At 73.0% G+C, this 53,277-nt stretch carries 42 protein-coding genes, 1 tRNA gene and 2 riboswitches (1 of these 45 cut by a window edge); of the genes, 18 read left to right on the top strand and 25 right to left on the bottom strand.

Annotated elements, in window-relative coordinates:
• Positions 1 to 183 precede the first annotated feature (183 nt).
• The 15 genes from ACFVX9_RS10820 to ACFVX9_RS10750 form a co-directional block, all read right to left on the bottom strand.
• Complete coding sequence (locus tag ACFVX9_RS10820) at positions 184 to 1,590, bottom strand: aspartate aminotransferase family protein (protein WP_380373800.1); 1,407 nt, start codon at positions 1,588 to 1,590, stop codon at positions 184 to 186.
• Positions 1,580 to 3,490 (bottom strand): 1-deoxy-D-xylulose-5-phosphate synthase, encoded by a 1,911-nt coding sequence (dxs, locus tag ACFVX9_RS10815; RefSeq protein ID WP_380485275.1) that lies wholly within the window; start codon positions 3,488 to 3,490, stop codon positions 1,580 to 1,582. The genes ACFVX9_RS10820 and dxs overlap by 11 nt, the downstream gene beginning before the upstream one ends.
• Before the next feature lie 126 nt (positions 3,491 to 3,616).
• Positions 3,617 to 4,645, bottom strand: coding sequence for an adenosyl-hopene transferase HpnH (hpnH, locus tag ACFVX9_RS10810; protein ID WP_063350100.1), 1,029 nt, complete (start codon positions 4,643 to 4,645; stop codon positions 3,617 to 3,619).
• Positions 4,646 to 4,647: 2 nt separating this feature from the next.
• A complete protein-coding gene (locus ACFVX9_RS10805) occupies positions 4,648 to 5,328 on the bottom strand; it encodes a hypothetical protein (protein WP_063350099.1) in 681 nt (226 codons plus the stop codon).
• Positions 5,325 to 7,352, bottom strand: coding sequence for a squalene--hopene cyclase (shc, locus tag ACFVX9_RS10800; protein WP_387981378.1), 2,028 nt, complete (start codon positions 7,350 to 7,352; stop codon positions 5,325 to 5,327). The genes ACFVX9_RS10805 and shc overlap by 4 nt, the downstream gene beginning before the upstream one ends.
• Positions 7,353 to 7,416: 64 nt before the next feature.
• Complete coding sequence (locus ACFVX9_RS10795; protein ID WP_079136360.1) at positions 7,417 to 8,505, bottom strand: polyprenyl synthetase family protein; 1,089 nt, start codon at positions 8,503 to 8,505, stop codon at positions 7,417 to 7,419.
• A 224-nt stretch (positions 8,506 to 8,729) separates the two neighbouring features.
• Positions 8,730 to 10,166, bottom strand: a complete 1,437-nt coding sequence (gene hpnE / locus ACFVX9_RS10790) for a hydroxysqualene dehydroxylase HpnE (protein WP_380373808.1) — start codon at positions 10,164 to 10,166, stop codon at positions 8,730 to 8,732.
• Between the two features lie 142 nt (positions 10,167 to 10,308).
• A complete protein-coding gene (gene hpnD, locus ACFVX9_RS10785; RefSeq protein WP_063350097.1) occupies positions 10,309 to 11,166 on the bottom strand; it encodes a presqualene diphosphate synthase HpnD in 858 nt (285 codons plus the stop codon).
• A gap of 41 nt (positions 11,167 to 11,207) precedes the next feature.
• Positions 11,208 to 12,188: a squalene synthase HpnC gene (gene hpnC / locus ACFVX9_RS10780; protein ID WP_387981376.1), complete on the bottom strand. Its 981-nt coding sequence runs from the start codon at positions 12,186 to 12,188 to the stop codon at positions 11,208 to 11,210.
• Between the two features lie 259 nt (positions 12,189 to 12,447).
• The gene (locus ACFVX9_RS10775) at positions 12,448 to 13,257 is read right to left on the bottom strand and encodes an ABC transporter ATP-binding protein (RefSeq protein ID WP_063350095.1); all 810 of its coding nucleotides are present in this window, start codon (positions 13,255 to 13,257) and stop codon (positions 12,448 to 12,450) included.
• Entirely contained in the window at positions 13,250 to 14,191 is a 942-nt protein-coding gene (locus ACFVX9_RS10770; RefSeq protein ID WP_380373811.1) for an ABC transporter permease, read from the bottom strand. Before ACFVX9_RS10770 ends, ACFVX9_RS10775 begins: the two co-directional genes overlap by 8 nt.
• Before the next feature lie 136 nt (positions 14,192 to 14,327).
• Positions 14,328 to 15,227 (bottom strand): glycosyltransferase family 2 protein, encoded by a 900-nt coding sequence (locus tag ACFVX9_RS10765; protein WP_063350093.1) that lies wholly within the window; start codon positions 15,225 to 15,227, stop codon positions 14,328 to 14,330.
• Positions 15,224 to 15,961: a CDP-alcohol phosphatidyltransferase family protein gene (locus ACFVX9_RS10760; RefSeq protein ID WP_387981375.1), complete on the bottom strand. Its 738-nt coding sequence runs from the start codon at positions 15,959 to 15,961 to the stop codon at positions 15,224 to 15,226. The genes ACFVX9_RS10765 and ACFVX9_RS10760 overlap by 4 nt, the downstream gene beginning before the upstream one ends.
• 91 nt (positions 15,962 to 16,052) lie before the next feature.
• Positions 16,053 to 17,114 carry an iron-containing alcohol dehydrogenase family protein gene (locus ACFVX9_RS10755; RefSeq protein WP_063350092.1) on the bottom strand — a complete coding sequence of 354 codons (1,062 nt, stop codon included), beginning with the start codon at positions 17,112 to 17,114 and terminating at the stop codon, positions 16,053 to 16,055.
• Complete coding sequence (locus ACFVX9_RS10750; RefSeq protein WP_380485270.1) at positions 17,102 to 17,857, bottom strand: sugar phosphate nucleotidyltransferase; 756 nt, start codon at positions 17,855 to 17,857, stop codon at positions 17,102 to 17,104. The genes ACFVX9_RS10755 and ACFVX9_RS10750 overlap by 13 nt, the downstream gene beginning before the upstream one ends.
• A gap of 516 nt (positions 17,858 to 18,373) precedes the next feature.
• Between ACFVX9_RS10750 and idi the strand changes: the two genes are divergently transcribed.
• Positions 18,374 to 19,030, top strand: coding sequence for an isopentenyl-diphosphate Delta-isomerase (gene idi, locus ACFVX9_RS10745; RefSeq protein WP_079136034.1), 657 nt, complete (start codon positions 18,374 to 18,376; stop codon positions 19,028 to 19,030).
• 32 nt (positions 19,031 to 19,062) lie between these two features.
• Here the strand turns inward: idi and ACFVX9_RS10740 are convergent, their stop codons facing one another.
• Positions 19,063 to 19,605, bottom strand: coding sequence for an ATP-binding protein (locus ACFVX9_RS10740; protein ID WP_380485295.1), 543 nt, complete (start codon positions 19,603 to 19,605; stop codon positions 19,063 to 19,065).
• Between the two features lie 384 nt (positions 19,606 to 19,989).
• Here ACFVX9_RS10740 and ACFVX9_RS10735 point away from each other — a divergent pair.
• Both ACFVX9_RS10735 and ACFVX9_RS10730 read left to right on the top strand, forming a co-directional pair.
• Positions 19,990 to 20,074, top strand: a tRNA-Leu gene (locus ACFVX9_RS10735).
• Positions 20,075 to 20,432: 358 nt separating this feature from the next.
• Positions 20,433 to 22,106 carry an APC family permease gene (locus ACFVX9_RS10730; RefSeq protein ID WP_387981343.1) on the top strand — a complete coding sequence of 558 codons (1,674 nt, stop codon included), beginning with the start codon at positions 20,433 to 20,435 and terminating at the stop codon, positions 22,104 to 22,106.
• A 125-nt stretch (positions 22,107 to 22,231) separates the two neighbouring features.
• Here the strand turns inward: ACFVX9_RS10730 and ACFVX9_RS10725 are convergent, their stop codons facing one another.
• Entirely contained in the window at positions 22,232 to 23,212 is a 981-nt protein-coding gene (locus ACFVX9_RS10725; protein ID WP_380373820.1) for a class I SAM-dependent methyltransferase, read from the bottom strand.
• Between the two features lie 613 nt (positions 23,213 to 23,825).
• Between ACFVX9_RS10725 and ACFVX9_RS10720 the strand changes: the two genes are divergently transcribed.
• Positions 23,826 to 25,256: an aldehyde dehydrogenase family protein gene (locus ACFVX9_RS10720; RefSeq protein ID WP_380485268.1), complete on the top strand. Its 1,431-nt coding sequence runs from the start codon at positions 23,826 to 23,828 to the stop codon at positions 25,254 to 25,256.
• Positions 25,257 to 25,418: 162 nt separating this feature from the next.
• Here the strand turns inward: ACFVX9_RS10720 and ACFVX9_RS10715 are convergent, their stop codons facing one another.
• Entirely contained in the window at positions 25,419 to 26,909 is a 1,491-nt protein-coding gene (locus ACFVX9_RS10715) for a glycine hydroxymethyltransferase (protein WP_380342309.1), read from the bottom strand.
• 29 nt (positions 26,910 to 26,938) lie between these two features.
• Positions 26,939 to 27,034, bottom strand: a riboswitch (ZMP/ZTP riboswitch).
• 305 nt (positions 27,035 to 27,339) lie between these two features.
• Here ACFVX9_RS10715 and ACFVX9_RS10710 point away from each other — a divergent pair.
• From ACFVX9_RS10710 to ACFVX9_RS10695, 4 genes are all read left to right on the top strand, one after another.
• On the top strand, positions 27,340 to 28,305 hold the full coding sequence (locus ACFVX9_RS10710; protein WP_363367281.1) for an ABC transporter permease: 966 nt from the start codon (positions 27,340 to 27,342) through the stop codon (positions 28,303 to 28,305).
• A gap of 76 nt (positions 28,306 to 28,381) precedes the next feature.
• Positions 28,382 to 30,133 carry an ABC transporter substrate-binding protein gene (locus ACFVX9_RS10705; protein ID WP_387981341.1) on the top strand — a complete coding sequence of 584 codons (1,752 nt, stop codon included), beginning with the start codon at positions 28,382 to 28,384 and terminating at the stop codon, positions 30,131 to 30,133.
• A gap of 119 nt (positions 30,134 to 30,252) precedes the next feature.
• Positions 30,253 to 31,245, top strand: coding sequence for an ABC transporter permease (locus ACFVX9_RS10700; protein ID WP_063350084.1), 993 nt, complete (start codon positions 30,253 to 30,255; stop codon positions 31,243 to 31,245).
• A 118-nt stretch (positions 31,246 to 31,363) separates the two neighbouring features.
• A complete protein-coding gene (locus ACFVX9_RS10695) occupies positions 31,364 to 33,004 on the top strand; it encodes a dipeptide ABC transporter ATP-binding protein (protein WP_387981340.1) in 1,641 nt (546 codons plus the stop codon).
• On the opposite strand, the gene ACFVX9_RS10690 is transcribed toward ACFVX9_RS10695, so the two are convergent.
• On the bottom strand, positions 33,001 to 33,654 hold the full coding sequence (locus tag ACFVX9_RS10690; RefSeq protein ID WP_380373834.1) for a GNAT family N-acetyltransferase: 654 nt from the start codon (positions 33,652 to 33,654) through the stop codon (positions 33,001 to 33,003). The two genes, ACFVX9_RS10695 and ACFVX9_RS10690, sit on opposite strands and share 4 nt — an antisense overlap.
• Before the next feature lie 41 nt (positions 33,655 to 33,695).
• Between ACFVX9_RS10690 and ACFVX9_RS10685 the strand changes: the two genes are divergently transcribed.
• Both ACFVX9_RS10685 and ACFVX9_RS10680 read left to right on the top strand, forming a co-directional pair.
• Positions 33,696 to 34,127 (top strand): cytidine deaminase family protein, encoded by a 432-nt coding sequence (locus ACFVX9_RS10685; RefSeq protein WP_380373837.1) that lies wholly within the window; start codon positions 33,696 to 33,698, stop codon positions 34,125 to 34,127.
• Positions 34,128 to 34,247: 120 nt separating this feature from the next.
• On the top strand, positions 34,248 to 34,811 hold the full coding sequence (locus tag ACFVX9_RS10680; RefSeq protein WP_063350081.1) for an EF-hand domain-containing protein: 564 nt from the start codon (positions 34,248 to 34,250) through the stop codon (positions 34,809 to 34,811).
• Positions 34,812 to 34,865: 54 nt separating this feature from the next.
• On the opposite strand, the gene ACFVX9_RS10675 is transcribed toward ACFVX9_RS10680, so the two are convergent.
• Positions 34,866 to 35,441 carry a TetR family transcriptional regulator gene (locus ACFVX9_RS10675; protein ID WP_363367271.1) on the bottom strand — a complete coding sequence of 192 codons (576 nt, stop codon included), beginning with the start codon at positions 35,439 to 35,441 and terminating at the stop codon, positions 34,866 to 34,868.
• A 149-nt stretch (positions 35,442 to 35,590) separates the two neighbouring features.
• Here ACFVX9_RS10675 and ACFVX9_RS10670 point away from each other — a divergent pair, with 149 nt between their 5' ends.
• The 5 genes from ACFVX9_RS10670 (at position 35,591) to ACFVX9_RS10650 (ending at position 39,613) form a co-directional block, all read left to right on the top strand.
• On the top strand, positions 35,591 to 36,184 hold the full coding sequence (locus ACFVX9_RS10670; protein ID WP_380373841.1) for a dihydrofolate reductase family protein: 594 nt from the start codon (positions 35,591 to 35,593) through the stop codon (positions 36,182 to 36,184).
• A 161-nt stretch (positions 36,185 to 36,345) separates the two neighbouring features.
• On the top strand, positions 36,346 to 36,765 hold the full coding sequence (locus ACFVX9_RS10665) for a gamma-glutamylcyclotransferase family protein (RefSeq protein ID WP_380373844.1): 420 nt from the start codon (positions 36,346 to 36,348) through the stop codon (positions 36,763 to 36,765).
• Positions 36,766 to 36,867: 102 nt separating this feature from the next.
• Positions 36,868 to 38,106: a precorrin-6y C5,15-methyltransferase (decarboxylating) subunit CbiE gene (cbiE, locus tag ACFVX9_RS10660; protein ID WP_380373847.1), complete on the top strand. Its 1,239-nt coding sequence runs from the start codon at positions 36,868 to 36,870 to the stop codon at positions 38,104 to 38,106.
• A complete protein-coding gene (gene cobM, locus ACFVX9_RS10655) occupies positions 38,103 to 38,864 on the top strand; it encodes a precorrin-4 C(11)-methyltransferase (protein ID WP_380373850.1) in 762 nt (253 codons plus the stop codon). The genes cbiE and cobM overlap by 4 nt, the downstream gene beginning before the upstream one ends.
• Positions 38,865 to 38,869: 5 nt before the next feature.
• A complete protein-coding gene (locus ACFVX9_RS10650; protein WP_380373852.1) occupies positions 38,870 to 39,613 on the top strand; it encodes a cobalt-precorrin-6A reductase in 744 nt (247 codons plus the stop codon).
• 407 nt (positions 39,614 to 40,020) lie between these two features.
• Here ACFVX9_RS10650 and ACFVX9_RS10645 read toward each other — a convergent pair whose 3' ends face one another.
• Together ACFVX9_RS10645 and ACFVX9_RS10640 are read right to left on the bottom strand one after the other, a co-directional pair.
• Positions 40,021 to 41,550, bottom strand: coding sequence for a UDP-N-acetylglucosamine 1-carboxyvinyltransferase (locus ACFVX9_RS10645; RefSeq protein ID WP_350875492.1), 1,530 nt, complete (start codon positions 41,548 to 41,550; stop codon positions 40,021 to 40,023).
• Between the two features lie 137 nt (positions 41,551 to 41,687).
• Complete coding sequence (locus ACFVX9_RS10640; protein WP_387981373.1) at positions 41,688 to 42,872, bottom strand: cobalt-precorrin-5B (C(1))-methyltransferase; 1,185 nt, start codon at positions 42,870 to 42,872, stop codon at positions 41,688 to 41,690.
• Between the two features lie 400 nt (positions 42,873 to 43,272).
• On the opposite strand from ACFVX9_RS10640, the gene ACFVX9_RS10635 reads away from it, so the two are divergent.
• Entirely contained in the window at positions 43,273 to 45,012 is a 1,740-nt protein-coding gene (locus ACFVX9_RS10635) for a TIGR03767 family metallophosphoesterase (protein WP_387981338.1), read from the top strand.
• Positions 45,013 to 45,119: 107 nt separating this feature from the next.
• On the opposite strand, the gene ACFVX9_RS10630 is transcribed toward ACFVX9_RS10635, so the two are convergent.
• The 3 genes from ACFVX9_RS10630 to ACFVX9_RS10620 are packed head-to-tail and all read right to left on the bottom strand — an operon-like array spanning position 45,120 to position 48,600.
• The gene (locus ACFVX9_RS10630; protein ID WP_380487611.1) at positions 45,120 to 46,640 is read right to left on the bottom strand and encodes a precorrin-2 C(20)-methyltransferase; all 1,521 of its coding nucleotides are present in this window, start codon (positions 46,638 to 46,640) and stop codon (positions 45,120 to 45,122) included.
• Complete coding sequence (locus ACFVX9_RS10625; RefSeq protein WP_063350072.1) at positions 46,637 to 47,263, bottom strand: precorrin-8X methylmutase; 627 nt, start codon at positions 47,261 to 47,263, stop codon at positions 46,637 to 46,639. Before ACFVX9_RS10625 ends, ACFVX9_RS10630 begins: the two co-directional genes overlap by 4 nt.
• Positions 47,260 to 48,600, bottom strand: a complete 1,341-nt coding sequence (locus ACFVX9_RS10620) for a hypothetical protein (protein WP_387981336.1) — start codon at positions 48,598 to 48,600, stop codon at positions 47,260 to 47,262. The genes ACFVX9_RS10625 and ACFVX9_RS10620 overlap by 4 nt, the downstream gene beginning before the upstream one ends.
• 167 nt (positions 48,601 to 48,767) lie before the next feature.
• A riboswitch (cobalamin riboswitch) is annotated at positions 48,768 to 48,853 on the top strand.
• Between the two features lie 301 nt (positions 48,854 to 49,154).
• On the opposite strand from ACFVX9_RS10620, the gene cobN reads away from it, so the two are divergent.
• Both cobN and lnt read left to right on the top strand, forming a co-directional pair.
• Entirely contained in the window at positions 49,155 to 52,841 is a 3,687-nt protein-coding gene (gene cobN / locus ACFVX9_RS10615; protein WP_387981334.1) for a cobaltochelatase subunit CobN, read from the top strand.
• 89 nt (positions 52,842 to 52,930) lie between these two features.
• Positions 52,931 to 53,277, top strand: the 5' end (the start) of a protein-coding gene (lnt, locus tag ACFVX9_RS10610) for an apolipoprotein N-acyltransferase (RefSeq protein ID WP_387981333.1). The gene runs 1,351 nt beyond the window's last position; 347 of the gene's 1,698 nt are visible here — the first part of the coding sequence; its start codon is at positions 52,931 to 52,933; its stop codon lies beyond the right edge, outside the window.

Genomic DNA, 53,277 nt, shown 5'->3' with positions numbered 1-53,277 from the left:
ACTTGGTGTGGATTGCTCCCATTGGGAGGAAAAAAGGGGGGAAAGAGAAACGCTTACCCAGGATCCTCCCCCCCCCGCGGGAGGGGCTTCTGCGGGGGGGGAGGGCGCCCCGCCCCCCTCCCCACTCCCGCAACACTCCCGCAACACTCCCGCACCGCCGCCGAGCACCCGCCCAGAACCAGCTCAGCGACTGCCGACCGCCTGCTTCACCAGCGTCCGCCCGAAGTCCCACATCAGCCCGCTCCCCCGGTGCGCGTCATCCATGATGTCGGTGAAGGCGTCCACGAACCGGTCGACGTCGCGCTCCGTGATGATCAGCGGCGGGATCAGCTTGATCACCTCCAGGTGGTCACCGGACACCTGGGTCAGGATCCGGTGCCGCTGGAGCAGCGGGACGACCACCATCTGGGCGAACAGCCCCTTGCGCGCCGCTTGCAGGGCCGTCCAGCCGGTGCGCAGCTTGAGCGACTTGGGCCGGCCGAACTCGATGCCGATCATCAGACCCCGGCCGCGCACCTCGGCGAGCAGCTCGTACCGGTCGACCAGTGCGGCCAGCCGCTCGCGCAACTGATCGCCGACCTGACGCGCGTTCTCCACCACCTTCTCCTCGCGCATCACCTCCAGGGTCGCCAGTCCGGCCGCCATCGCCTGGGCGTTGGCACCGAAGCTGGCCGAGTGCACCAGCACCCGGTCCATCGAGGAGTACACCTTCTCGAAGATCCAGCTCTTGCCGAGCGTCGCCCCGACCGGCACGTAGCCGCCGGAGAGCGCCTTGGCCGCGCAGACCAGGTCGGGCAGCACGCCCTCCTCGTGCTGGTAGGCGAAGAACTCGCCGGTACGGCCGATCCCGGTCTGCACCTCGTCGCAGATCAGCAGCGCCCTGTGCTCGTGCAGCAGGGCCTGCGCGGCACGCAGCCAGCCGGGCGGCGGCGCCAGGACGCCCTTGCCCTGGATCGGCTCGACGATCAGGGCGGCGACGTCGCCGCGCTTCAGCTCCCTGGCCAGCGCGCCGAGGTCGCCGAGCGGGATGGCGGTGTCCGGCAGCAGCGGATCGAAGCCCTTGCGGAAACCGCTCTCCCCGTTGACGGAGAGCGAGCCGGTGGTCAGCCCGTGGAAGGCGTGGTCGGCGTACAGGACGCGCCTGCGGCCGGTGGCGTACCGGGCGAACTTGAGCGCGGTCTCCACCGCCTCGGTGCCGCTGTTGCCGAAGAACACCCGGTCCAGCCCGGGCGCGTACGAGAGCAGTCGCTCGGCGAGCAGCCCGGGCAGCGGCGAGCAGTCGAAGCGGACCAGGTCCGGCAGGTCGAGGTCCATCACCTGCTGGATCGCCGATCGCACGACCGGGTGGTGGCGGCCCAGCGCGAAGATGCCGAAGCCGGCCAGCATGTCGAGGTACTCGTTGCCCTCGGCGTCGTAGAAGTACGGGCCCTTGGCGCGCTCGTAGTACTTGTCGAAGCCGATGGTGTGCAGCATGCGCGGCAGCTGCGGGTTGAGGTGGCGGCCGTGCAGCTCGTACCGCTCGGCGCCGCGTTCGGCGATCAGCGCGGCGAGGTCGAAGCTGGCGGCGGTGCGGTCGGGGTCAGCCGGCATGGCGCTGGTTCGCTCCTCGGTTCGGTAGCAGATTCTTGGCGAAGACGGCGGTCTGGGCGGCGACTCCGGTGCCGGTCAGGCCGGTCTCCTCCAGGATCTCCCCGCGCGCGGCGTGGCCGAGGAACTCCTGCGGCAGGCCGAGCACCCGCACCGGCACGTCCACGTCGGCGTCGCGCAGCGTCTGGGCGACGGCGGCGCCGACGCCACCGGTGCGGCCGTTGTCCTCGACGGTGACGACCAGCCGGTGGGCGGCGGCCAGTTCCGGCAGGGCCGGGTCGACCGGTTTGACCCAGCGGGGGTCGACGACGGTCGCGGTGAAGCCCTCGGCGAGCAGCAGCCGGGCGGCGTCCAGGCAGGCGGCGGCGGTGGTGCCGACCGCGACCAGGAGGATCTCCGACGGCCGGCCGGTGCGCAGCAGGACGTCCATCCCGCCGATCCGCTCGACGGCCGGCACGGCGGGCCCGATGGTGGCCTTGGGGAAGCGGACCACGGTGGGGGCGTCCTCGACGTCGACGGCCTCGCGCAGCTGGGCCCGCAGCTGGTCGGCGTCGCGCGGGGCGGCGAGCCTGAGGCCCGGGACGACCTGGAGGATCGACATGTCCCACATGCCGTTGTGCGAGGCGCCGTCGCTGCCGGTGACCCCGGAGCGGTCGAGGACGAAGGTGACGCCGAGCCGGTGCAGGGCGACGTCCATCAGGACCTGGTCGAAGGCCCGGTTCAGGAAGGTCGCGTAGACGGCGACGACCGGGTGCAGGCCGCCGGTGGCGAGGCCGGCGGCGGAGGTGACGGCGTGCTGCTCGGCGATGCCGACGTCGAAGGTGCGCTCCGGGAAGGCCTTGGCGAAGCGGGCCAGGCCGACCGGTTGGAGCATCGCCGCGGTGATCGCCACCAGGTCGGGCCGCTCGGCGCCGAGCGCGACCAGTTCGTCGCCGAACACCGAGGTCCAGGAGACTCCGCCGCTGGGCGAGATCGGCAGGCAGGTGTACGGGTCGATCGGGTTGACGGCGTGGAAGCGGTCGGCCTCGTCCTGTTCGGCGGGCCGGTAGCCGCGCCCCTTGACGGTGAGGCAGTGCACGATGACGGGGCCGCCGAAGTTGCGCGCCTGGCGCAGCGCCTGTTCGACGGCGCCGAGGTCGTGGCCGTCGATCGGCCCGAGGTACTTCAGCCCGAGGTCCTCGAACATGCCCTGGGGCGCGAAGGCGTCCTTGAAGCCCTTCTTGGCCCCGTGCAGCGCGTCGAAGATCGGCTGGCCGACGAGCGGGGTGCGCTGCAGCGCGCCCTTGCCGAGGGCGAGGAAGCGTTCGTACCCCTGGGTGGTGCGCAGGGTGGCCAGGTGGTTGGCGAGGCCGCCGATGGTCTTGGCGTAGGAGCGCTCGTTGTCGTTGACGACGATGACCAGCGGCCGGTCGCGGGCCTCGGCGATGTTGTTGAGCGCCTCCCAGGCGAGCCCGCCGGTGAGCGCGCCGTCGCCGATCACCGCGACGGTGTGCCGGTCGTGCTGGCCGAGCAGTCGGGCGGCCTTGGCGAGGCCGTCGGCGTAGGACAGGGCGGTGGAGGCGTGCGAGTTCTCGACCAGGTCGTGTTCGGACTCGCCGCGCGAGGGGTAGCCGGAGAGCCCGCCCTTCATCCGCAGCCGGGAGAAGTCCTGGCGGCCGGTGAGCAGTTTGTGGACGTAGCTCTGGTGGCCGGTGTCGAAGACGATCCGGTCGTACGGGGAGTCGAAGACCCGGTGCAGGGCGATGGTCAGCTCGACCACGCCGAGGTTGGGCCCGAGGTGGCCGCCGGCGCGGGTGACGGCGTCGATCAGGAACGCGCGGATCTCGTCGGCGAGCAGCGGGAGTTCGGCCGCCGGAAGCTTTCGCAGTTCGGCCGGTGACGTGACGCTGGAGAGCAGTGACATGGGTACACCTCACGACTCGGAGTGGCGCGGCGGTACCGCCGCCCGGCGGGGGCGGGGCCGGCCCGGGCGCGGGGCCCGGGCCGGACGGGGTGTCCTCGGGAGCGGTGGCGCGGTCGAACGACCGGCTCAGTGGCCGCGGTTGGCGCCGATGGTCTCGGTGATGGCGCGCAGCGACTCCTTGAGCGAGCCCATGGTGGCGAGTACGGCGGTCGGCTCGTAGCCGCAGTGCGCCATGCAGTTGGCGCAGCGCGGGTCCTTGCCGCGGCCGTACTTGCTCCAGTCGGTCTTCTCGACGAGTTCGCGGTAGGTGGGCACGTAGCCGTCGGCCATCAGGTAGCAGGGCCGCTGCCAGCCGAACAGCGAGTAGTTGGGGATGCCCCAGGGGGTGCACTCGAAGTCGGCCTTGCCCTCCAGGAAGTCCAGGAAGAGCGGGCTGTGGTTGAGCCGCCAGCGGCTCCGGTTGCCGCCGGCGAAGGCCTTGCGGAAGAGCTCCCGGGTCTGGTCGACGCCGAGGAAGTGCTCCTGGTCGGGGGCCTTCTCGTAGGCGTAGGCCGGGGAGATCATCATCTCGTCGACCTTGAGCTCGTCGTTGAGGAAGTCCAGCACCTCGATGATGGTCTGCGGGGTGTCGGTGTTGAAGAAGGTGCTGTTGGTGGTGACCCGGAAGCCGCGCCGCTTGGCCTCCTTGATCGCCGCCACCGCCTCGTCGAAGGTGCCCTCCTTGGCCACCGACTCGTCGTGCCGCTCGCGCATGCCGTCGATGTGCACGGCGAAGGTGAAGTACGGCGAGGGCTTGAACTTGTCCATCTTCTTGCGCATCAGCAGCGCGTTGGTGCAGAGGAAGACGTACTTGCGGCGCTCGACGAGCTGGCGGACGATCTCGTCGATCTGCGGGTGCATCAGCGGCTCGCCGCCGGCGATCGAGACCATCGGGGCACCCGACTCCAGGACCGCGCCGACCGCCTGGGCCACCGGCATGCGCTGCTTCAGCACACCCGCCGGGTGCTGGATCTTGCCACAGCCCTCACAGGCGAGGTTGCAGGCGAACAGCGGCTCCAGTTCGACGATCAGTGGGAACTTGTCCCGGCGTTTGAGCAGCTTCTGCTGCATGAGGTAGGTGCCGACCCGCACGGTCTGGCGCAACGGCATGGCCATGGCTAGCTCGCCTCCTGGGGGAGCGTCGAGGATGTGGGGTGGTTCAGGTCCGCGGGGCCGGGCCGGGACTCCTGCCGGTACCAGTCGACCAGGGCGGGTACCGCCGCCCGCAGGGTCCGCCAGGCACGCACCCCGGCCGGGAGGGTGCCGGGCCGCAGCAGTTCGCGCTCGGGGGTGTCCACGACCACCCGCAGGACGGCGGCGGGCAGCGTCGGCCGCCGTTCCCGCAGCGCGGCCAGCACGGCGGCGGCCTCCATGTCGACGGCGAGCGCGCCCTGGAGGTGCAGGGCGCGCCGTTCGAGGCCGCGGACGACGTGGTCGGCGGTGTGGTGCACCCCGGCGTGCGCGGTCAGGCCGAGTTCCTTGAGGGCCCTGGCGAGCTCCGGCCCGGAGTCGACGGGGTACAGGTGCCCCTCCGCGTCGCGCACGCCGTCGGCGACCACGATGTCGCCCGGCAGCACGCCCGGGCCGACCGCGGCGCCGAAGCCGGCCACCACGACCGCGCCGTAGCCGCCGGGGGCGGAGCCGAGCAACCGACGGACGGTCAGCGCGGCCCGCCGCCGGCCCATGCCGGTGCGCACCAGCACCGGCGGCCCGCCGGCCGCGCCGCGCCAGTCGCCACCGCGCAGCGCCCAGACCTCGGGGCCCAGCGCGCAGAGCACCAGCAGCGGGGCGGTGGTCACCGCGCCGCCCCGATCGCCGGGGTGTCGCCGTTGCGGCGGCCGAGGGCGGGGCTGCCGTGCAGGTAGCGGCCGAGCGCGGTGACCGGGAAGACCAGCCGGTACAGGTGGTAGTTGATGGAGAAGTCCCACGGGAAGCCGGTGCCGGTGAACTGCGGCTCGTCCCAGGTGCCCTCGGGCAGCTGGGTGCGCACCAGCCAGTCCACGCCGCGTTCCACCGCCGGGTTGGCCCGGCCGTCCGGGCCCTCGCCGGCCGCGAGCAGCGCCATCAGCGCCCACGCGGTCTGCGAGGCGGTGGAGTCGCCGCGCCCGGCCCAACGGGCCGGGTCCTCGTAGGAGCGCATGTCCTCGCCCCAGCCGCCGTCGGTGTTCTGCCGGTCCTCCAGCCAGCGGACGGCGCGCCGGATCGCCGGGTGCTCGTCCGGGACGCCGGCCGCGACCAGGGCGGGCAGCACCGAGCCGGTGCCGTAGATGTAGTTGGTGCCCCAGCGGCCGAACCAGGAGCCGTCCGCCTCCTGGTTGTGCAGCAGCCACTCGACGCCGCGCCGGGTGCGCCGGTCGCGGGCCCGGCCGGTCTCGGCGAGCATCTCCACCACGTGGGCGGTGACGTCGGCGGACGGCGGGTCGACCACCTCGCCGAAGTCGCAGAACGGCAGCTTGTTGGGCAGCGTGCTGGTGTTGTCGACGTCGAAGGCGCCCCAGGCGCCGTTCTTGGACTGCATGCCGAGGTTCCAGAGCACGCCGCGGTCCATCGCCGCATCGACCTTGGCCGGGTCGGGGTGGTCGACCCGGCCCAGCGCGAGCACCACCTCGGCGGTGTCGTCGATGTCGGGGTAGGTGTCGTTCTCGAACTCGAAGGCCCAGCCGCCGGGGGCCAGCGTGGGCCGCTGGACGGACCAGTCGCCGTCCTTGCGGATCTCCTCGCCGAGCATCCAGTCGACGGCCGAGACCAGCGCCGGGTGGTCGGCCGGCAGCCCGGCGTCGACCAGCGCGATGGTGGCCAGGCAGGTGTCCCAGACCGGGGACTGGCAGGCCTCCAGCCAGCGCCGGCCGTCCTCGGTGTGCACGGTGAAGCGGTCGAAGGAGGAGAGTCCGGCCTGCATCACCGGGTGCTCCAGCTCGTAGCCCTCCAGGTGCAGGGCGATCAGCGAGTACACGGCGGGCGGCTGGATGCCACCCCAGCAGCCGTCGGCCTCCTGCCGTTCGACGATCCAGCGGCAGGCCTGCGAGACGGCGAGCCGGCGCAGCGGGCGCAGGGCTCGGTGGTGGTAGGCGTGCAGGACCTTGTCGAGGCGCTCGAAGAGGCCGTCCCAGCTGGTGGCGGGGGCGAGCGGCCGGTCGGGGTAGGGGTGGTCCGGGTCGGTGTGCAGCTCGGTGAGCGGGAAGGGCGCCGGACGGACGGGGCGGTGGGCCGAGACGACGGTCAGCGGGACGATGGTCTGGCGGGCCCAGCAGCCGAAGGCGTAGATGTTCAGCGGCAGCCACTTGGGCAGGAAGATGATCTCGGGCGGCATCTCGGGGAGCCGTTCCCAGGGCCACCAGCCGAAGAGCGCGAGCCAGATCCGGGTGAAGACCCGGGCGGCCGCGATGCCCCCGGCGGAGCGGACGTACCGCGCGGCGGCCACCATGTGCGGGGCCTCGGGGTCGTCGCCGGCGAGTTTGAGGGCGACGTACGCCTCGACGGTGGTGGACAGTTCGGCCGGCCCGCCGTGGAAGGTGGCCCAGGTGCCGTCCTCCCGCTGCTGGGACCGGATCCATTCGGCGGTGGCCTTGGTCTGGTCCTCGGTCCGGATCCCGAGGAACTGCCGCAGCAGTAAGTCCTCGGCGTCCATGGTGACGTTGGTCTCCAGGTCGCCCTTCCACCAGCCCTCGGAGCTCTGCAGCGAGAGCAGGTGGGTGGTGGCGCGGGCCAGTGCCTCCCGCGCGTCGGCCGCTCCGAGGTCCGCCTCACCGGCCGGCCGGAGCTGGTCGGTGTCTTCGGGCTGCCACCGCCCGGCGCCCAGGAGGGTCGGGGGGCGGTCGCCCACCGCGACCGGCTCGGAATCGTACTCAGGGTCGAGCCGGCCGTCCGCGGTTGCTGTCAACGTAACGTCACCTCTCTCGTACCACCACGAATTCGGCGAGTGCGACGAAGTGCTCGCGCACCTCGTCGGACATGGGCACCTCGTCCAGGGCGGCGAGGGCAGTCGTGTGCTGGCGGCGGGCTTCCTCCTGGGTCCAGGCGCGGCCGCCGGCCTCCTCGATCAGCGCGGCCCGGGCGGCGAGCTCGGGCTCGCCCTCCTCGCCGCGGCCCTTCGGGTCGGCCAGCTGCTCGGCGAGCCGGCGCGAGGCCGCGCCGCCCTCGGCCAGCGCGGCGGCGACCGGCAGGGACTTCTTGCGCTGGCGCAGATCGCCCCAGTGCGGCTTGCCGGTGACCTCGGTGGCGCCCCAGATGCCGAGCAGGTCGTCCACCGCCTGGAAGGCCAGGCCCAGGTGGTGGCCGTAACGCTGGAGCGGTTCGGAGACCTTGTCGTCGGCCCCGGCCAGGACGGCGCCGATCGCCGAGGCGGCCGCCAGCAGCGCCGCGGTCTTGCCGCCCTCCATCTCCAGGCACTCGGCGACGGTGACGCTGTCGCGCTGTTCGAAGGCGACGTCCATGGCCTGGCCGTCGATCAGTCGGCGGGTCGCCGTGGTGAGCAGCCGGACGGCACGCGCGGCGTCGGTGGGGCTCGTACCGCCGGTCACCGCGGCGTCGAGCAGCACCTCCGTGCCGAGCGTCGCCAGGGCGTCGCCGGCCAGGATCGCCTGGGCCGGACCGAAGACCGTCCAGGCGGTGGCCCGGTGCCGCCGGGTCTCGTCACCGTCCATCAGATCATCATGGAGCAGGGAGAAGTTGTGCACCAGTTCAACCGCGACCCCGCCCGGCACGCCGACCTCGGCGGCGGCGCCGGTGGCCCGGGCGGAGAGCAGGGCCAGGGCGGGGCGCACGGCCTTGCCGCCGTCGCCCTTGGCCGGGGTGCCGTCCCGGTCGATCCAGCCGAAGTGGTACGCGGCGACGGTGTCCATCGGTGCGGCCAAACGGGCGACGGCGGACCGTAGCGGCGGGGTGCAGAGCGTGCGGCTGCGGGCCAGCAGCTCCGGCACCGAGACCGGTTCGGCGTGCGCCGTGCCTCCGACGGCGATGCCGGTGCGTGACTCCACGTGCGTTCCCTCTCCCTCGTGGTGCCGGACCGCCCGGGGCGGCCGGGTGCTTGCGCTGTCGGTGCGGCTGGTGTCGATGTGGCCGGTGTCGATGCGGCTCGGGTCGGTGCGGCTGGTGCCGGTGTCACCGCTGTCAGTGCCGCCGGTGCGGCCGGTGTCGTTCCCGCCGGTGCGGTCGACGGGAGGCCCGCCGGCTCTGGCGGGGTCCCCGGCGGCGCCCGCCGTCACCGGGGCCACCTCCCGTCGCCCCGGTCCACCGGGAGCCGGCTGCCGGCCGCGGCGAGCGCCGCGTCGGCCGCGGCGTGGCCGCTGCGCACGGCCCCCTCCATGGTCGCGGGCCAGCCGGTGGCCGTCCACGCGCCGGCCAGCAGCAGGCCGGGGACGTCCGTGCGGGCCGACGGGCGCAGCAGCGCGCTGCCGGGCGCCGGGTCGAAGGTGGCGGTGCGCTCGCGGGTGACGAAGAAGTCCAGCACCTCGGCCCCGGCGGCGGCCGGGAGCAGCCGGGCCAGCTCCGGCAGGTACCGGCGGCGCAGCTCGGCGACCGGCAGGTCGATCTCGTCCTGGACGGCGGACTGCGAGAGCGCCAGGTACTGGGCGCCGGGGTGGGCCCGGCCGAGCCCGGTGCCGGCCAGGCCGGAGTGCGCGGTGCGGTCGAAGACCCACTGCACCGGGGAGCCGAGGGCGGCGAAGAACGGCCGGCGCAGCACCTTGCGGTCGTAGACCACGTGCACGTTGAGGATCGGCGCGGTGCCGAAGTCGGCCAGCCGGTCCTGGCCGGGGAGGGCGTTCGGGGGCAGCAGGGCGGCCGCGCTGTCCTGGGCGCCGGCCAGCACGACGGTCTCGGCGGAGAGCGGCTCCGCGCCGCCTTCCAGATGGACGGCGTGCTGGGGCACCGCCGGCTTGAGCTCCGTCACGCGGGCGCGCAGCAGCACCTTCACGCCGGCGCGTTCCAGCTCGGCGAGCGCCCGGTCGTGGTGGATCACGCCGAGCGGGACGGCGGCCATGCCGATGTCGGAGGCGCCCGGGTCGGAGAGCAGGCCGGTCTTGAAGACCATCGCCGCCAACGCCAGCGACACCTGGTCGGCCCGGGCGTTCAGGGTGGCGACGCCGACCAGGTCCCAGAGGGCGGCGAGGGTGTTCGCGTTCTGCCCGTTGCGGCGCAGCCACTCGCCGAAGGAGATCTCGTCCAGTGCCGGGTCGGCGAGGTCCAGGCCCTGGAGCGCCAGCGCGCCACGGACCACCCGGGCGCGGTCGGCCGGCCCGAGGTGCGGGTAGCGGGCGAGGCTGCCGGCCAGGTGCAGCGGGACGGGCAGGCCGGCCCGGCGCAGCCGCCCGAGGGTGCGCACCGGGGCCGCGTCCGGCCCGGCGACGGAGAGCACCGGGACGTCCAGCCGGTCCTGTACGTGGACCAGCCGGGCGGCGCCGAGCCGCTCCAGCAGGCCGCGGTAGGCGGTGCAGCAGCGCAGGTAGACGTGCTGGCCGTTGTCGACGGTCAGCTCGCCGCGCTGGAAGGAGAACGCCAGCCCGCCGAGCCTGGGCCGCCCCTCGACCAGCGTGACCCGGTGGTCGGCCTCGGCCAGCCGCAGCGCGGCGGTGATCCCGGCCAGGCCGCCGCCGACCACCACGGCGGCCGGGCGCGCGGCATCGGCTCGCCCGGTCATCGGCCCTCCCCCTCGCGATTGCTGGACCGCCCTGCGGCGGTCGCTCCGGCCGGCACGCTCGTGACCGGCCCGGTCCTGGTCAACACTGCTCTGCCCGCTTGTGATTCCCCGCTGACACAGCGTGACAGAACTGCGGTGAGAATCAAGAACGCCCCCCGGCGAGCCCGGAAAGCGCGACGTACGCCTTCTCCCAGCCCGGCAGCGAGACCCGGCCGCGCAGGACGGACTCGGGGTCGGCGGCGATCCGGCCGAGCAGCCGGTGGTAGATCCCCGCCATCGCGGCGGTGCAGGCCCGGCTGCGGCGGTCGAGCATCGGCAGCAGCCGCAGGCCCTCCTCGAAGGCGGCCTGGGCGCGGGCGGCCTCGAAGGCCACCAGGCCGGTGAAGTCGGCGCCGACCGGCGGCCTGGGCAGCGCGAAGCCCTGCTCGCAGCCGAACCGGGCCAGGTCCTCGGCGGGCAGGTAGGTGCGGCCGTTCAGGGCGTCCTCGCGCAGGTCGCGCAGGATGTTGGTGAGCTGCAGGGCCAGGCCCAGGGTGTCCGCGTAGCCGGCGCCGCGCTCGGGGTCGTCGCAGCCGTACACGCCGAGCGAGAGCCGGCCGACCGAGCCGGCCACGCAGCGGCAGTAGACCTTCAGTTCCTCGTAGGTCTGGTACTCGGCGCCCTTGAGGTCCATCTCGACGCCGTCGATCAGTTCGTCGAAGCCGCCGAGCGGGATCGGGAAGCGCCGGGCCGCGTCGGCCAGGGCGACCTTGATCGGGTCGGTGTCGTCCTCGGCGACCACCCCGGCGCGGACCTCGTCCACCAGTTCCCGGGTGCGCACCAGCGCCTCGGCCTTGCGGTCGGACGGAAGGTCCCCGTCGCCGATGTCGTCGACCCGGCGGGCCAGGGCGTAGAGGGCCGACATGGCCAGCCGCTTGGGTTCGGGCAGCAACCGGATGCCGTAGCTGAAGTTGCGTGCCTGAAGTCCGGTGACTGCCTCGCAGTACCGGTACGCCGCCATGACCTGGGCCGACGCCAGTGGTGATGCCGCCACTCGGGCGTTCACCTTCCCTTCGCGAAGATTGCCGCCGCCTTCGCTGCGAGGCGGCGCTTGTCCGGCTTCGCCTGCTGCGCGAGCACGTCGTACCCGGCGTCCTCGATGGCCGCCAGGGCCGCGTACCCGCCGGCGGTGAATCCCGCCAGGAGCAGTCGAAGCCTCCCCCGAACCGTACCTACCAATGGCGCGCCGCGGTCGAGCAGGGTGCGGGCCCGCTGCACCTCGAAGGCGATCAGCTCGCGCACCGGGCCGCTGGCGGTGGGGGCGGCGAGGTCCGCCTCGGTGACGCCGAACCGGGCGAGGTCCTCGGCGGGGAGGTAGATCCGCCCGTGGGCGAGGTCCTCGGCGACGTCCTGAAGGTGTTCGACCACCTGGAGGGCGCTGCAGATCGCGTCGGACAGCTCGATCCGCTCGGGGGTGGCGACGCCGGCGATGGCCAGCACCAGGCGGCCGACCGGGTCGGCGGAGAGGGTGCAGTAGCCGATCAGGTCGTCGTAGCCGGCGTAGCGGGTGGTGGTCTGGTCCACCCGGTTGGCCACGATCAGGCGGCGGAACGGCTCCGGGGTGAGCCCGTGCCGGTCGACCAGCGGGACGAGGCTGCGCAGCAGCGGGTGGCGGGGGCCCTCGGAGGCTCCCGGGTGGAGCGCCGCCTCGAAGACCCGGTCGAGATCGCGCTCCAGTCCGTCCAGCAGTGCGAGGCGGAAGGCGACCTCCTGCGGACTCGGCGGGCCGGACTGGGCCGAAGGAGTGGCGGGAGGCGTGGCCTCGACCCCGAGCAGGGCGGCGGTGGCGGCCGGATCGGCCAGGTCGCCGTCGCCGGCGTCGTCGACCAGCCGGGCGTAGCCGTAGACGGCCATCAGGTCGTCGCGCCAGGCCGCGGGCAGGAAGAACGGGGCGACCGGGAAGTTCTCCGCGCCCGCCTTGTCCAGGGTCTCCCCCGCGGAGCGGTTCACCGACGTATCTCTGGGCTGGGCCGAAGCCGACACTGCTGTCACTCCCCCGTTCTACACCGCTGGGCATCACCGGCCCGACTCGGACACGCGTCCGAGCGGGGGCGCCACCTCCGGCACACCGCCCCCGCGCATACAGCCTGACACCACGGGGCGCGCCGGAGAAGAGCGCCCCGCCCGGCGCACGGGGGCGCTCACCCCCGCGGCGGCGGGCCACCCGGGGTACCGGCGGGGGCGCACGAACAGGGGGCCGGCCCCGGAAATCCCCGGAACCGGCCCCCTGGACGGCTTGTTATTACGGGCGTTCGCCGCGCTCGTAGCGGCCGACGACCTCTTCGGTCGGACCGTCCATGATCAGCTCGCCGGCCTCGATCCAGATCGTCCGCTCGCAAACCTCGCGGATCGAGCTGTTGTCGTGGCTGACCAGGAAGACCGTACCGGCGGACTTGCGCAGTTCGTCGATCCGCTTCTTGCTGCGCTGCTGGAACGCCTGGTCGCCGGTGGCCAGCGCCTCGTCGATCAGCAGCACGTCATGGGTCTTCGCGGCGGCGATGGCGAAGCGCAGGCGGGCGCCCATGCCGGAGGAGTACGTGCGCATCGGCAGCGAGATGAAGTCGCCCTTCTCGTTGATGCCGGAGAACTCGACGATGTCCTCGTAGCGGCTGCGCACGTCGGCCGGCGCCATGCCCATCGCCAGGCAGCCGAGGATGACGTTGCGCTCACCGGTGAGCTCGTTCATCAGCGCCGCGTTCACGCCCAGCAGCGAGGGCTGGCCGTTGGTGTAGATGCCGCCCTTCTCGGTCGGCAGCAGGCCCGCGATGGCGGCCAGCATGGTCGACTTGCCGGAGCCGTTGGAGCCGATCAGGCCGATCGCCTCGCCCTTGTAGGCGGTGAAGCTGACGCCGCGCACGGCGTGCACCTCGCGCACGCCCGCGGAGCGCTTGCGGCTGATGATGCGGCTCATCGCCGAGGTGGCGCTGCCCTTGCCGGAGCCTGCGCCGTGCACCCGGTAGACGATGTGCACGTCGTCGACGACGACGGTGGGCTCGCGGGCGACATCCGCGTCCCTGACGGTGTCCAGCTTGCTCAGTTCGACGTCAGCCACGGCCGTACTCCTCCTCGGCCTTCCAGAAGAAGACGTATCCGATCACGAACATCACGACCGCCCACCCGATGGCGTAGGTCCACTGGTGGAGCGGGAGTTCCTGGTACGAGGGCTGGTGCTTGTTGTAGATGATCGGCGCGAAGGCGTGCCGCAGCAGGTCCATGTAGACCGAGGCCGGGTTGAGGGCCATCAGCGTCTGGATGTACTTGGGCCACTCCTGGATCTTGTCCTGGATGCTGAACATCACGCCGGACAGGAACATCCAGGCCCGCATCACGAAGGGGATCAGCTGGGAGATGTCGCTGGTCTTGGAGCCGAGCCGCGCCATGACCAGGGCGATGCCCGTGTTGAACATCATCTGCAGCACCAGGGCCGGGATGATCAGCAGCCAGGTCCGGCCCGGCTTGATGCCGCTGACCAGCACGGTGCCGACCAGCACCACCATCGAGATCAGCAGCTGCTGGAGCTGGATCACGGTGAACGCGATCGGCAGCGAGGCCCGGGGGAAGTGCAGCGCGCGGATCAGCCCGAGGTTGTCGGCGATCGCCCGGGTGCCGGACTGCACCGCGTTCTGGGTGAACTGGAAGACGAAGACACCGATGCAGAGCCAGGCGATGTAGGTGTCCGGCGGGAAGTTGTCCTTGCTCTTCAGGATCACACCGAAGACCAGGTAGAACACCGCGCAGTTCAGCAGCGGCGTCACGACCTGCCACAGCTGGCCGAGCTTGGCGTCGGTGTACTGGGCCACCAGGCGGGCGGTGGCGAAGGCCCAGATGAAGTGGCGCCGGGCCCAGAGCTGCTTGGTGTAGGCAATCAGGCCGGGCCGCCTGCCGCTCACGGCCAGGCCGTACTTGTCCGCAAGCTGCTTGGGGGTCAGGCCCGCGTCTACCCCCCTGGGGGATGAGAGGCTGACGGGTTCACTCACTGTCGACACATTCGTCCTTCACGCGGGATCGGTCGGGGCGGCCGGTCGACGGGGGTCCGCCGGCCTTGCGCCGATGGGGATCCACTGGATCACGGGGAGAGTCCGGCCGGTGTGTGGTCACCGGCCGCAGCGATCGATCATTCGATCAGATGACCGGTGGCCGGCCCAGCCTGGTCAATCGCCAAACGGTACGCCATCGCATGGGCCGCCGCGGACCGCAGGGTTCGCGCCAGCCCGCCCGGAACCCGCCCCACCAGGCCTTCAGCGCCTCCGAGGAGGGGCGGCGGGCCAGGGTCAGCAGGAACCAGGTTCCCAGATAGAGAGGCACCAACAGGGCCGGAAGGTTCCGTCTGGCGAGCCAAACCCTGTTACGGGCAATGTTGTGGAAGTAGGTGGCGTGCCGGGCGGGCGAGGTCGTCGGGTGGTGCAGCACCACGTCCGCGCGGTAGTCGATGGCCCAGCCGGCGTCCGCCGCGCGCCACGCGAGGTCGGTCTCCTCGTGGGCGTAGAAGAACTCCGCGGGCAGCTGCCCGGCCTGCTCGAACACCGCGCAGCGCACGGCGGTCGCGCCGCCCAGGAAGGTGGTCACCCGGGACGAGCGCAGCGGGTCGCTGGCGCGCAGCCGGGGGACGTGCCGGCGCTGGGTCACGCCGGTGTCGGGGTCGGCGATCCGGAAGGCCACGATGCCCAGCTCCGGGTCGGCAGTGAAGGCCTCGCGCAGCAGGCGGGCCGAGTCGGTGCGCGGCAGGTGCCCGTCGTCGTCCAGGAAGAGGACGGCGTCCACGTCCCGACCGTCGCGGCCGAACAGCTCGATGCCGACGTTGCGCCCGCCCGGGATGCCGAGGTTCTCCGGCAGCTCGACGCTGCGCACGCCCTCCGGCAGCGGCGGCAGCTCGGCGCCCTGGCCCACCACGGCCAGCTCGACCGCCGCGCCCTCCTGGGCGCGCACCGAGTCGATCAGGGCGGCCAGTTCCTCGGGGCGGTTGCCCATGGTGATGATGACGGCTCCGAGGCGGAAGCTCTCCGCGCTGGTCGGGGCGCTCATCGCAGCCTGCTGGAGAGGACGATGCTCAGCAGGTGCAGCACGGTCTGCAGCATGGCGATCGCCGCCAGCGCGACCACCGCGATCCGGGTGAAGAACAGCCCGCCGTGGACGGCGTCGGCGATCCCGGCCGCGAGGATCAGCAGCGAGGCCTCGACCGCGCCGACCAGGCGGTGGAACTTCAGGAAGGAGGCCGCCCGGCGGGCCTTGGCCACCGAGGACGAGCGCGGCACCGAGGCGCTGTCCTCGACCGCCGTCAGGCCGCTGCGGGCCCGGGCCACGTCCACCAGGTCCGTCTCGGACTTGATCAGGATCGCGCCGAGCGCGGCCAGCGTGCCCAGGAACGCCCACTCCCAGTGCGAGCCGCCGCCCTCGCGGTGCAGCAGGTCGGTGGCGCGCAGGCCCAGCCCGGTGAGCAGGGCCGCCTCGGACATGTAGTGGCCGACCCGGTCCAGGTAGACGCCGGTGAGCGAGGTCTGCCGGCGCCAGCGGGCCACCTCGCCGTCCACGCAGTCCAGCAGCAGGTAGACCTGGATCAGCAGGGCCCCCAGGACCGCGCCCGCGATGCCCGGTACGACCAGCGCGACGCCGGCCAGGACGCCGGTGAACATCATCAGGTACGTCAGGCCGTTCGGCGTGATCGCCGTCACGGTGGAGAGCACGCGGGTGATCCGCAGCGAGATCCGCCGCATGTACAGGCGCCCGGCCCAGTGCTCGGCGCTGCGGCGCTGGAGCATGCCCTCCGGGTGGATCACCGCGCGCAGTTCCTCGATCGAGGGCCGGCGGGTCAGGTCCACCGGGGGCCGCTCGGCGCCCGTGGTGGAGGGGTCAGCTGTTGACGGCTTGGACATAGTCGGCGTACGCGTCCCTGATTGCTGAGGGGGAGAGGTCGAGGTGCTCAAGGATGGTGAAGCGCCCCGGGCGGGTGTTCGGAGCGTAGTGCACCGCGTCGGTGAACTCCGCCTCGGTGAAACCGATCTGAGCTGCGGTCACCGGCAGCCCGTGGCTCGCCAGGCGCTCCACGATCAGACCGGTCAGCTCGCGCTCGCCCCGCAGGAAGCTGGCGAACGCGGCGCCGAGGCCGACCTGTTCGCCGTGCTGGGCGGAACGCTTGGGGTACAGCACGTCCAGAGCATGCGAGATCTCGTGGCAGGCACCCGAGGAAGGCCGGGTGCTGCCCGCGATGTTCATCGCGATGCCGGACAGTACCAGGGCTTCCGCGAGGGCCGTGAGGAGGTCCTGATCCTGAGTGTTACCTGGGTGCCGCAGCAGGTTCTCGCCGGCCGAGCGGGCCATCGCCACGGCCAGTCCGTCCACCGGCTCGCCGGTGACCGCGTGCGACAACTCCCAGTCCGCGCAGGCGGAGATGTTGGAGACCACGTCGCCGATGCCGGCTGCCACGAAGCGCGGCGGGGCCTGCCGGATCACGTCCAGGTCGACGATGATGCCGATCGGGCTGGGCACCCCGTAGGAGCCGCGGCCGGCGTCGTTGTCGAGCGTGGAGACCGGCGAACAGATGCCGTCGTGGGCCAGGTTGGTGGCGACCGCGACCAACGGCAGGCCGACCCGGGCGGCGGCGTACTTGGCGGCGTCGATGATCTTGCCACCGCCGAGGCCGACCATCGCGTCGTAGTGTCCGCCGCGCACCGACTCGGCCAGGCGCACCGCGCTGTCCAGGCTGCCGTCGTCGACGTTGTACCAGTCGGCGCCGGGCAGGGCCGGCTCCAGGCGCCGGCGCATCGCCGCGCCCGAGCCGTTGCTGATCGCCACCGCGATCCGGCCCGAGGCGGACAGCCGCTGGTCGGCGAGGATGCCGCCGAGCGCGTCCAGCGCGCCCGGGCGGACCTCGACGAACAGCGGCGACGGAACCAGCCGGGTCAGTACTGGCACGCGATCTCCCGCGCCTTCGCCAGGTCGTCGTGGTTGTCGACCTCGACCCAGGAGACCTCGCCGATCGGCTGCACGTCGATCCGCAGGCCGCGGTTGACCATCTCCTGGTAGCCGTCCTCGTAGTACAGCTGCGGGTCGCGCTCGTAGGTGGCGCGCAGCGCGTCGGTCAGGTCGGCGGCGGCGGCGGGGTTGATCACGGTGACGCCGATGTACTCGCCGGTGGCCTCGGTCGGGTCCATCAGCTTGGTGATGCGGCGCATGCCGGCGGCCGGGTCGACGACGACCTTCATCTCCTCGTCGGCGAGCTTCTTCACCGTGTCGAGGGCCAGCAGGATGCCGGGGGCGGTGCCGGCCTCCACGAGGCGCTGGTTGCCCTCCAGCATGGTGCGCTGCACGGACGCCGGGTGCACGGTGTCGCCGTTGGCCAGCAGCAGGCCCTCGGCGAAGAGCTCGCGGGCGCACCAGAGCGAGTACGCGTTGTTCCACTCCTCGGCCTTGTCGTTCTCGACCAGGTGGAGCTTGACGCCGTACTTGCTCTCCAGGGCGTCCTTGCGGTCGTACACCGCCTCCTTGCGGTAGCCGACGACGATCGCGGCCTCGCGGATGCCGACCTCGGCGAAGTTGCCGAGGGTGAGGTCCAGCACGGTCCGCTCCCCGTCGACCGGCACCAGCGCCTTGGGCAGGGTGTCGGTGTACGGGCGCAGCCGGCGGCCGGCGCCGGCTGCCAGAACGAGGCCGATCATGCGGGGTCTCCTGATCCGTCGTGCGGTGCGCGGGGCGGTGCGCGCGGGGTGCCGGGGCACCGGCTTTCCGTCCGGCCGGGCCGCGAATCGGCGCGCCGGTGCCGCCGCGAGTGCGGGCACCGTGCCGTAAGCGATGGTAGGCGACCCGGGCGGCCGACCCGAACGCGGCCGGGGGCCGCGAGGTGACGGGAGGGTGGCGAAGCGGTGATCGAACGCGGGGGCGAGGCGATGATCGAACGAGGGGGCGAAGCGGTGATCGAACGCGACTCGAACGAATGCCGAACAATTCTGCTATTCCGATGACCCTTCCGGGAGCGACTTGGACCCATCTGTGCCCGGAATCGACCTGCGGACAGTCATGATCCGCCCGGTTGTGCGTGGGACCCGTCCCCACCGCCACCCATACGGCAGACTGGAGCCCGACGCCGGCGCCGGTGCCCCCGCTGCGTCCGCTGCACCCGGTGTACCGGACGTACCCCGATGCTTCCGTTGCTCCCCCCTCCCGAAAGAGGCCCCATGCCCCAGAGCCTGCCGACCAACCCGACACACTTCGACTCCGAGATCGACACCGGTCTCGACGTCGAGACGGACGTGACGGTCGCCCCGGGGGCCTCGACCGGGACCGCCGGCGCCGGTCCCGAGATCCTGCTGGAACTGGTCGACGACGAGGGCGTCACCACCGGCACCGCCGAGAAGCACTGGGCACACCAGCAGCCCGGCCGGCTGCACCGCGCGTTCTCGGTCTTCCTCTTCGACCGCCAGGGGCGGCTGCTGCTCCAGCGGCGGGCACTCGGCAAGTACCACTCCCCCGGCGTCTGGTCGAACACCTGCTGCGGCCACCCGTACCCGGACGAGCCGCCGTTCGTCGCCGCCGCCCGCCGCACCGCCGAGGAGCTCGGCATCGCGCCGGCGCTGCTCTGCGAGGCGGGTACGGTCCGTTACGACCTGCCGGACGAGGCCACCGGGTTGATCGAGCGGGAGTGGAACCACCTGTTCGTCGGGCTGGTGACCGCGCCCGTCGAGCCCAACCCCGACGAGGTGGACGACTACGCCTTCGTGACCGCGCAGGAACTGCGGGAGCTGCGCGCCGAGCGGCCGTTCTCGGTGTGGTTCGAGACGGTCTTCGAGGCGGCGCTGCCGGGGATCCGGGAGATCGCCGGGCGGGACTGGTAGGCGGGCGGGACCGGTCGGCGGGCCCGCGGCGCTCAGTCGTCGGTCTCCGGGGGGACGGGCAGCGAGGCCCAGATGACCTTGCCGCCCTCCCCCGTCCGCTCCACGTCGCACACCCCGCCGGCCTGCAACGTCACGCTCTTCACCAGCAGCAGGCCGCGGCCACCGGTCCGCCCGGTGTCGCTCTCCAGCGCCTTCGGCCGGTACGGGTCACCGTCCTCGACCGACACCCGGACCCAGCCCCGGCGGACCGCCAGCTCGGTCGTCACCTCCGGCGACAGCTTCGCCGCGTGCGTCACCGCGTTGCTCACCAGCTCCGAGACGATCAGCAGCACGTCGTCCACCAGCTCCTGGTAGCGCACCCCGGCCATCCCCTGGGCCAGCAGGCGGTCACGGACCGCGTGCCGGGTCAGCGGCACCGAGGCCTCCTCGGCCGGCACCGGGAAGCGCCACACGCCCTCGACCGGTCCGGCGGGTGCGCGTTCCGGCCCGGTGCGTTCCGGCCCGGTGCGTCTCGGCTCGGCGGGTACGCGCTCCGGTCCGGCGCGTCTCGGCTCGGCCTTCGCCGCCCCGCTGATCTGCTCCACGTCCAGCCGCCCTTCGTCCGCGACCCGGGAGTGTCCGCGACCCGGGAATCAGGCGTTCCGCTCATGGCGCCCTCGATCCACAGAGGCTAGGAGAGGCACCGCCGGGACCGTGGCACCGTCGACAACTTGCCCGTGTCGGACCGCTTCCGGCCGGAACGGACCGCGCCCGCCGCCGGGGTCGACCGTTTCCTTCGCGCTCGCCACCGCTTCGGCCGGGGTTCGCGCACCGTGGCGACCCATCCCAGCCAGCCCGACCACCCCGACCGACCCGGACATCCCCCCACCCGGGGAAACGCAGGTGAGAAGCACTCCAGAACCCTGGTAATGTTCTCTCTGTCGCCGAGGGGGCGAGAAAAACCCCGAAGCACACACCCTGTCCGGGTGGCGGAATGGCAGACGCGCTAGCTTGAGGTGCTAGTGCCCTTTATCGGGCGTGGGGGTTCAAGTCCCCCCTCGGACACAACCGAATTCCCCGTGGGATCCGAAAGGAACCCGCGGGGAATTTCTTTTTCCCGGCGTGCCGTCGCCATCCACGGGTTCTTCCGGGTCCTCTCGGGTTCTCGCAGGTTCTCTCGGGTTCTCCGTGCGGACCGGGTGGCCACTGCGGCGCTCGCGACCCCCGCAACCGCTGTGACCCAGGCGACTTCTGCGGCTGTCGTGACCCGGAAAGCGGACACGAGATGGCAACGATCGGACAGTTTGAGCTTCCCTTGAGGTATTCGCCCGTTTTGGCCCCATAGGCTGTCTCCGTTTGTCCGGAAACCAGCGTAAAAACCACGACACCACCCGATGAAATCCCGAGCGAGAGGACCGATACGTTGAGTGAGCCAGAGTCTCCGACGGCATCACATCAGAACTACCGGCGATCGCTCGGCACCATCAGCCTCACCGCCGTGGGGCTCGGATCGATCATCGGATCCGGGTGGCTGTTCGGCGCCGAGCGCGCCGCCCGGCTGGCCGGCCCCGCGTCGATCCTGGCCTGGGTGATCGGGGCCGCCGTGGCACTGACCATCGCGCTCACCTACAGCGAGCTCGGGTCGATGTTCCCCAAGGCCGGCGGCATGGTCCGGTACGGCCAGTACTCGCACGGCTCGCTGGCCGGCTACCTCGCCGCCTGGGCCAACTGGATCGCCATCGTCTCGGTCATCCCCGGCGAGGCCACCGCCTCCGTCCAGTACATGAGCTCCTGGCACTTCGGCTGGGCACAGGGGCTGTACAACGGCAAGGAACTCACCCTGAGCGGGGTAGCACTGGCCAGCGTGCTGCTGGTCGGCTACTTCATCCTCAACTGGTTCGCCATCACGATGTTCGCCAAGACCAACACGGCGATCACCGTCTTCAAGGTCATCGTCCCGACCCTGACCGCCGGCGCGCTGCTGTTCGCCCACTTCGACACCGCCCACTTCACCGACCACGGCGGCTTCGCGCCGAACGGCTGGAGCGCCGTGTTCACCGCCGTCGCGGTGTCCGGCATCGTCTGGGCCTTCAACGGCTTCCAGTCCCCGCTCAACCTGGCCGGCGAGGCCCGCAACCCCGGCAAGTCGCTGCCCAAGGCCGTCATCGGCTCGATCCTGATCGCCCTGGTGATCTACGTCGCGCTGCAGATCGCCTTCATCGGTGCCATCCCGGCCGCCGACCTGTCGCACGGCTGGAGCAGCCTCGCCTACACCTCGCCGCTCGCCGACCTCGCGATGGTCTGGGGCCTCAACTGGCTCGCCCTGCTGCTGTACGCGGACGCCTTCGTCTCCCCCAGCGGCACCGGCATGATCTACGCCGCCACCACCTCGCGCATGATCCACGGCGTGCAGGAGAACGGCCACCTGCCGAAGATCTTCGGCAAGGTCGACGCCAAGACCGGCATCCCGCGCCCGGCCCTGGTGCTCAACCTGGTGGTCGCCTTCCTGTTCCTCGCGGTCTTCCGCGGCTGGGGCTCGCTGGCCGAGATCGTCTCGGTCGCCACCGTGATCTCGTACGTCACCGGCCCGGTCGCCGTGATGGCGCTGCGCCGCCTCGCGCCGGACCTGCCCCGGCCGGTCCGGCTGCGGGCCATGCCGGTCATCGCGCCCGTGGCGATGGTGTTCGGCTCGCTGGTCCTGTACTGGGCCCGCTGGCCGCTCACCGGCAAGGTCATCCTGCTGATGGCCGCCGGTCTGCCGATCTGGGCCTGGTACGAGCTGCGCAAGCCGTGGGCCGAGCTGAAGCCGCACCTGAAGGCGGGCGCCTGGATGGTCGCGTACCTGTTCGTGATGGCCGGCGTCTCCTGGGCCGGCAGCACCGACTTCGGCGGCCAGGGCTACCTGCCCGAGGGCTGGGACCTGCTGGTCGTCGCGGCCATCGCACTGGCCTTCTACCACTGGGGCGTCGCCAGCGCCTGGGCCAACCCGTCCCTGGCCGCCGTCCGGCGCGAGCTGGCCGAGGAGGCCGCGGCCGCCGAGGGCTCCGACGGCTCTGCGGGCTCCGGCCAGGAGCCGCGGGAGGCCTCGCGGGCCTGAGGGAGCGCGCAACACCGAGGGGCCGGTCGAGTTCGTCGACCGGCCCTTCGGCGTTGGCGGGGCGGGACAGGGCGGGGCCGAGTATCGGGTGACAGTCGGACCCGTCGGCCGTCGGCGGGCGGCCGTCAGCCGCGGCGGGCGCGGCGGATGACGGAGGTGACGACCGGGGGCAGCAGGTCGCGGGCGGCGCGCTTGGCGACATTGGCCGGGCGGCGCAGTTCGGCGGCGCGGGCCCGGCGGGCGGCGAGGTCGCGGGCGGCCTCCTCCTGGACCGCCCGGCGGGACTGCGAGGCCTCGTCCCGGGCCGCCTCGGCGGCCAGCCGCCGGTGGTGGCGGGAGGGGCGGAACGCGCCGATCCCGTCCGAGTCGCCGGTCATCCGGAGCACCTGCTGCCCGTTCAAGGTCTCGGAGCTGAGGTAACAGCCGGAGGCGAGGTCCACCCGGTCGAGCAGGTCGCGCTGGAACGGCTCCGGATCCCCCCAGGTGCCGTAGAACTTGCACTCGGTCAACATGATCGGCTTGAGCCCGTGGTTGAAGACCGCGCCCCAGGTCGCGGCGGCCACGCCCGGGGTGTGCTGCGAGCGGTAGTCGTCCAGGACGACGACACCCTGGTCCTGGAGCGCGACCCGGGCCACCTGGAGGTCGCCCACGACGTGCTCGTACAGGTGCGAGGCGTCGATGTGGATGAAGCGGAACGTGCCCGCCGCGATCCGCCCGCCGGCCAGGGCGGAGGTCGGGGCCTGGATTATCTCCGGCAGTTCCTCGTGGAAGGCGAGGTAGTTGACCTCGAAGGCCGAGCGGGTCAGCGACTTCCGGTAGGAGGTGTCCATCTCGGCCGCGTTCTCGTCGTCCGGCGCGTCCGAGTCGAAGAGGTCACAGACGGTGAAGGACTCGCCGGGCTGGAGGTGCTCGCCGATCACGATCGCGCTGCGGCCCAGGTACGCGCCCATCTCCAGCAGGTCGCCGGTGACCCCGGTCTTCTCCTGCCGTCCCATGAACCAGTCGAACGAGTGCCGGTCATGGTCCCAGAACCAGCCCGGAACGTCCTCCAGCACGGCTGGTTCGGCAGGCCGCTGCGACTCGTCCTTCAACGCGGCATCGGTCACGGGATGCTCCTTATGCGGTACGGATGACCTGCGGATTTGAGCCAGACCTCAGCCCGGTGGAAACCCCCGCCCGACCGTGGGACGCGCTGGTCCCGGACCATGTGCACCACTACGAACCACTGGCAACAGTAGTGCCTCACCGCTGAGTTCGCTGCAATCTACAGCGGTGCCCGCAGGCGTGAGGAGCTTTTCGCGCAATGATTTTCGCGGACCGTCGTTTCGCTGCCGGAGGGTGAACGCGGAGCCTTCGGGACGGTTCGTCCGGTGTCCCGCGACGGCGGACCACGGCCGGCCGGTCGCGCCGCGCGCCGATCGTCAACTGGACGCCCGGCGGCGGGCGGTGGAGCTGACGGCGGTGGCGGAGGCGGTGACGAGGACGGTGGGCGGGCGGCCGCCCGGTGCCGCGGCCGTGCGAGGCCCTTGAGCGGTCGGACGAACGGGGCGCGGGCGCGGGGACCGAGCCGTTCGACGAGTACACCGCGCGGTTCGCCCCGGGGTAACCCGCCGGCCCACCGGACCGGATTGGCTCTTGCGCGCGGCCGACCGGGCCGCCTTGACTGGCCCTTTGACTAGCGCTGTTGGTCAATCGGCCGACCGGATGAGAGGACACTCGGTGCAGCAGCACGCGGAGTACGGCGACCAGTACATCGACGGCGCCTGGCGGCCCTCCCTGGACGACGCCGGGTCGATCGAGGTGCTGAATCCGGCGACCGAGCAGGTGCTCGCCACCGTGCCGGCCGGCGGGCCGGCCGACGTCGACGCCGCGGTCGCCGCGGCCCGCCGGGCGGCCCGCGGCTGGGCGACGACCGCCCGCGCGGACCGGCTCGCCCTGCTGACCCGGCTGCGGGACAAAATCGCCGCCGCGCAGGAGGAGATCACCGCCACCGTGGTCGCCGAACTCGGCGCCCCGGTCGGCTTCGCCGCCGCCGTGCACGCCGGAGCGCCGCTGACCGTGGCGACCTCCTACCTGACACTGCTCGCCGAGCACCCCTTCGAGGAACGGATCGGCAACTCGGTGGTGCTCGCCGAGCCCGCCGGGGTGGTCGCGGCGATCACGCCGTGGAACTACCCGCTGCACCAGATCGTCGCCAAGGTCGTCCCGGCCCTGGCGGCCGGCTGCCCGGTGGTCCTCAAGCCCGCCGAGGACACCCCGCTGGTGGCCCGGCTGTTCGCCCGGCTGGTGCACGAGGCGGGCTTCCCCGCAGGCGCGTTCAACCTGGTGACCGGCACGGGCGCGGTGGCGGGTGCGGCGCTCGCCGCCCATCCGGGCGTGGACGTGGTCTCGTTCACCGGATCCACCGCCGTCGGCCGGCAGGTCGCCGAGACGGCCGGCCGGGGTCTGAAGCGGGTCGCCCTGGAACTCGGCGGCAAGTCCGCCAACGTGGTGCTGCCGGGCGCGGACCTGACCCGGGCGGTCAACGTCAACATCGCCAACGTGTTCGCCAACTCGGGCCAGACGTGCAGCGCGTGGACCCGCCTGCTGGTGCACCAGGACCAGTACGAGGAGGCCGTCACGACGGCCGCGAAGGCCGCCGCCAAGTACGCCCCGGGCGATCCGACCGACCCGCAGACCCGGATCGGCCCGCTGGTCAACGCCGAGCAGCTGGCCCGGGTGCGCGGTTACGTCGAGGGCGCGCTCGCCGCGGGCGCCCGGCTGGTCGTCGGCGGCGCGGAGCCCGTCCCGGGCCTGCCCACCGGCTTCTACGTCCACCCGACCGTGCTCGCCGACGTCACGGGGGACATGGCGATCGCCCGGGAGGAGGTGTTCGGCCCCGTCCTGGTGGTCCTCCCCTACCGGGACGAGGACCACGCCGCCGAACTCGCCAACGACACCGAGTACGGCCTGGCCGGCGGCGTCTGGGCCGCGGACACCGACACCGCCGCCGCCTTCGCCCGCCGCCTCGACACCGGCCAGGTCGACCTCAACGGCGGCCGCTTCAACCCGCTCGCCCCGTTCGGCGGCTACAAGAGCTCCGGCCTCGGCCGCGAACTGGGCCGCCACGGGCTGGAGGAGTTCCTCCAGTACAAGTCGCTGCAGTACTGACCTCGGTACCGAGCGGGGTGCCGGCCTCGGCGCCGGCTCCGGGCCCGCCGCAAGTGGGGCGGCGGGCCCGGGGGTTCGGGCATCGAGGGCGGTTGGACGGGGCCGGCCAGGCGGGGCCGGCCAGGCGGGGCCGGCCAGGTGCGGCCGGTCAGGTGCGGCCGGTCAGGTGAGGTCGACGCCCGGGTAGAGGGGGAAGGGGGCGAGGAGGTCGGTGGCGCGCTTGGCGACGCCGTCGCGCACGGCGTCGTCGAGGCGGTACTGGGCCTTGGAGGGGGCGCCGCCCGCGGTGGTGGTCGGGGTGGTGGCGCGCAGGACGGTGTCGATCAGGGCGGCGATCTCGTCCATCTCGGCGGTGCCGAGGCCGCGGGTGGTGAGGGCCGGGGTGCCGAGGCGCACGCCCGAGGTGTACCAGGCGCCGTTCGGGTCCTGCGGGACGGAGTTGCGGTTGGTGACGACGCCCGAGTCCAGCAGCGCAGCCTCCGCCTGACGGCCCGTCAGGCCGTAGCCGGAGACGTCGGCGAGGACGAGGTGGTTGTCGGTGCCGCCGGTGACCAGCCGGCCGCCGCGGCGCAGCAGGCCCTCGGCGAGCGCCCGGGCGTTGTCCACGACGGCGTGGGCGTAGGTCTGGAACTCGGGTCGGCGGGCCTCGGCGAAGGCGACCGCCTTGGCGGCCATGACGTGCGAGAGCGGTCCGCCGAGCACCAACGGGCAGCCGCGGTCGACGTGTTCGGCCAGTTCGGTGTCGCACAGCACCATGCCGCCGCGCGGGCCGCGCAGCGACTTGTGGGTGGTCGTGGTGACGATCTGGGCGTGCTGGACGGGGTCGTGGTCGCCGGTCAGCACCTTGCCCGCGACGAGGCCGGCGAAGTGCGCCATGTCGACCATGAGGGTCGCGCCGACCTCGTCCGCGATCTCGCGCATCCGCCGGAAGTCGACCAGTCGCGGGTAGGCGGAGTAGCCGGCGACCAGGATCAGCGGGCGGAACTCCCGGGCGGTCTCGCGCAGCGCGTCGTAGTCGATCAGGCCGGTGGCCGGGTCGGTGCCGTAGCTGCGCTGGTCGAACATCTTGCCCGAGATGTTGGGTCGGAAGCCGTGGGTGAGGTGGCCCCCGGCGTCCAGGGACATGCCGAGCATCCGCTGGTTGCCGAGCGACTGGCGCAGCTGCGCCCAGTCCTGCTCGGTGAGGTCGTTGACGCCCCGGACCTTGGCCCGCTCCAGCGCCGGGCTCTCCACCCGCTGGGAGAGGACGGCCCAGAAGGCGGTGAGGTTGGCGTCGATGCCGGAGTGCGGCTGGACGTAGGCGTGGTCGGCGCCGAACAGGGCGCGGGCGTGCTCGGCGGCGATGGTCTCGACGGTGTCGACGTTGCGGCAGCCCGCGTAGAAGCGCCGGCCCGCGGTGCCCTCGGCGTACTTGTCGCTGAGCCAGTTGCCCATGGCGAGCAGGACGGCCGGGGAGGCGTAGTTCTCGCTGGCGATCAGCTTGAGCGAGGCGCGCTGGTCCTCCAGCTCCTGGCCGATGGCGGCGGCGATCCGCGGCTCCACGCCGGCGACCACGTCGAGGGCGCTGCGGAAGGCGGTGTCGGCGGCCGCGCCGGCGGCGGTGTGCGGGGCCTGGGCGGCCTCAACGGCATGAGGGGTGTGCGGGGTGGCCAAGGCGGTCTCCTCGTGGTGCACGGACGAGTACGGACGGCCCAGGCGCTCGGCAACTGTCGTGCGGGTGCACGGAGCCGCTTCCCGATGGTCGGTTCCATCCGTGCGCGCCAGTCGCGGCTCCCCGGGATCGTACCAATGCCCGGGGGGATGTGGCGGAGATCTCAGGATTCGGGACGGCACGCCCGTTTCGCCCCTCGATGTCCGTTCTTCTGCAACGCCGGTATTGCGGCGCAATGACGCCGAATGAAGCCGCAATACGCGCCGAAACAATGCCGGGGAAAACCGCCGGAGGTGATTTGCGGACCTCCCCGCGCATCCGGTCTGATGGCGCTCGAACGGCCACCGGGAAACCCCCGGGGGCCGGTTCGGAAATGCACACCAGCGCACCCTCACCCACAGGGCGGCGGAGAATTCGGGGAGTACGCCTCTCATGGCCGTGGTCGAAACAGCAGCGGGCTCCGTCCCCGCACCCGCCGCGCCGAGGCTGCTCGGCCGGCTCCTGCGCGACCGGGTCGGCGCCGCCGCCCTCGCCGTCGTCCTGCTCTTCCTGCTGCTCGCCCTCGCCGCCCCGCTGATCGCCGCCCTGTACGGGAAGAACCCGGTCGAGCACTACGGCCAGAACTCCCCCGGCCTGCTCAGCGACAGCGGCCTGCCCGTCCTGCCGAACGGCGGCATCTCGGGCGACTTCTGGTTCGGCCTGGAGCCGGGGCTCGGCCGGGACGTCCTGACCCAGCTGCTCTACGGCATCCGCACCTCGCTGCTGATCGCCTTCGCCTCCGCCGCCGTGACCACCACGCTCGGCGTGCTGGCCGGGGTCGCGGTCGGCTACCTCGGCGGGATCGCCGACCGGCTGTTCGGCTTCCTGGCCAACGTGCTGCTGGCCTTTCCGACCCTGCTCCTGCTCCTCGCGCTGAGCCCCGTCATCCAGTCCCGGCTGGTCGATCCGGGCGCCGCGGAACCGGAGTGGATGCAGTTCCTGGTGCTGATCCTGGTCTTCTCCGCGTTCGGCTGGATTCCGCTCGCGCTTTCCCTGCGGGCCACCGTGCGGTCGCTCCGGGAAAGGGATTTCGTGCAGTCCGCCCGGGCCCAGGGCGCCGGCCGATTCCATGTCGTCGTCCACGAACTGCTGCCGAACGTCCGCTCGCAGCTGCTGGTGCACGCCACCATGGCGGTACCGACCTTCGTCGCCTCCGAAGCGGTGCTGTCCTTCCTCGGCGTCGGCATCACGGAGCCGATCCCGGACTGGGGGCGGATGATCTCCCGCGGCTCCGAGGTCTTCCAGGCCGATCCGACCTACATGGTCTTCCCCGGTGTCGCCCTGCTGCTCTTCGTGCTCGCCTTCAACCTGCTCGGCGATGCCGTCCGGGACGCGCTGGACCCGCGCGCCGCCCGCTGAGCCCCCGTCCTCCTCCGTCCATCACCCCAAGCCCGCCCCGACCCGCCCCGACTCCCGGGGCAAGGAGAGATTCGCCATGCGCTGGACCAGACCGTCCCTCGCCGTCGTCGCCACCGCCCTGCTGGCGACCGCCTGCTCGGCCGGCGCGGGCACCGGCCCGGCGCCCGCCGGGGCGGCCGCCAAGGAGACGTCCCCGCTGACCGCCGCGCTCGGCGGCGAGAAGGAGAGCGCCGGCCCGGCCCCCGCCGTCGCCGGCGCCCGCGTGGGCGGCACCGTGAACGTGTACAACAGCGTCGAGTTCCGCCACCTCGACCCGCAGAAGGTCTACGCGGGCGCGACGTACAACGCCTCGCTGCTCTGGGGCCGCCAGCTGACGCAGTATCAGGTCGTCGACGGCAAGGCCAAGTTGGTCGGCGACCTGGCGACCGACACCGGCACCTCCGGCGACGGCGGGCGCACCTGGACCTACCGGCTCAAGGACGGCGTGGCCTGGGAGGACGGCAAGCCGATCACCGCCCAGGACGTCAAGTACGGCATCGAGCGCAGCTTCGGCAAGGGCTACGAGGTCGGCCCGCCGTACTGGCCGCAGTGGCTCACCGGCGAGGCCAGCTACGAGGCGGCGCGCGCCAAGTACGCCGGCCCGCAGGACGGCGACCTGGCCGCGATCGAGACGCCCGACGAGCGCACCCTCGTCTTCCACTTCCCGCAGCCGCAGGCCGACGTCCCGTACATGGCCGCGCAGTCCTCGTCCTCGCCGGTGCGCCGGGACAAGGACACCGGGACGGACTACGACCGGCAGCCGTTCGCCACCGGCCCCTACCGGATCGTCGAGCACGTCCAGAACACCCGCATGGTGCTGGAGCGCAACCCCGCCTGGAAGGCCGAGACCGACCCGATCCGCAGCCAGTACCCGGACAAGTTCGTCTTCACGTTCGGCAAGGAGGCGCTCAACATCAACCAGGAGATCCTGTCCGGGCGCGACGGCGGCGCCAGCGCCACCACCGCCTCCGACGTGCTCTCCCCCGAGCTGTACCAGACCGCCGACACCGACCCGAAGGCCAAGGACCTGGTCGTCTCCGGGCGCCAGGGCGCCTTCGTCACCCAGCTGGTGATCAACAACGAGCGGGTGCCGGACGTCGAGGTCCGCAAGGCCCTGCACCTCGGCTACCCCCGCCAGCAGGCCCGCCAGGTCCAGGGCGGCTCCCGGATCGGCGAACTCGCCAGCACGCTCAGCTCGCCGGCGCTGATCGACTGGGAGAAGTACGACCTCTACCCGGTCAAGCCCGAAGGCGACCCGGAGGCCGCCAAGGCCGCGCTCGCCAAGGCCAAGCAGGCGCCGACCAGCCTGACCTACGGGTACAAGAACACCCCGGACGGACAGCGCACCGCGCAGGTGCTGGTGGACGGCTTCGCCAAGTCGGGCATCACCATCGTGCCCAAGCCGATCGACCCCAAGGCGTTCCTGGACGAGGTGCACCGCGCCGACTCCCCGTACGACCTGTTCGAGGAGACCTCCTCCGTCGACTGGCCGACCCCGTCCACGCTGATCCCGTTCTCCTTCGACGGCCGCGCCGGCAGCGACCTCAACTCCGCGCGCTACCGCAACCCGGCGGTGGACAAGGAGATCGACCGGATCAACCAGATCGGCGAGCCGCGCGCCAAGGCCAAGGAGCTGTACGCGCTGGAGAAGACCGTGATGCAGGACGTCCCGGTGCTGCCGTTCGTCTACGCGAACGTCAACCAGGTACGCGGCTCCAACGTCGGCGGGGCGTTCATCCACCCCATCTACGGCACGGTCAGCCTGGCGTGGCTGTACCTGAAGTCCTGACCGCCGTACCCGCCCCCGCGCCGGTCGGTGCGGGGGCGGGCCCCTGAAGTCCTGCACTCCCCGTGTGCTCCACGTAGCCCTCGCGTACGTCTCCCCGTCCCGTCGACCCCGGACCGGCCATGCTCTCCTTCGCCCTGCGGCGGACCCTCCAGGCCCTCGCCGTCCTGGTCGCGGTCTCCGCCGCCGCCTTCGCCCTCTTCTACGCCGCGCCCGCCGACCCGGCCCGCGCCGCCTGCGGCCCGCGCTGCGACAGCGGCCAAGTCGCGGCGGTGCGCCAGAGCATGGGCCTGGACCAGCCGCTGCTCACCCAGTACACCGACTACCTCACCGGGGTCGTCGCCGGGCGCGACATCAGCGACGTGGACGGCTCGGTCATCCACTGCGACGCGCCCTGCCTCGGCTACTCCTACCGGCTGCACCAGCCCGTCACCGAGGCCCTGGCCGACCACCTGCCGGTCACCTTCTCGCTCACCGCCGGCGCCCTCGCCGTCCTGCTGGTGCTCGGCCTCGGCACCGGGTTCGTCTCCGCGCTGCGGCACGGCGGCCGCACCGACCGGCTGCTCTCCGGCTTCACCCTCGTCGGCGCCAGCGTGCAGATCTACTTCCTCGGATACGTCGCCCAGTGGGCACTGGTCTACTCCACCGGCCTGCTGCCACTGCCCTCCTACACCCCGCCGACCGAGGACCTCGCGGCCTGGGCGGGCGGGCTGCTGCTCCCCTGGCTCGTCCTCGGCTTCGTCAACTCCGCCGTGTTCGCCCGGCTTTCACGCTCCCAGCTGCTGGAGACGATGAACGAGGAGTACGTCCGCACGGCGCGCGGCAAGGGCCTCGGCCGGCTGCGCGCCCACCTCAAGTACACCTCGCGCGGCGCCGCCGGACCGCTGGTGCAACTGCTCGGCCTGGAGGCCGGGGTGCTGCTCGGCGGGGCGGTCATCACCGAGACGGTGTTCGGGCTGAACGGGGTCGGGCGGTTCGCCGCCCAGGCGGTGTCCGGGCAGGACCTGCCCGCGGTGGTCGGCGCGGTGCTGCTGGCCGCCTGCTTCGTGGTGCTGTTCGTCGCGCTGGCCGACCTGGTGGTGGCCTGGCTCGACCCGCGAATCCGCCTGAGCTGACTGGAGCCGTTCGATGACGTCCACTGTTGAATCCGTGTCCGGGGGCGTGTCCGGAGCCGCGCCCGGAGCCGTGTCGGAGGCCGCTCCTGGGCCTGGTGCCGCGCCCTCCGCAGAGCCCGTGCTGAGCGTTCGCGATCTGACCGTCACCTTCGCCGACCCGCGCGGCGGGACGCCCGTGACCGCCGTCCGGGGGCTCTCCTTCGACCTCGCCGCCGGTGAAGTCCTCGGCCTGGTCGGCGAGTCGGGCTCCGGCAAGTCGGCCACCGGCCTCGCCGTCCTCGGCCTGCACGACCCGCGCACCACCACCGTCACCGGCTCGATCCGGCTGAGCGGGCAGGAGTTGGTGGGTGCGACGGAGTCCACGCTGCGCCCGGTCCGGGGCGGCCGGGCCGCGCTGGTCTTCCAGGACGCGCTCACCTCGCTCAGCCCCTTCCACGGCGTCGGCGCCCAACTCGCCGAGATGTACCGGCTGCACCACCCCGGCGCCGGCCGCGCCGAGGCCCGCCGACGGGCCGCCGCGATGCTCGACCGGGTCGGCATCCCGGCCGCCCGGGTGCGCGACTTCCCGCACCAGTTCTCCGGCGGGATGCGCCAGCGGGTGATGATCGCCATGGCACTGATGAACGACCCGCAGGTGCTGATCGCCGACGAGCCCACCACCGCCCTGGACTCCCGGGTGCAGCGGCAAGTCCTCGACCTGCTCGGCGAGTTGCAGCGCGAGCACGGCACGGCGGTGCTGCTGGTCAGCCACGACCTCGGCGTGGTCGCCGGGACGACGGACCGCACGCTCGTGCTGCGCGGCGGCGTCGAGGTCGAGTCCGCGCCGACCGTCGAGCTGCTGGCCGCGCCGCGCGAGCCGTACACCCGCGCACTGGTCGGGGCGGCGCTCACCCTCGACTCCGTACCCGGCTCGCCGTTGCCGACAGTTGACGATCCGTCACCCATCGCCGAATTCGCGCCCCGGACGGTCGGGCACCCCGAGCGCTGGCTCGTCGAGGTGGCGGACCTCGCCGTCCACTTCCCCGGGCGGCGCCGCCTTCCCAACCTGCGCGCCGAGCCCGTCCGGGCGGTGGAGGGCGTAGGACTGCGGATCGCCCCCGGCGAGACGCTCGGACTGGTCGGCGAGTCCGGCTCCGGCAAGTCCACCACCGCCCGCGTCCTGGCCGGCCTCCAACAGCCCACCTCGGGAACGGTCCTGTACGACGGCCAGGACGTCACCCGCCCGAGCCGGGAGCTGCGGCGCCGGCTCAGCCGGGAGATCCAGCTGGTCTTCCAGGACCCGTACGCCTCCCTCAACCCGCGCCGCACCGTCGCCCAGACCCTCGACACCCCGCTGCGCCTGCACACCTCACTCGACGCGGCCCAGCGGCGGGAGCGCTCGGCCGAACTGCTGGACCAGGTCGGGCTGCCCGCCGCCCACCTGGACCGCTACCCGCACGAGTTCTCCGGCGGACAGCGCCAGCGGATCGGCATCGCTCGGGCCCTCGCCCCGCAGCCGCGCCTGATCATCGCGGACGAACCGGTGTCGGCCCTCGACGTCTCGGTCCAGGCGCAGGTGCTCAACCTGCTGATGGAGCTGCGCGAACGCCTCGGCGTCGCCTTCCTGTTCGTCTCGCACGACCTCGCCGTGGTGCGGCACTTCTGCGACCGGGTGGCCGTGATGCACCGGGGCCGACTGGTCGAGTCCACCGACCGCGACCGCCTGTTCAGCGCGCCGCACACCGAGTACACCCGGGAACTGCTGGCGGCGGTGCACTAATCCTGGGACCGGTCCTCGCGGGGACTGGCCGTGGCCGTGCGGTCGGGCGTGGCCTCACGGGGGTCGGTGGCCTCACAGGGGCCGGGCGTGGCCTCGCGGGGGTCGGTGGGGAGGAGTGCGTAGAGGTGCATGTCGCGGCGCTCGTCGCCGACGGTGCGGTGGCTGCGCAGCAGGCCCTCGTGCCGGAAGCCGGTCCGCTCGGCGGTCCGGAGGGACGCGGCGTTCCAGGGTTCGATGTACAGCTCCAACCGGGCGAGGCCGAGGTCGTCCAGCGCCCAGGCCGCGACCGTCCGCAGCGCGTGCCCGGCCACCGCGCGCCCGCGCGCCGAGGGGGCCGTCCAGTAACCGATGGAGGCCCTGCCGTCGGCCTGCGGGAACAGCCCGACGAAGCCGACGGCCCGGTCGTCCGGCCGCGACGCCACGGTGAAGGAGTAACCGGTGCCGTCCGCCGCCCTCGCCCACTGCCGTTCGACGAACGCCCGATCGGGCTCGTCGTCGTACCCGGCGGAGGCGGCCGGGACGGTGGTGACCAGCGGGATGTACGGGTCGGTGCCCGCCTCCCGGACCACGGCGAGGTCGGTGAGGCGCCAGGGGCGAAGGGTGAAGGGGCCCGCGCAAAGCGTTGGCACGATCAGGGGCGGTCGGTCCATGCTCGAAGCCTGTCATGTGCGATCAAGGAGTCCCAGCGAATATGTCCGCCAGCGATCAATCCGACTCCGTAGGAGACCGCGCAGCCGTCGACCAGGAGCTCGTCGAGGCCGCCCGGGCGGTGGCCCAGCGCTTCTCCCGGGGCGACAACCACACCGTCGCGGCCGCCGGACGCAACGCCGACGGGCGGATCGTCACGGCCTTGAACGCCTACCACTTCACCGGCGGCCCGTGCGCGGAGCTCGTCCTCATCGGCGCGGCCGCCGGCCAGGGCGCGTACGACCTCACCACGGTCGTCGCGGTCGGCGACCAGGGCCGGGGCGTCGTGCCGCCGTGCGGCCGCTGCCGGCAGGTGCTGCTCGACTACTTCCCGACGGTCGAGATCATCGTCAAGCGGGGAACGGAACTGCTCGCCCTGCCCGTCCTCGACCTGCTCCCCGAGGCGTACGTCTGGGCCGAGCACCAGGACGGCTAGCGACCCCGCCTTCGAGTCACGCCCGTGTGGCCGTTCGCCCGTCGTTCGGCTGCGCGAGCGCGACTCCAGGCACTAGCGTGCTGGCGACGTGTCGTAGTGATCGCCAACCGAGGGGGCACATTGTCGGACGACCTGCTCACAGCAAAGATCAACCACGGGTTCGACCACCTCGACGCCGACGGCGACGGACTCCTCACCGAACGGGACCACGTCCTCATGGGCATCGCCGTCGCCCGCTCGCTCGGCCACCAGGAGGGCTCGGAGGCCGAGGCCGTCATCGTCCGCGCCTACCTGACGGTCTGGCACGACCTGCACCTGGCCCACCTGCCCGCCGGCACCGAGGCGATCACCCGCGAACAGTTCGTCCGCTCGACCGGCGCCCTCTCCGACGACCCCGAGGCCGCGCGGACCAGCTTCGGCGCACTCGCCGACGCCTTCCTCGCCGTCGCCGACACCGACCGCAGCGGAACGGTCGACGCCGGCGAGTTCTTCGTCTTCCAGCGCGGCCACTTCGCCGGCCTCTCCCGCGACGACGCCGACGAGGCCTTCCGCCACCTCGACCGCGACGGCGACGGCACCCTCTCCGCAGCCGAGTTCACCAGCGCGATCATCGAGTTCTGGACCAGCCGCGACCCCGACGCCCCCGGCAACTGGTGGACGGGCAGGCCCCCGCACACCCTCTGACACCCCCTCCGGCACAGCCGCCCCCTCGCCCGCCGAAACGCGAGGCCGGCAGGGTCAGGTCGCGGGGACGATTCGCTCGACGATGGTGTCGAGCAGGGCGGGCAGGGTGTCGGTGCCCAACACCTCGGGCAGGGTGAGGTGTTCGACGATCAGGCCGGTCATCGCGAGGTAGAGGACGAGGACGGTCTCGCGGTCGCCGGGCAGTCCTCCGTCGAGGTGGTAGGCGACGTTGGCCTCCAGCTGCTCGCGGATGGTGCCGGTGAGCTGGGCCCGCAGGCCGGGGCGGCGGGTGGCTTCCAGGCGCAGTTCGAGCATCGCGAGGTAGCCGGCCCGGTCGGCGGAGATGCGGCGGATCAGGTCGCGCATCAGGGCGGCGACCAGAGCGCGGTCACGCGGGGCCCGCAGCAGGTCGGCGATGACGGCCGGGTCCGGGGTGAGCCGGTGGTGGATGTGCCGGGCGGTCTGGTGGAGCAGGTGGTCGCGGTTGGCGAAGTAGTTGGAGGCCGTGCCGTTGGGGACGCCGGCCTGCACGTCGACCGCGCGGAAGGTGAGGCCGCGGGCGCCCTCGCGGGCGAGGACCTCGATGGCGGCGTCGGCGAGGGCGGTGCGGCGGGCGGGGTTCTGGACCATGGGTCGATTCTCTCTCGCGGGGTTTTCGGGGGCCGGGGCGCCCGGGCCTGAAAACACCTTGGCAACCACTACGACTGGAGTACTATAGTCGGAGTGGTTAGGCGGCGGGCCGCACGGCCCGCGCCGCTTCCCGACCCCAAAGGACCTGCATGCGCAAGCTCACCTACTTCATCGGCACCACCATCGACGGCTTCATCGCCGGCCCGGACGACAGCTTCGACTTCTTCGCGCCGTTCCTCACCGAGGACTACACCTCGACGCTCTTCGCCGAGTACCCGGAGACCATCCCCACCCCCGGCCGCGCGGCGTTCGGCATCGCGGAGGCACCCAACAAGCGCTTCGACACCGTCGTCATGGGCCGCGGCACCTACGCACCGGGGCTGGCCGTGGGCCTCACCAGCCCCTACGCCCACCTGCGGCAGATCGTGGTCTCCCGCACCCTCGGCACCAGCCCGGACCCGGCGGTGGAGGTCACCGCGGAGGACCCGGTGGCCCTCGTCCGCCGGCTGAAGCAGCAGGACGGGCTCGGCATCTGGCTCTGCGGCGGCGCCGACCTGGCCGGCCAGCTGCTGCCCGAGATCGACGAGTTGATCATCAAGCAGTACCCGGTGATGGTCGGATCGGGCATCCCGCTGTTCCGCGCGGAGTTCGGGCCCCGCGCCTTCACACTCACCGACAGCCGCGTCTTCGAGCGCGGCAACGTCGTCCTCACCTACGCACGGACCGCCCCGGACGCCGCCTGACGCCCACCGTCCGGCGGACGCGCGGGGCACGGGACGCGCGGGGCACGGGACGCGCGGGGCACGGGACGCGCGAGGCAAGAGGCGCGCGAGGCAAGAGGCGCTATCGCGGCGCGGGCGCGAGGACGTACCGTGGGCGCTCCCCCAGCCGAGAGGTCGAACCCGTGTCCGAGGAGGCCCTGCCGTTCTTCGTCTACGGCACCCTGCGCAGCGGCGGCCGCAACCACGCCGCCCACCTGGCCGGACGCTGCGCCGACATCCGCCCGGCCGTGCTGGACGGCGCCACACTGCACGACGGCCCCGGGTACCCGTACGCGGTGCCGGACGCGACGCCCGGGCGCCGGATCGTGGGCGAGCTGATCACCGTACGGCCCGGCGCGTACGCCGGAGCGCTCGCGGCGCTGGACCGGCTGGAGGACTGCCGGGCGGACGGGACGGGCCTGTACGTACGGCGGCGGCTGCCGGTGCGGACGGCGGCGGGCGAGCTGCGGGAGGCCTGGGTGTACTTCGCCGGGCCCGTCGTCGAAAGCCGACTGCGGGAGCAGCCCGCGGTGATCGACTCGGGGGACTGGGCGGACCGGTAGCGGGGGACGGGCGGGAGACGGGCGGTCGGATACCGCCAGGTAGGCTGCCCCGATAGTTATTTTTTCTACTCACGGCGCCCGCCGAACGACAGGAGCCACCCGGTGCCCGAGCTGCCACCCCCGATCACCGTCGTCGGGATCGGGGCCGACGGCTGGCCCGGCCTCTCCACCGCCGGCCGGGCCGCCCTGCGGGCAGCCGAGGTGGTCGTCGGCGGCCCCCGGCAGCTGGACCTCCTCCCCCGCGACGAGGTCGCCGCCGAGCGCGTCCCGTGGCCGTCCCCGCTGCGCCCGGCCGTTCCCGGGCTGTTCGCCGCGCACGCGGACCGCCGGGTCGCCGTCCTGGCCAGCGGCGACCCGATGTTCTACGGCATCGGCCGCACCCTCGCCGAGACGGTCGGCGCCGGGCGGCTGCGCGTCCTGCCGCACCCCTCCTCCGTCTCCCACGCCTGCGCCCGACTCGGCTGGCCGCTGGAGTCCACCGAGGTGGTCAGCCTGGTCGGCCGCCCGCTGGACACCCTCGCCCTGGCCCTGAACCCCGGCCGCCGCCTGCTCGTGCTGAGCGCCGACGCCGCGACCCCGGCCGCCGTCGCCGCACTGCTCACCACACGCGGCTACGGCGCCGCCCGCCTGCGGGTGCTCGAACAGCTCGGTGGCCCGGCCGAACGGCAGCTCGACGGCACCGCCGACTGCTGGCCGCACCCGCCCGGCGACCCGCTGAACGTCATCGCGGTCGACCTCGGCGACGGCCCCCGCAACCCGCTCGTCCCCGGCCTGCCCGACGCCGCCTACGAGAGCGACGGCCAGCTCACCAAGCGGCACGTGCGCGCCGCCACCCTCGCCGCCCTCGCCCCCTCCCCCGGCGAACTGCTCTGGGACGTCGGCGGCGGCTCCGGCTCGATCGCCGTCGAGTGGCTGCGCGCGCACCGCGACTGCCAGGCCGTCAGCATCGAACGCGACCCGGTGCGGGCCGAACGGATCGCCCGCAACGCCGCCACCCTGGGCGTGCCACGACTGCGCGTGGTGACCGGTCCGGCCCCCGCCGCGCTCGCCGAACTCCCCGCCCCCGACGCGGTGTTCATCGGCGGCGGCCTCACCGCGACCGGCCTGCTGGACAGTTGCTGGGCCGCCCTGCGGCCGGGCGGCCGGATCGTCGTCAACACCGTGACGCTGGAATCCGAGGCGCTGCTCACCGAGTGGTACCGGCGCCACGGCGGGGAGCTCGTCAAGCTCGCCGTCGCGCACGCCGTCCCGGTGGGCGGCTTCACCGGGTGGCGGCAGGCCATGCCGGTCACCCAGTGGTCCGCCGTCAAGCCCAACACCCCTCAGGAGAACGCGTCGTGACCGTCCACTTCATCGGAGCCGGCCCCGGCGCCGCCGACCTGATCACCCTGCGCGGCCAGCGCCTCCTGGCCCGCGCCGAGGTCTGCCTCTACGCCGGCAGCCTGGTACCGCGCGAGCTCCTCGACGAATGCCCGCCCGGCGCCCGCCTCGTCGACACCGCGCAGCTCAACCTGGACCAGATCATCGCCGAGCTCGTCCGCGCGCACCAGGCCGGACAGGACGTGGCCCGGCTGCACTCCGGCGACCCGTCCGTCTTCTCCGCCGTCGCCGAGCAGATGCGCCGCCTCGACGCGGCCGGCGTGCCGTACGAGATCGTCCCCGGCGTACCCGCCTTCGCCGCCGCAGCGGCCGCGCTCAAGCGGGAGTTGACCGTCCCGACCGTCGGCCAGACCGTCATCCTCACCCGGATCGCCAAGCGCGCCACCCCGATGCCCGAGGGCGAGGACCTGGCCACCCTCGGCCGCAGCGGCGCCCTGCTGGTGCTGCACCTGGCCGCCGGCTACGTGGACGACGTCGTCGAGCAGCTGCTCCCGCACTACGGCGCCGACTGCCCGGCCGCCGTCGTCGCGATGGCCAGCCGCCCGGACGAGCTGGTGCTGCGCGGCACCCTCGCCGACATCGCCGAACAGGTCAAGGCCTCGGGCGTGGTCCGCACCGCCGTCATCCTGGTCGGACGGACGCTGGCCGCCGAACAGTTCCGCGACAGCCACCTCTACTCGGCGGAGCGCGAACGCCCGCACGAGCCCTGCGGGGCGTGAACCCCATGACCCGGCACGTCCTGATCCTCGGCGGGACGACGGAGGGGCGAGCGCTGGCCGCCGCACTCGTCGAGCTGCCGTCCCTGCGGGTCACCAGTTCGCTGGCCGGCCGGGTCGCCCGACCCCGGCTGCCCGCCGGAGAGGTGAGGATCGGCGGCTTCGGCGGCCCGGAGGGGCTGGCCGACTGGCTGCGCGGCGAGCGGGTGGACGCGGTCGTCGACGCCACCCACCCGTTCGCCGCCGGGATGTCCCGCAACGCCGCCCTCGCGGCGGCCGCCGCCGACGTGCCGCTGCTGGCGCTGCGGCGGCCCGGCTGGGCGCCCGTCCCCGGGGACCGCTGGCACCACGCACCCTCGCTCGCCGCGGCCGCCGAACTCCTGCCCGGCCTCGGGCGGCGGGTCTTCCTCACCACCGGGCGACAGGGCATCGCCACCTTCGCCCACCTCGACCACCTGCACTTCCTCGCCCGCTCGGTCGACCCGCCCGAGCCGCCGCTGCCGTCCACGCTCGAAGTCCGGCTGGACCGGGGGCCGTTCACGCTCGACGGCGAACGGGCGCTGCTGCGCGAGCACCGGATCGACGTCGTGGTCACCAAGGACAGCGGCGGCGCCGCGACCGCGCCCAAACTCACCGCCGCGCGCGAACTCGGGCTCCCGGTGGTCGTCGTGGAACGCCCGCCGCTGCCCGACGGCGTACCGGCGGCCCCGGACGTACCGGGCGCGGTGCGGTGGTTGCAGCACCTGCGCTAGGACGGCCGGCCGGGTCGGGTCGGCTCGGCTCGGCCGAATGTCGACGCCGACACCGCCGACCCGGACGAGGCCTTCGCAGCCTGGCGCCGCGGGTGCAACCACGCCCGTCAACTCGTCGCCGCCGCCAAGTCGTTGGACGTCCTGGGGCACTACGGCGAGGAGGTGCGACTAGGGGCTCTCTTTCGGATCACGTCGGATCAGCGCGCGGCGTCGGAGTGCGTGCATCGCAAGGCGGAGGAGGGAGTCCATGCGGAGTATCGGCGACCGACGACAACGCGGCGAGGTGCGTGCTCCGGCGTCGCGCGCCCGGCGTGATCCGAAAGAGAGCCCCTAGCCCGCAGATGGCCGACCGGCCGCAACGCGTGCGGCCGGTCGGCCATCTGATCGTGCTTCAGATCCGGATCGGATCAGATGTCGCGGAAGGTCTCGATCTGCGCGCCGATGGAGTTGAGGCGCTCGGCGAGGTCCTCGTAGCCGCGGTTGATGACGTAGACGTTGCGCAGGACGGAGGTGCCCTGGGCGGCGAGCATCGCAAGGAGGATGACGACCGCGGGGCGCAGGGCCGGCGGGCACATCATCTCGGCGGCGCGCCAGCGGGTGGGGCCCTGGACCAGGACGCGGTGCGGGTCGAGGAGCTTGACGTCGGCGCCGAGGCGGGTCAGCTCGGTGAGGTAGATCGCACGGTTGTCGTAGACCCAGTCGTGGATCATCGTGGTGCCGTGGGCGGCCGCGGCGATGGCCGCGAAGAACGGCACGTTGTCGATGTTGATGCCGGGGAACGGCATCGGGTGGATGGTGTCGATCGGCGCGGTCAGCTTGGACGGGCGCACGGTGAGGTCGACCAGGCGGGTGTGGCCGTTGTGGGCCCGGTACTCGGGGGTCCGGTCGTAGTCGAGGCCCATCCCCTCCAGCACCGCGAGTTCGATCTCCAGGAACTCGATCGGCACCCGGCGGATCGTCAGCTCGGAGGAGGTGACGACGGCGGCGGCGAGCAGGCTCATCGCCTCCACCGGGTCCTCGGCCGGGGTGTAGTCGACGTCGCAGGTGATCTCCGGGACGCCGTGGACGGTGAGGGTGGTGGTGCCGACGCCCTCGATCCGTACGCCCAGCTTCTCCAGGAAGAAGCACAGGTCCTGGACCATGTAGTTGGGCGAGGCGTTGCGGATGACGCTGACGCCGTCGTGCCGGGCGGCGGCCAGCAGGGCGTTCTCGGTGACGGTGTCCCCGCGCTCGGTCAGCACGATCGGACGGTCCAGCGGGGTGCCCGGCTCGACCGAGGCGTGGTAGGCGCCGCCGGTGGTGGCGACCTCCAGCCCGAAGCGGCGCAGCGCGGTCAGGTGCGGCTCGACGGTGCGGGTGCCGAGGTCGCAGCCACCCGCGTACGGGATGGCGAAGCGGCTGGCGCGGTGCATCAGCGGGCCGAGGAACATCAGCACGCTGCGGGTGCGGCGGGCCGCCTCGACGTCCATCGCCGCGAGGTCGAGCTCGGCGGGCGGGGTGAGTTCGAGGTCGCGGCCGTCGTTGGTCCAGCGGCTCTTGACGCCGATACTGGTGAGCACCTCGAGGATGCGGTAGACCTCTTCGATCCGGGCGACGCTGCGCAGCGTGGTGCGTCCGGTGGTCAGCAGCGAGGCGCAGAGGATCGCGACGCAGGCGTTCTTGCTGCTGCGGACGTCGATGGCGCCGGAGAGTCGGGTGCCGCCGGCGACCCGCAGGTGCATCGGGCCGGAGTAGCCGAGGGAGACGATCTCGCTGTCGAGGGCTTCGCCGATGCGCGCGATCATCTCAAGGCTGACGTTCTGCTTGCCCTGCTCGATGCGGTTGACCGCGCTCTGGCTGGTGCCGAGGGCCTCGCCGAGCTGTGCCTGGGACCAGCCGCGGTGCTGGCGGGCGGTACGGATGAGGGTGCCGATACGGGTGAGGTAGTCGCCTGTCACTCGCCAGACCATATCTCATGGTTGAGATGGCGACAGAACCAGGGGCGGGCGTGACACTACTTTTGTCCGTTTCTCGCCCCGTATGAACGTCAGATCTTCACATCACCAGGCGGTATTGCCGCGATTCTGTGAGAGCGTCACGGCCCGAGCGGCTCCACCCGGCCGACGACGGTGCCCGCGCGGTCGATGCAGATGACGTCCACCGCCACCGGCGAGCCGACCAGCACGCCGAGCGCCGTCGCCCGCGCCGCCTCGGCGACCAGATCGCCCAGCGGCACCCCGGCCGCCCGGCACAACTGCACCGCCTCCAACCCGGTGTTGGCGGCGGCCACCGCCTCGGCCAGCGCCCCGTCGGCCCCGCCCCGCCGCGCCAGTTCGGCCAGGTACCCCTTGTCCACCTGGGAGCGCGCCGAATGCAGGTCGAGGTGGCCGGCGGCGAGCTTGGACAGCTTGGCGAAGCCGCCCGCGATCGTCAGCCGGGGCACCGGGTGGCGCTTGAGGTACTTGAGGACGGCGCCCGCGAAGTCGCCCATGTCGAGCAGCGCGTCCTCAGGCAGTCCGTGCACGGCGACGGCGACCTTCTCGGAGGTCGAACCGGTACAGCCGGCCACGTGGGTGCGGCCCGCCGCCCGGGCCACGTCCACGCCGCGGCGGATGGAGTCGATCCAGGCGGAGCAGGAGTAGGGGACGACGATGCCGGTGGTCCCGAGGATGGACAGGCCCCCGAGGATGCCCAGCCGTGGATTCCAGGTGGAACGGGCGATCTCCTCGCCGTGGTCCACGGAGATCTCGACCACCACGTCCCCGCTGCCGCCGTGCGCGGCGGCCACCTCCGCCACGGCGTCGCGGATCATCTGCCGGGGCACCGGGTTGATCGCGGGCTCGCCGACGGGCAGCGGCAGGCCCGCCTTGGTGACCGTCCCCACACCCGGGCCGGCCCGGAACACCACTCCGGCGCCGGGCTCGCCGGCCCGCACCGTCGAGCGGATCAGCGCGCCGTGGGTGACGTCGGGATCGTCGCCGGCGTCCTTGACCACGGCGGCCATGGCGCTCGCCGGCATGGGCGGGGCGGCGGCTCGGCCCTCGGTGGCCCGCTCCCCGGCAGCCAGTTCCCCGGTGGCCAGTCCCCCGGCCCTGGGGGCAAGTTCCGCGGCGACGAGTTCCTCGGCGGCGAGGGCGAAGGCCGGCTGCTGGCCCTTGGGGAGGGTGATGGCCACCGGGTCCGGGAACTCACCGGTGAGCAGCGCGGTGTACGCGGCCTTGGTGGCGGCGGTGGCGCAGGCGCCCGTGGTCCAGCCGTGCCGCAGGCCGCTGCTCTTCAGCTGGCCGGCCCGACCCCCGGCTTCGACTCCAGCCTTGGCCGCCGCTTCGGCCCCGGCTTCGGCCCCCGCCTCGGCTCCCGCTTCGGCTCCCGCTTTGGCCACCTGCGTCTCGCTTCCGGCTCCGTTGAGGTGCGGCCGCACCGGCCGTCGGTACCGATTTTCCCCCATTCGCCTGGCCGCGCCCCGACCGGGGGCGGTGGAGCGGGGCCCCGCGGCCCGGTGTCCGAGTCGGGGAGCGGCCGCTGCCCCGCGTTCCCGAAGAGTTCTCCGCACGGGCCTCGCACCCCGCTCCTACCAGTGAGTAATCTGGCGGTCCGCCAGAGGGCGGGTTCATGACACGGGGTCCGGTGGCCGGGTTGTCCGGCCGGGCCATCAGCATGTGGGGGTTTTTGTGGCAGGGATGAGTCGGCGTACGTTCCTCACCGGTACGTCGGTGGCCGCCGCCTGGTCGGCCTTGTCGCTGGGCGGCGGGCAGTTCGCCTCGGCGGCGGAGCGCGAGCGCGCACTGACGGCCACCGCCGCGCGGGCGGTCAAGACGACGGGCACCACGCTCGACCAGGTGGCCACGCCCGTCGGCACCGGCGGGTACAAGCGGCTGACGGCCGGGCCGGGCTGGCCGCTGGTGGTGCGCGGCGACCTGGCGGCGCCGGGCACCGGGCGGGACGACCGACGGACCGGGCTGGCCAGCTTCGTCCAGTTCAGCGACCTGCACCTGGTGGACACCGAGTCCCCGGTGCGATTCGAGTACCTGGCCCGGTTCACCGGCAGCGCGTACCGGCCGCAGGAGGCCCTGAACGCCCGCGGCGTCTCGGCCCTCGTCGAGCGGGTCAACGCGCTCGACGGCGGCCCCTACACCGGGATGCCGTTCAGCATGGTGATGGCCACCGGCGACAACACCGACAACCACGAGCAGGCCGAACTCGACTGGTACCTCACCGTCATGGGCGGCGGCCGGCTCGCCCAGAACACCGGTGACCCGAACCGCTACGAAGGCGTGCAGAACTCGGGCAACGCCGCCTACTGGAACCCCGAACTCGCCTACAACGACGACTACAAGGCGAAGGGCTTCCCGCAGATACCGGGCTTCCTCGACGCCGCCGGCCGGCCGTTCGACGCGCCGGGCCTGCGTACGCCCTGGTACACGGCGGTCGGCAACCACGATGACAGCCTTGAGGGTTCACTGCCGGACCTCGGGCTGCTGAACGACCTCTACACCGGCCAGTACAAGCTGGAGGGCTGCAACGACGCCGACGCGGCGCGGCTGATGGACTCGCTGCGCCGCGACCCGGCCGGCGCCGCGCTCCTGCTCGCGAAGCTGCTCGCGAGCGGCGACGCGGTGCGCCGGATCACCCCGGACGAGCGCCGACGGCCGTTCACGCTCAAGGAGTTCGCCAAGGCCCACCTGAACCCGGCGCACACCGGCGCCGGCCCGTACGGGCACGGCTTCACCTCGGACATGGTGGGCAGCGGCAAGCTCTACTACACCTTCCGTATCTCGGAGAAGGTGCTCGGCATCAGCCTGGACACCACCAACCAGGCCGGATTCGCGGACGGTTCACTGGGCGCCGCGCAACTGCGCTGGCTGGAACAGCAGTTGAAGGCGCACAGCGGGCACTGGTACGACACCGACGGACGCAAGGTGACGGGTGGCAGCACGGACGAGGTGATCCTCCTGTTCAGCCACCACACGAGCACCACCATGGGCAACCTGCTGCCCGACCCGCGCAACATCTTCGAGAAGCGGCACGACGGCAACGAGCTGGTGGCGCTGCTCCAGCGCTACCCGAACGTGATCGCGTGGGTGAACGGCCACACCCACATGAACAAGGTCACGGCGCACGGCCACGCGGTGCCGGAGCGGGCGTTCTGGGAGATCAACACCGCCTCGCACATCGACTACCCGCAGCACGGGCGCATCATCGAGATCGCGGACAACGGGGACGGCACGCTCTCCCTGTTCACGACGCTGATCGAGTCCTCCGCACCGTACGGCACGGACTTCGGCAGCACCTCGGACGCCAACCTCGCCGCGCTGTACCGCGAGCTGTCGTACAACGACCCGAACGGCCGGCCGGCGGCGCTGCTGGGCGCGGGCGAGGACCACAACACGGAGCTGGTGATCGCCAAGCCGACCCGGTGACGGGGAGGCGGGGACGCCGGGCGGCGAACAAGTAACAGAAAACAGATGACAGCTAACAGATGATGAAATCTGTTAGCTGTCATCTGTTAGCTGTCAGTCGTCGCCCGTTACTCCTCCGGGTACCGCCGCGGCGTCCAGACGACCTTCACGCCGCCGCCCCGCTCGACCGCCTGGGTCTGCGAGGAGCCGATCAGCAGGATCGTCCGCATGTCGACCAGCGCCGGATCCAGCTCGCCCAACCGGACGATCCGCACGCGCTCGGTCGGCCCGCCGACGTCACGCGCCATCACCACCGGCGTCTCGGGCGCGCGGTACTCCAGCAGCAGGTCCCGGGCGAGGGCGACCTGCGTGGTGCGCGACTTCGAGCCCGGGTTGTAGAGCGCGAGCACCAGGTCCGCCTCGGCCGCCGCGCGCAGCCTGCGGGCCACCACGTCCCAGGGCTTGAGCCGGTCCGACAGCGACACCACCGCGTAGTCGTGCCCGAGCGGGGCGCCGGCCCGGGAGGCGGCCGCGTGCGCCGCGGTCATCCCCGGGACGATCCGCACCGGGACGTCCCGGTAGGCCTCCTCGCAGGCGACCTCCAGGACGGCGGTGGCCATCGCGAAGACGCCTGGGTCACCCGAGGACACCACCGCGACCTTGTGCCCGCGGCGGGCCAGTTCGAGGGCGTACTCGGCGCGCTCCGACTCGACCTTGTTGTCCGAGCCGTGCCGCCGCTGGCCCGGCCGCTCGGGCACCCGGTCCAGGTAGGTGGTGTAGCCGACCAGGTCGGTCGCCTCGGCGAGGACGCCGCGCGCCTCGGGAGTGAGCCAGAGCGGCCCGGCCGGACCGGTGCCGATGACGGCCACCGCGCCCGCGCCGTCCGTCCGCCGCTCCACCGGCTCCAGCGGCGCGACCTTGCTCGGCAGCACCGCCACCGAGAAGTACGGGACGGTCTCGCCCTCGACCTCCGCGAGCGGCAGGATGCGCTCCCCGTCCATGAACGCGCGCTCGACGTACTGCGCGTCGTCGAGCCGGCCGGCCCGCTCCAGCGCCCGCCGGACGGCCGGGAAGGTGCGCCCCAGCTTCATGATCACGGCGGAGTCGGCGGCGGCGATCCGTGCCGTCAGCTCCTCCTCGGGCAGCGTGCCCGGGATGACGGTGAGCGTCTCCTCGGCCTCGGTCAGCGGCTGGCCGAGCCGGGCGGCCGCGGCGCTGACGGAGGTCACGCCCGGCACCACCTCGGTCGGGTAGCGGTGCGCGAGCCGCTTGTGCATGTGCTGGTACGAGCCGTAGAACAGCGGGTCGCCCTCGGCGAGGACCACGACGTCGCGGCCGGCGTCCAGGTGGGCGGCCAGCCGGGCGGAGGCCTCCTCGTAGAAGTCGTCCAGCGCGCCTCGGTAGCCGCCCGGGTGGTCGGTGGTCTCGACCGTGATCGGGTAGACCAACTTCTCCTCGATCTGACCACCCGTCAGATAGCGCTCGGCGATCGAACGCGCGATGGACCGGCCGTGCCGGGCGCTGTGGTAGGCCACCACGTCGGCCTTGCCGATGAGTTCGGCCGCCCGGACGGTCACCAGCGACGGGTCGCCGGGGCCGAGCCCGACCCCGTAGAGCCGTCCGACACCAGAGATCTGACGATCCGTCACTCTTCTTCGCTCGCAATCGCGTTGACGGCGGCGGCGGCGATCGCGCTGCCGCCGCGCCGGCCGCGCACCACCAGGTGCTCCAGGCCGGACGGGTGCTCGGCCAGGGCCTGCTTGGACTCGGCGGCGCCGATGAAGCCGACCGGGACGCCGATCACCGCGGCCGGGCGCGGCGCTCCGGCCTCGATCATCTCCAGCAGCCGGAACAGCGAGGTCGGCGCGTTGCCGACGGCCACCACCGCGCCTTCCAGCCGGGGCAGCCACAGCTCCATGGCGGCGGCGCTGCGGGTGTTGCCCATCTTCCGGGCGAGCTCCGGCACGGACGGGTCGGTGAGGGTGCACACGACCTCGTTGTCGGCGGGCAGCCGCTTGCGGGTGACGCCGCTCGCCACCATGTTCACGTCGCACAGGATCGGCGCCCCGGCCCGCAGCGCCGCGCGCGCGGAGGCGACCACGCCCGGTGAGTACACCAGGTCCTCGACCAGGTCGACCATCCCGCAGGCGTGGATCATCCGCACCGCGACCTGGGAGACGTCCGCCGGGAGGGCGGCCAGGTCGGCCTCCGCACGGATGGTGGCAAAGGACTGGCGGTAGATGGACGCGCCGTCCTTCTCGTACTCGATCACTTCGTGGTCCTCCTGGCCTCGGCGACCGCCTCGGCCATCTCCTCGTTCGTCACGTCCACGGCCGCCCCGGCGGCCGCCGGACCGTTCACCGTCACCCGGTAGCCCTGCCCGGTGGCGAGCACGTCCACCCACCGCCCGGCCGGATGACCGCAGCGTCGTTCACACCCCGACCAGTGCACCGGGAGACCGGCGGTCGGGAGGCCGGCCATCGGAAGGCCCGCGGCCGGAAAGCCGGTAACCGGAAGGCCGGTAACCGGAAGGCCGCCGACCGGCGGGCTCCCGGTGGTGGCCGCCGCATCGAGCGCCCGCGCCGCGTCGGCCCGGACGTCGGCCCGCGACTTGGCGCACCCCGGCAGTCCGGTGCAGGCGGTGGCCCGCTCCCAGGGCGAGCCGGGCGCGGTCCGGAACCCGGCCGCCGCCAGCGCGGGCAGCCGGTCGGCCGGCGCCCCCGGCAGCACCGCGCCGCGCCAGGGCGTCAGCCGGATCTCCCCGGCGCAGGCGCCCGCGAGTTCCCGCCACTGCGCGGCGCCGGCCCGGCCGAAGCGCATGCCCACCGACAGCCCGCCCGCCACCTCGGGGAACGAGCCGGCCGTGCGGACCACGCCGACCGCGGGCGCGGCCCCGGCGAGGGCGGGCACCGGCACGGGCCCGGCCGGCAGCAGCTCGGGGACCTCGCGCAGGTGCCAGGCCTTGCGCCCGCTCTCGCGCAGCACGTCCAGGAAGGTCCGGGCCGCGTCGAGCACGGCCGTCACCTCCTGCCCCGCCGGCACCGGACGCCCGTGGGCGGCCCGTCCGAGGCGCAGCAGCGCCGACCCGTCCGGGCCTGCGATCAATGTCACATCGGCGTCGAACGCGGCGACGTCGCCCCGCCCGTCGTCCAGCGCGAACAGGAACTTGCCGGAGAGCCCGGCCGCCCAGTCGCTCGCGCACAGCCGCGCGTCCAGCTCCCGCGCCCAGGCCTGCACGTCGGCGAAGCCGTGTCCGTCGAGCCCGGCGAGCGGGGAGGCCACGATGTTGCGGACCCGTTCGTGCGTGTCCGAGGGCAGTAGGCCGACGGCGCGCAGCCGTTCGGCGAGTTCGGCCCCGCAGTGCGAAGCCAGGCCGCGGAGTTGGACGTTGCCGCGGGAGGTGGTCTCCAGTTCGCCGTCGCCGAGCGCCTCGGCGGCGTCGGCCAGCGCCAATGCCTGACGGACCGTCAGCAGACCGCCGGGCAGCCGGACCCGGGCCAGGGCGCCGTCGTCGGCCGGATGTAGACGAAGGGCCCCTGGGCAGGCGTCCGCGCGCCCCCGGTCGGGCACCGCGGCGCCCGGCGCGGTGGCGTCGGGTGTCGGTGGCATGGCCGCGAGCATACAGATGATCCGATCGGTTGCCTTTGTCCGTCGCCTCACACCCCGGGCGCTCCGGGCGGCCTCCCCGGGATCGCCCTCCCCCAGGTCAGCCGCACCCCGTACGATGCTGGCGGACGGTCCCCGCGGACCGTCCGCACGCCAGCGACGGCGCAGGGGAGGAAACCGGTGCAAGCCCGGTGCGGTCCCGCCACTGTGACCGCGGTTCACCGGGAGACCGGACGGCCGCGGGAGCCAGGAACTCCTGCCGTCCTCCACCGGCCCGGGGCGCGGACCCCGAGGAAGGCTCGAAGAGCAATGCGCTGCCGCATGCCCGCGCCCGGGTCCCCGGGCACCTCACGCCCGCCCGACTCCGGGCGCTTCGCCGACGTCTCGGCGCTCCTTCGGTCGCCGCTCACGCGCCGTCGCTCGCTTTCGTCCGTCGCATGCCACGCGCCTTCGTCCGTCGCATGCCACGCGCTTTCGTCCGTCGCTCGTCACTCGTCACTTTCCACGCCGGCGCGCCCTTCGGCTCGGGGCGGCTCCGAGGCCGGGAGGGCCTTCGCATGATCCTGCTGCTGTCGACGTCCGACACCGACCTGCTCAGTGCCCGCGCCGCCGAGGGCCCGGTCCGCTACCGGCTCGGCAACCCGGCCCGGCTCACCCCCGAGGACCTGCCCGCGCTGCTGGAGGGCACCGACCTCGTCGTGGTCCGCCTGCTCGGCGGTCGCCGCGCCTGGCAGGAGGGCCTGGACACGCTGTTGGCCGGCCCCCGCCCGGTGATCGTGCTGACCGGTGAACAGGCCCCCGACGCCCAGCTGATGGAGCTGTCCACCGTCCCGGCCGGCATCGCCGCCGAGGCGCACGCCTACCTCGCGCACGGCGGCGCCGCCAACCTCGCCGAGCTGGCCGCCTTCCTCTCCGACACCGTGCTGCTGACCGGCCACGGCTTCGCCCCGCCCGCCTCCGCCCCGGCCTGGGGGCCGCTGGAGCGCGAAGCCCGTACGCAGGACGGCCCGACGGTCGCGGTGCTCTACTACCGCGCCCACCACATGAGCGGCAACACCGCCTTCGTCGAGACGCTCTGCCGGGCGATCGAGGACCAGGGTGCGCAGGCCAGGGCCTACTACTGCGCCTCGCTGCGCGGCGCCGAGCCCGAACTGCTGGCCGCGCTCGGCGAGGCCGACACGCTCGTCACCACCGTGCTCGCCGCCGGCGGCACCCGCCCGGCCGACGCGCAGGCCGGCGGCGACGAGGAGGCCTGGGACGCGGGCGCGCTCGCCGCCCTGGACCGGCCGATCCTCCAGGCGCTCTGCCTCACCTGGTCGCGCGCCCAGTGGGAGGCCAGCGACGACGGCCTGTCCCCGCTGGACACCGCCACCCAGATCGCGGTGCCGGAGTTCGACGGCCGGCTGATCAGCGTCCCGTTCTCCTTCAAGGAGCTGGACGAGGACGGCCTCACCGTCTACGCCGCCGACCCGGAGCGCGCCGCCCGGGTGGCCGGCACCGCCGTCAAGCACGCCCGGCTGCGGCACATCCCGGCCGCCGAGCGCCGCCTGGCGCTCGTGCTGTCCGCCTACCCGACCAAGCACGCCCGGGTCGGCAACGCCGTCGGCCTGGACACCCCGGCCAGCGCGATCCGCCTGCTGAACCGGCTGCGCGCGGAGGGCATGGACCTGGGTTCGGACCTCCCCGGGCTGGACGGAACGAACGGGGACGGCCACGACGGCTCCCGCGACGCCTCGCCCGGCGGCTCCCACGATGCGTCCCAGGAGCCCTCCCTCGACGCCTCCCACGAGGGCGACGCCCTGATCCACGCCCTGATCGCGGCCGGCGGCTACGACCAGGACTGGCTCACCGAGGACCAGCTGGCCCGCAACCCGGTGCGCATCCCCGCCGCCGACTACCGCCGCTGGTACGCCACGCTCCCCCAGGGGCTGCGCGAGCAGGTCGAGGCGCACTGGGGCCCGGCCCCCGGCGAGCTGTACGTCGACCGCTCGCAGAACCCGGACGGCGACATCGTGCTGGCCGCGATCCGCTCCGGGAACCTGCTCGTCCTGATCCAGCCGCCGCGCGGTTTCGGCGAGAACCCCGTCGCCATCTACCACGACCCCGACCTGCCGCCGAGCCACCACTACCTGGCCGCCTACCGCTGGATCGAGGCCGCGCAGGCCGACGGCGGCTTCGGCGCGCACGCCGTCATCCACCTCGGCAAGCACGGCAACCTGGAGTGGCTGCCCGGCAAGACCGCCGCGCTGTCCGCCGAGTGCGGCCCGGACGCCGTCCTGGGCGATCTGCCGCTGATCTACCCGTTCCTGGTCAACGACCCGGGCGAGGGCACCCAGGCCAAGCGCCGCGCCCACGCCACCCTGGTCGACCACCTCGTCCCGCCGATGGCCCGCGCCGACTCCTACGGCGACATCGCCCGCCTGGAGCAGCTGCTGGACGAGCACTCCAACATCGCCGCGATGGACCCGGCCAAGCTGCCCGCGATCCGTGCGCAGATCTGGACCCTCATCCAGGCCGCCAAGCTGGACCACGACCTCGGTCTGGACGAGCGCCCCGAGGACGACGGCTTCGACGACTTCCTGCTGCACGTCGACGGCTGGCTGTGCGAGATCAAGGACGCCCAGATCCGCGACGGCCTGCACGTCCTCGGCCAGGCGCCGGCCGGCACCGACCGGATCAACATCGTGCTCGCCATCCTGCGCGCCCGCCAGATCTGGGGCGGCGTCAGCGCGCTGCCGGGCCTGCGCGAGGCCCTCGGGCTGGACGAGGCCGCGCTCACCCTCGGGGCCACCGACGCCGCCGAGGCCCAGGCCCGCGCCCTGGTCGAGGCCATGGAGGCGCAGGACTGGGCGGTCGAGGCGGTGGAGAAGGTCGCCGCCGGGCTGCCGGAGGCCGTCCACGAGGTGCTGACCTTCGCCGCCACCCAGGTGGTGCCGCGGCTGGCCGCCACCACCGACGAGCTGGACGCCGTGCTGCACGCGCTGCGCGGCGGCTTCGTCCCGGCCGGGCCGTCCGGCTCGCCGCTGCGCGGCCTGGTCAACGTGCTGCCGACCGGCCGCAACTTCTACTCCGTCGACCCGAAGGCCGTCCCGAGCAAGCTCGCCTGGGAGACCGGCCAGGCGCTCGCCGCCTCGCTGGTCGAGCGGTACACCGCCGACAACGACGGCGCCTACCCGCCCTCGGTCGGGCTGTCGCTGTGGGGCACCAGCGCGATGCGCACCGCCGGCGACGACATCGCCGAGGCCTTCGCCCTGCTCGGCGTCCGCCCGGTCTGGGACGACGCCTCGCGCCGGGTCACCGGCCTGGAGCCGATCGCCCTCGCCGAGCTGGGCCGCCCGCGCATCGACGTGACGCTGCGCATCTCCGGCTTCTTCCGCGACGCCTTCCCGCACGTGGTCGCCCTGCTCGACGACGCGGTGCGCCTGGCCGCCGCCCAGGAGGAGCCCGCGGAGCAGAACTTCGTACGCGCCCACGTCCAGGCCGACCTCGCGGTGCACGGCGACGAGCGCAAGGCCACCGTCCGCGTCTTCGGCTCCCGCCCGGGCACCTACGGCGCGGGCCTGCTCCAGCTGATCGACAGCCGGGACTGGCGCACCGACGCCGACCTGGCCGAGGTGTACACGGTCTGGGGCGGCTACGCCTACGGGCGCGGACTGGACGGGCGGCCGGCCCGCGAGGAGATGGAGACCGCGTACAAGCGGATCACCGTCGCCGCGAAGAACACCGACACCCGCGAGCACGACATCGCCGACTCGGACGACTACTTCCAGTACCACGGCGGCATGGTGGCCACCGTCCGGGCGCTCACCGGCAAGGCGCCGACCGCCTACATCGGCGACTCGACCCGCCCGGAGACGGTCCGCACCCGGACGCTGACCGAGGAGGCCGCCCGCGTCTTCCGCGCCCGGGTGGTCAACCCGCGCTGGATCGAGGCGATGCGCCGGCACGGGTACAAGGGCGCGTTCGAGATGGCCGCGACGGTGGACTACCTGTTCGGCTACGACGCCACGACGGGCGTGGTCGCGGACTGGATGTACGAGAAGCTCACCCAGGAGTACGTGCTCGACCCGGTCAACCGGGAGTTCCTGACCGGCGCCAACCCGTGGGCGCTGCACGGGATCAGCGAGCGGCTGCTGGAGGCGGCCAGCCGCGGGCTCTGGGAGCAGCCCGACCCGGAGCTGATCGCGCAGTTGCAGGCCGCGTTCCTGGAGACCGAGGGGGACCTGGAGGGCGACGAGGGCTGAGCCACGGGGGTGGCCACCAGTGTTCCCGTAGTCCATTCGGGTGACAGGAACACTGGTGGCGCAGTCCGTCCGAGCGGACAATACGGGGCATGCCCCGCCGCCTCGCCCTCACCAGCCCCGCCCGGCGCACGCCGCACCGGGAGCACTCCGAGCACCGCGAGCACCCTGAGCACTCCCCGCATCCCGGGCACCCCGAGCACTCCTCGCATCCCGGGCACCCCCGGCACCCTGAACCTCCCGGGCACTCCGAACACGGCGGGCAGTCCGGACACGGCGGCCACCCGCAGGCGCGCCCGCACCGCTACCGCGCGCGGTTCGGCGCCCTGGCCGCCGGGGCGGTACCGGTGCTCGCCTTCCCGGCGCCGGGGCAGGCCTGGCTGGCGTGGGTCGCGCTCGTCCCCGGGATGCTGCTGATGCAGCGCGCGCCCGGCGGGCG

It is taken from the genome of Kitasatospora sp. NPDC058243, from assembly GCF_042882025.1.
Taxonomy (GTDB): Bacteria; Actinomycetota; Actinomycetes; order Streptomycetales; family Streptomycetaceae; genus Kitasatospora.
The sequence above is the reverse complement of the archived record's forward strand: the minus strand, read 5'-3'. Positions and strand labels throughout refer to the sequence as shown.

Bases quoted from the DNA above. Each gene is read 5' to 3' on its own strand.
- ACFVX9_RS10765 (WP_063350093.1), bottom strand. From the start codon at position 15,227: ATGAGCGCCCCGACCAGCGCGGAGAGCTTCCGCCTCGGAGCCGTCATC.
- ACFVX9_RS10820 (WP_380373800.1), bottom strand. From the start codon at position 1,590: ATGCCGGCTGACCCCGACCGCACCGCCGCCAGCTTCGACCTCGCCGCG.
- cobN (WP_387981334.1), top strand. From the start codon at position 49,155: ATGATCCTGCTGCTGTCGACGTCCGACACCGACCTGCTCAGTGCCCGC.
- hpnE (WP_380373808.1), bottom strand. From the start codon at position 10,166: ATGACCGGGCGAGCCGATGCCGCGCGCCCGGCCGCCGTGGTGGTCGGC.
- ACFVX9_RS10620 (WP_387981336.1), bottom strand. From the start codon at position 48,600: ATGCCACCGACACCCGACGCCACCGCGCCGGGCGCCGCGGTGCCCGAC.
- ACFVX9_RS10705 (WP_387981341.1), top strand. From the start codon at position 28,382: ATGCGCTGGACCAGACCGTCCCTCGCCGTCGTCGCCACCGCCCTGCTG.
- ACFVX9_RS10690 (WP_380373834.1), bottom strand. From the start codon at position 33,654: ATGGACCGACCGCCCCTGATCGTGCCAACGCTTTGCGCGGGCCCCTTC.
- hpnD (WP_063350097.1), bottom strand. From the start codon at position 11,166: ATGGCGGCGTACCGGTACTGCGAGGCAGTCACCGGACTTCAGGCACGC.
- ACFVX9_RS10750 (WP_380485270.1), bottom strand. From the start codon at position 17,857: ATGATCGGCCTCGTTCTGGCAGCCGGCGCCGGCCGCCGGCTGCGCCCG.
- ACFVX9_RS10760 (WP_387981375.1), bottom strand. From the start codon at position 15,961: ATGCTCCAGCGCCGCAGCGCCGAGCACTGGGCCGGGCGCCTGTACATG.
- dxs (WP_380485275.1), bottom strand. From the start codon at position 3,490: ATGTCACTGCTCTCCAGCGTCACGTCACCGGCCGAACTGCGAAAGCTT.
- ACFVX9_RS10635 (WP_387981338.1), top strand. From the start codon at position 43,273: ATGAGTCGGCGTACGTTCCTCACCGGTACGTCGGTGGCCGCCGCCTGG.
- ACFVX9_RS10685 (WP_380373837.1), top strand. From the start codon at position 33,696: ATGTCCGCCAGCGATCAATCCGACTCCGTAGGAGACCGCGCAGCCGTC.
- ACFVX9_RS10675 (WP_363367271.1), bottom strand. From the start codon at position 35,441: ATGGTCCAGAACCCCGCCCGCCGCACCGCCCTCGCCGACGCCGCCATC.
- idi (WP_079136034.1), top strand. From the start codon at position 18,374: ATGCCCCAGAGCCTGCCGACCAACCCGACACACTTCGACTCCGAGATC.
- hpnH (WP_063350100.1), bottom strand. From the start codon at position 4,645: ATGGCCATGCCGTTGCGCCAGACCGTGCGGGTCGGCACCTACCTCATG.
- ACFVX9_RS10700 (WP_063350084.1), top strand. From the start codon at position 30,253: ATGCTCTCCTTCGCCCTGCGGCGGACCCTCCAGGCCCTCGCCGTCCTG.
- ACFVX9_RS10710 (WP_363367281.1), top strand. From the start codon at position 27,340: ATGGCCGTGGTCGAAACAGCAGCGGGCTCCGTCCCCGCACCCGCCGCG.
- ACFVX9_RS10650 (WP_380373852.1), top strand. From the start codon at position 38,870: ATGACCCGGCACGTCCTGATCCTCGGCGGGACGACGGAGGGGCGAGCG.
- ACFVX9_RS10670 (WP_380373841.1), top strand. From the start codon at position 35,591: ATGCGCAAGCTCACCTACTTCATCGGCACCACCATCGACGGCTTCATC.